Origin of the sequence: Cohnella sp. (genome assembly GCF_041640265.1) — a bacterium.
GTDB lineage: Bacteria > Bacillota > Bacilli > Paenibacillales > Paenibacillaceae > Cohnella.
The window spans coordinates 1-57671 of record NZ_JBEQAP010000024.1 but is presented as its reverse complement, the minus strand read 5'-3'; the positions used below and the strand labels follow the sequence as shown (position 1 = coordinate 57671).

Below are 57671 nucleotides of genomic sequence, written 5' to 3'. Positions count from 1 at the left end.
GCTGGGTGAATACATTGACGAGCAGGCTTAAGCGGTTAATTGATTGAGCCTACACAGGAATTATTGAACCTAGTGGATTTTCTCTATCTAAGTATTTGATCTCTGATCAGGTACTTATTGTTTTTTAAAGAATAAAAGGAAATCACTAAGTTCAAATCGAATAGGGTGTTAGAGAGTATTTTAGAGAAGCGGAGAGCAATCATGACAATGAATTTCGAAGAAATAATGGCTGCGATACTTCTGCTTATCGCCGTCCTTTGTTATTTCTTTTTAATCTTACCGACTCAATGGCTGAAGGTAGATCGCATCCAATACCCATGCGGACTAGGAGTCCGGGTTCTGCAAATCAGTGATTTGCATGTTGAGAAGCTGCGTGTAAGTCATACAAGACTAGAACGATTAATTCGGGAGGAGAATCCCGATTATATTTTTCTGACCGGCGATTATACGGAGAAGCCTCGTTACTTGGATAGAGTGGAGCGGTATGCCAAAGCAATATCATCCGCCGGGATCCCTGTATTCGCCGTTCTTGGCAATCACGATCATCGTCTTCGGCCAGGCAAGCTGAAACGCCTCATTCAGATTTTCAACAAAGAAGGTTTTCATGTGCTCATCAATCAGTCCTTTGTCGGACCGAATTTTCAAATCGTGGGCATTGATGACTTAAGCAGCAAAAAAAGCAAGATCGGGAAATCATTTGTAAATATTGACCCGAAGAAACCGACAATAGTTATTACTCATGACCCCAACACGGTGCTGCATATTAAACATAGGTATACTTATTTGGTATCTGGTCATTTCCATGGCATGCAATTCAAAGTCCCTTTTCTTTACCGTTTCATCAAAAAGGGCAGGCTAGCAGCTGAGGGGATCATTAAGGGTTTACATACGGGTTCCCATGGAACGTATTATATTTCACAAGGAATTGGTCAGGCTGGCCTGAATGCCCGTTTCCTTATTCGAAGCGAAGTGACTTTGCATGAATTGTAAGGCAGTTGTTACTGCGGATAATATGAGAATATGTTGGCAGAATGCTGGAGCAGGGTAATAAGTGAAAGGCTCACGAGTAGAAAGGGGCTGCGGGTAACATGACTTTCATTAAAGCTTTAGCAGGGAACTTTCCTTTGATCGCTGCATCTGTGACTATCCTTTTAGCTCAGCTTGTAAAGGTGCCGATCGTTTTTATAACGCAACGAATATGGAATCCCCAGCTTGGCTTCAGCACGGGGGGGATGCCGAGCTCGCATTCCGCTGCTGTCACCTCTTTGGCAACAGCCATTGGCATACAAGAAGGTTTATCCTCCGTTGCTTTTGCAATTGCGGTGGTTATCGCTGCCATCACGATGTTCGATGCGCAAGGGATCCGAAGACATGCAGGCATACATGCATCGCTTATCAATCGTTTAATGACTACAGGAGATCGAGTAGAGACGGATGGATATACCCACAAAGCATTAAAGGAATTATTGGGTCACAAGCCAATTGAGGTTGTTGTCGGGGCATTATTCGGCATCGTGTCAAGTCTTCTCATCTATGGATTATTTTATTATTAGCTGAAAGAAACATAAACGAATTTAGGCTGTTCCGAGGTCAATAGACTAAGGTTCAGCCATTTTTCTATTCATATAGACAACTAAAAGCAATGCAACCCTATTGCGATCATACAATAGAAAATAGGGAGGCGATGGAGGATGAACACGGCGCAGCGGATGGGTTATGGGAAAACGGAGAGGTTGTTGATTGTTAATGCGGATGATTTCGGACTATGCCGCAGTGTTAATGAGGGTGTGGCAGAACTGCTGCTGGGTCATCAGATTAGCTCGGCAACAATCATGATGAACTGCTCCTGGTCCGCTGATGCGGTTTCATTCATCCATGAGACTGTCCCTGATGCGGATATTGGTATTCATTGGACTTTAACAAGCGAATGGTCAAGGTATAGGTGGGGCTCGTTAAGCCGAAGTCGTGGAACAACAACCTTGACCGACCATCTGGGCTGGTTTCCAGCATCGGTTGTGGAGATCGAACAACGAGCGGATCCGGAAGAGGTAAGAGTGGAGCTTATCTCGCAGATCGAGGCCGCACTGAAGGCTGGAGTGACGTTGACACACGCGGATAACCATATGGGCAGCTTATATGGTTTTTATTCCGGTAAGGATTTGCTTCCTATTGCTTTCGACGTATGCGCTCGTTATGGACTCCCATTCCGTCTGCCTCGGCGCCTAATATCGATAGGAGGGAGAACGATTCCAGTTGAGCTGCAGGAGCGTGCCAAAGTCAGAGCTCGTCAAGCAGAAGATCGAGGCATAGTACTCCCTGACTATGTTACGGGCCCTGAATATCGCCTGAGTGACGGTGATACGTATGACTCCGTTAAGACAGAGGGAATTGGTCTTCTTCGTCAACTTTTACCGGGTATAACAGAGTGGATTACTCACCCATCACATGTAACGGATGAGCTGCGCGCTTTCCACGGACACTCAGAGAAAAGAGGAATGGAGTTAAAGTTTTGGAAGGATGAAGATGTGAGAGCTGTGCTCACGGAAGAACAAATACGGTTGATAGGCTGGAAGGAGCTTCAAAGCTTCCAAGCAAGCTTAGCTACTTAAAAAAGAGGAATTTAATAATTTTTCGCGAAATATTATATTGATTGTCTATTGCAAATATTCTGAATTTATCCTCGAATTAACGCGAAAGGGGATCAGACAGCGACATGGTTAAGTTGCCCAAAGTGAACGAGCTCGGTTTTTTTGAAATTCGTTTGGAGTCAATCGGAGGGTTGGGAGCTAATCTGGCAGGAAAAATGTTAGCGGAAGCGGGAGTTATGGGTGTTGGATTAAATGGAGTGAGCTTCAGCTCCTACGGATCCGAGAAGAAAGGCTCCCCGGTAAAAGCGCATATTCGTTTTTGCGATATCGATACGCGTATCCGCGATACGTCTCCTGTTGAAAGACCGCACGTTATCGGGATTTTCCACGAAAACCTGTCTAAAACAATTAACGTTATTTCCGGGATGTATGAAGACAGCATTGTACTAGTCAACTCTAGAAAGTCACCAGAGCAACTCAAAGATCAGCTTAAGCTTAAAGGTGGAATTATTGCCGTAGTCGATGCAACCGGAATAGCCATGGATGAGAATAATCGCGTTAATATGGCTATGCTCGGCGGATTGTTCCGGTTATGTCCGTTCCTGGATGTAGAATTCATGAAGGGCGTTATCCGTAAATCACTGGAGAAGAAGTATCCAGCAGCCGTACAGCCAGCCTTAAATACGTTCCAACGCGGGTTCGATGAGATGATATTCCAGACTTATTCATTGGTCAACGGTGATGTTATGCCTGATTACGTTCGGATGGATACGCCGGTTCTAGGCTATGAAACGCAGCCCTTGGGCGGAATTATTACGAATCCAGGCAACAGTATTCTGAAGGACTTAAGTATTTCGCGAGCCGGGATGATGCCGCATTTCGCCGATGAGAAGTGTATTCATTGCGCGGCTTGCGATAACGTATGTCCGGATTTCTGCTTCGTATGGGAGGAGCAAGCGGATAAGAAAGGTCGTCCGCAGATGTTCCTTCAAGGAATTGACTATCAATATTGCAAAGGCTGCCTGAAATGCGTCCAAGCTTGTCCGACGGATGCGCTCTCAAGCGAGCTAGAGGAAGATGGCTATGCCGAGTTGAATCGCATCGCGCACAAATTTCATTTGGCAATCTAATAGATAAAGCGTCAGGAAGTTTTCCAGCGAGAAACCGATAGGAAGGTGGAGTCTGAAATGTCGATTGACGTTCGCAAGGAAATGGGCCGTAAAGGTACCGTAGAACAACGAATTGTCTATGAATCAGGCAACGAGATGGCAGCTTATGCCGCACACCAGATCAACTATCATGTAATGGGGTATTTTCCGATTTCCCCCTCTACGGAGGTTGCGCAGTTTCTCGATTTAATGAAAGCGAACGGGCAGCATGATATCGTCTTGATCCCGGCAGACGGAGAGCATGGCTCTGCGGGCGTATGTTATGGGGCATCAGCAGCCGGCGGACGTGTATTTAACGCGACAAGTGCGAATGGTTATTTGTACATGCTGGAGCAGATGCCTGTTCAATCGGGCACGCGGTTTCCGATGGTCATGAATCTCGTATGCCGCTCCGTTTCCGGTCCGCTCGATATTCACGGCGATCATTCTGATTTGTATTTTGCCTTAAATACGGGATGGCCGATCGTGCTCTGCAGAGATCCTCAAGCCGTATACGACATGAACATTATTGCGCTCAAGCTTGCGGAAGATCCCGAAGTCCGATTGCCAGTTCTGGTCGCATCGGACGGTTATTTCACAAGCCACCAGAAGCGCCGAGTCAATACGTTCGCGAATCGGGAGGATGTGCAGAAGTTCGTAGGGGAGAAACCGCCTGAAGGCTTCAAGCATGTCTTGGATCGTAATAATCCGATTACGGTTGGACCTTACATGAACGAACCGGATTATATCAATAACTGTTACCAGCAAAGTCTTGCGATGTATCGGGCGGAGGAAGTGTTCGACCGAATTCAGAAGGAATATGCCGATCTTACGGGCAGGGAGTATCCAATCCTTGAGCTTTATCGGATGGAGGATGCGGATGTTGCCGTGTTCCTGCTTAACTCCTCCTCTGAAATTATTAAAGATGTAGTGGATCAGCTTCGTGAGAAAGGGATTAAAGCGGGTTCGATCTCACCGAACATTATTCGTCCTTTCCCGGCAAAGGCCATTACGGAAGCGTTGAAGAACGTTAAAGCCGTTACGGTCGGTGACCGTTCCGATTCCTATGGCGGACATGGCGGCAACATGGTTATGGAGGTTCGCGCAGCTTTACAGCAATATGGAAACTCCACAACAATGGTCATTAGCCGGATCTACGGCCTTGGAGGCAAAGATTTCTATGCGGAAGATGGCATTAAGATGTTCGAATTCGCCATTGATGCTATGGATAAAGGTTTTGTAGAGAAGCCGTTCGATTACCACGGAATTACGGCCGGTGATCCTTCCAAAGCGCCTCAGAGAGTGCTGGAGCCGATGAAATACGAGGATTTGAAGACAGGGCTTATTACGGTAACACCGGATGAAGCAACGGGCAAAATCAATGTCAGAGTACCTCCGCTGCGTTCCTTAACGAAAAAACCGAAAAGGATCGCGCCGGGTCACGGGGCTTGTCCGGGCTGCGGTATTTTCTCCGGCTTAGAGCTGTTCTTCAAAGGAATAGAAGGCGATATAGTCGCTCTGTTCCATACGGGCTGCGCGATGGTTGTTACGACAGGTTATCCGTATTCGGCGCACAAAGCCACTTATATTCATAACCTATTCCAGAATGGCGCGGCGACGTTATCCGGCGTTGTAGAGATGTTCCACGAACGTAAGCGTCGGGGAGAGCTGGACCAATATGGGCTTAAGGATGATTTCACGTTCGTTATGATTACAGGTGACGGCGGGATGGACATCGGGATGGGACCTGCGATTGGTGCTGCTCTACGTAACCATAGAATGATCATTCTGGAGTACGATAACGAGGGATACATGAACACTGGGGCTCAATTGTCATACTCCACTCCGATGGGGCATCGGACTTCTACCTCCAATGTAGGTAAGCATCAAGGAGGCAAGGTATTCCATCACAAGGATACGGCTCAGATTATGGCAGCTACGAATATCCCTTATGTGTTCACAGGCAGCGAAGCCAGTCCGGCCGATCTCGTGAAGAAGGGGGCCAAAGCTCAGTGGTACGCTCAGAACGTGGGAATGGTATACGGAAAAATTCTTATTACCTGTCCGCTCAACTGGTTGTCGGAGGACAAGGATGGAGCCGATATCATTGACCAAGCCGTTAATACCTGTTTCTTTCCGTTATATGAGGTGGAGCGAGGGGTTACAACCATCACCTATAATCCGGAGGAGAAGGGCAAGCGCGTACCGGTCGGTGATTGGCTGAAAATGATGGGCAAGACGAAACATCTTTCTAAGCCGGAGTATGCGGAGACTTTACGAGAGTTCGAGAACGAGATTGAGCGCCGATGGAATATGCTCAAAGCTAAGCATGAGAATCCTTATTTATAAGAATGGGGCGTTGTGAGCAATGCCTTTCGTAATGAAACATTCGACTACGGGCACGTTGCTGGCCTGTGTACAGCGAAACGGATATAAGCTGGCGTATTATGGTATTCGGATCTGGGAGAATGCACCAAGCTTAGAGGAGATGTCAGAGGCTTTGTTGGCGGAGGCTGGAATCCCGCTAGAGGCAGAAGCAGGTCAAGTGGACGACTGGGAGCTGCTCGAGCTTACGGAGCATGAGATGAAGATGGCCAATGTGAAGCTGCGTAACGATCCGTCTAGGGTTGTTGCTTATCGCGAAGGAACTTTATTAGCCTATTGATAAGGAACTGGCCCGCTAGTCAAAGTGAAATTGACTAGCGGGCCAGTTTTTTTCTTCGACGGCACAATCATTTTCGGACAGCAATTAGGACACATACCCTAAGGAGAAGCTCGCCATTGTCGCAAAATGAGGCTGTCGATTAACAGTTCATAACTTCAGAAATATGCGGGAGACCACAAAATGTATGCGAAAAATCATACAAAATGAGCAGCAACACATCGAATCAGTCGATTCTATGCGAAATTTCATACACAAAACACGATTTGAACCCGGATTCTATAAATGTATCCGAAAAATCATATACATTCTCTGCATGTGTACGTTCAGTTAAAACTGTCCACAATTAATCGACAGCCTCAAAATGCATCAATGAGGGCACCAACCCCGAGAAGGAGCTCCACATTGCTATAATATGAACTCCTTAAAAATCCGGTACGGAAGAAAAGTCTGCTTATACAGCGTACTTGCAAAAGTAACAATTAATTCATGTTCAGGTACGACAAAGATGTATTGTCCTCCATAACCCATAGCGAAATAAGTGTAAGGATCGGCTAAAGGTTCATTGCCCTCATTTAGAATCCACCAATGGTAGCCGTACGAGCCTATGTGATCGTAAGTATGAAAGCGGGCCTTAACACTTTGATCAATCCAGCCTTCGGAGACGATCACATCACCACCTATACGTCCTTTGCCGAGCATTAGCTGCCCTAGCTTATGCAGATCAGGTGCTCTCAGCTCTAAGCCAAAGCCGCCGATTATGATTCCCTTGGAGTCGGCGTACCACCGGCTGTCTGTAATGCCCATTGGTTTGAATAAATATTTCTCCGCGTATTGATCCGTATTCATACCCGTAATCTTCTGAAGAATTGCGCTTAGCAGATGCGAGCTCCCGGAATTGTAAAGCATGCGAGTACCAGGCTTGTCTTTCATAGGACGAGCGAGAATAAATTTGATCCAGTCCTTACTGTTGATCATAGGCATCGGTTTTCCGCCCCAGTCGCCCATCTCCGGCCAATCCCATCCTGTCGTCATGGTGAGGAGGTGCTCTATGGTGAGCGTAATCTCGGAATTTGTTTTAACCTCCGGAAAAAAGTCAGATAGAGGCATATGAACGCTGTCCAATTGTTTGCGATCGATAGCAATTCCGATCAAGAGCGACAGCACGCTCTTGGTGATGGAGTTAATCTTATGCAGCTTGTGTTCCGAATGAGAGTTTCGGGCGTGGCTAAAGACGACCTGATCGCAAACGGTTATTTTACAATAGTCAATTTTTGCTTTTGATACTTTCTGTATGAAAGGCCCGAGCTTGTCGGAGGTTTTTTGAAAAGTGGAGTTCATGCGCGTATAGCTCCAAGTTGTTATTATTGTGATGCTGATTAACTATCCGGGAAAATCGATGCTTCCTTACGTCCATGCCTAAGAAGAAGATTCGTCACTTTCTGCAGACGTAAGTTTTCGTGAGGCTTAAGATCTCGTTGGAAATAGCCATACATATAGGCGGCTTCAAGAAACTTCAAGTTAGGATAACAGACGACCGGCTGGTGTGTGTAAGGGTTGTCGATGACGATCTGCCATTCACCTGCTCGATCGGCAGCGGAAATCTGCAAAAGAACTTCGTTCTTGGCCGCGTAAATCAGATCATACTCTTCCCATAAGGTGTCCCAAGAAGGACTAAATCTCTCGGGAGCAGGGAAAAGTCTGCGAGCTCGTTCTAGTAGAAGTCTGTAACCGACGATCTGAGCGTCGGAATAGGCTTTTAGTCCGTTGCGGAAATCCTCTACGAACTTGTAGAAGGAGAAATATCCGGAGGCCTCCATCGCTGACTTGAACGTTTTCTCCGATTCAGGATCGGAGATTTGCATATAATGTTGAAAGGATAACTCAGACATTCCAGACAACCCCTTTATTGCCATGATAATGGAAAACAATCTTTGAATATTATACCGTATGGGTTAGCATTGCGGCAGACTTTTTATGATATAATGAGAACCAATGCGCAAGACCGCGGAATGCTTTATGGGAGGGAAATACAAAAGATGAGTCGGCGTTTTGTCATTGAGGCTGTAATGATCGCCATCTATGGGCAACTGCTTCTGCCGAAACGTCCTGTCGAATACAGGATCCCCTATACAACGGTGATGGAGCTCTATGATATGAAGGATAGCACAGACCCGGTGATGCCGGAATCTGATGACGATGCCCATGTCAAGAATAAGATTGGCGAAATGATTAGTTACTTTGAAGATCCGTTTAATAAGAAGAAGCTGGAGCGGGCGCTTATGGCTCCTTGGAGAGAGAGTCCTCCGCTGCCCATTAACGAGAACGTAACCTTAGTCATTGTTAACGCAGCCGAAAGTATGCAATATGGCGAGCTGTTTGATCCGATAGAGACGGAAGTCATTCTTATGTCGCTTCGATTGCAATGTCCTATCCTAACGGACCAGATAGAATTCCAAGACAAAGTCGTACAGAACGCCATTCCCGCACAAATGTTCGATATTGACGATTTTGAATATGCTGTTGAAGACGGTATGCTATCTTCGGATGAATACACAGATTAAAGAAGCTGCCGAGTGTATCGGCAGCTTTTGTGTCAAGTGGAGGGATGACTTTGTATAAATCATTTGCTAAGTGGATGGCAAGAAGGCTTCACGCTAAGCAGAAGCTGCAGCAATCTCTCCGGTGGTACGATAGTTGGGGCAGTAATAGAATGACTTCCAATGAGCTGGTCGATTACGCCGGTCTCCTTCATGATAACGGAAAATCAGAACAAGCGATCAAGGTGCTGGCTGATTTGTTGAGTAAGGACGCACAGCCCCATGCATTTGAACGCAGGGCACATATTTATAATGAACTGGGTATGGAGGAGGAAGCGCTGGCGGATTTGAATCAGGCGATTATGCTCGACCCGGAGCCTTATATTTATTGGTATACAAGAGCAATTTCACACCATGATCGGGGGGAATTCGAGCTTGCCGTGAACGATTTCAAACAAGCGCTTACCCGTAGAGAAGATTCGAAAGCTTCGACCTATTACGAGTTAGGCAACGTGTATATGAAGATGGGAAAATATAAGGAGGCCGAATTATGTTATTCGGAGGCGACGGCAAACCCTGCCAAGGCAATTCCTCATTATTACTACCGTCAAGCTCAAGCGATGGAGCAATTGAACAGGTTGGCAGATGCTCATGAAGTATTGCAGGAAGGGATCATGCTTCAGGAAAGATGGGCAAATCTCAACGATAACGGAGCCTCCTTATTGAAGGAGCGAACGAATTATTCTCATGCTGCGGTTGTCAGCTTCATTAAGGGCACGCAAGATGAATATGGCTTTCGGCTATTTGAATCTAAACTATTAGAAGCAATGGGGAAGTTAGAATTATCCCTTGCAGCTCTTGATAAAGCTATTCTTCTAAGTCCCGACACAGCAGAGCTGCTGCTGCGCAAAGGGACCTTACTGAGACAGCTTGATCTTTTCTCAGATTCGATTGAGGTATTAAAGCAATTAAGCGAGAAGAATCCGTTGTGGCTTCCGGCTTATATGGAGCTTAGCACAACCTACCGGATGAATGAGATGTGCCAGGAAGCGATCCAAACCTTAGAAGCGGCTAAGGAACATTTTCCTGACCATACTGTTGTTCGATTTTGGCTTGCGGACGCTTATCTGGATGGTTCCAGTCCAGAGAGGGCACTGGAGGAGAATCGTCAACTGACAGAAATGGAGCCAGAGGATCCGCTGAACTGGAAGCAATGTGCGGAGATCGCGATTGATGTGGATCGATATCAAGAAGCGGATGAGGCTTATAGTAAGGCTTTAAAGCTGGAGGAGAATGCTGATTTCTATATGCGCCGCAGCTTTTCTCGTTATATGACGGACCGTTATGAAGATGCCATGATGGATATCCAGTCGGCCGTAAAGCTTGACAATAGCCTCATGAAGCTGAGCAAAACAGCTTATGCTTTAGGAGAGCTATATGTCGGTATGGAAAATTGGCCGCTGGCAGAAGCTGAGTACTCCCGAGCATTGGCGTTAGAGCCGGAAAACTCGCTGATCTATGATCGGCGGGCGCGCTGTAGATTCGCTGCGGATCGATTGGCCGATGCGCTTGAGGATTGCAACCGCGGATTGCAGTTGGATATGACGAATGCCCGCATCATTTGGCTTCGAGGATTAATCCATTATCGCTTGGATGATTATGAGGCTGCTCTGACAGATTCATTAGTATACACGTCTCTGCTGCCTATGGATTCACAGGGTTACTACAATCTTGGTCTGATATATAATCACCTCGACCGTCACGATGATGCGATAGCTTCCTTCACGAAAGTGATAGAGCTCGATCCCTTCGAAGCTCCTGCTTACTTGGAACGAGCGTCTCTATGGTATCATCACTCCTTCGATCGTGCGCGCGCGACAGATGATTTGGCGCAATGGCTGCTTTACGCCGGGGGAGAAAGCAGCGAAGGAGATCGCTTCACACTTCTGAATGAGGTTCGTGGCTTTGATGATGACATGAGAGAAAGAGCGAAGGAGCATTTCCTGACAGTATACGGAAGCAGTAGATATTTGTCTTAAGATTAACAATTTGGTCGCCCTTCTTTCACTATGGTAAAATACGGGTGGATCCACTATTCGGAGGAGGACTCTAAATGTTAGTGACAACAACGCCGAACGTAGAAGGTTATCGCATTACTGCTTATTATGGATTGGTTACGGGCGAGACGATTATGGGTGCGAACATATTCAGAGATTTCATGGCTTCGATTACGGATGTTGTTGGAGGCCGATCGGGTGCATATGAGAGTAAGCTGAAGGAAGCTCGGGATATCGCGGTTTCGGAGATGACGAGTATTGCGCAACGACTAGGCGGGAATGCGGTCGTTGGCGTTGATCTTGATTACGAGGTTATTCGGGACGGTATGCTAATGGTAACGGTTAGCGGTACGGCAGTTCGTATAGAGGAATAGGGGAAGGGTGGGTGTTTCCATGAAATACAGAATGCTGGGAAAAACAGGCTTGCGCGTATCTGTCGTTGGTGTTGGAACATGGCAATTCGGCGGTGAATGGGGAAGGACCTATGAGAAACAAGATGTGGATGCCATTCTAGGTCGTGCCAAGGAGCTTGGTATTAATTTAATTGATACCGCTGAATGTTATGGAGATCATTTGTCGGAATCGCTTATCGGCGAGTCTATTCAAGGGAATCGGGAAGACTGGATCCTGGCAACTAAATTCGGTCATCATTTTCATCGGAATTTCGAGCGTACTGACATGTTTAAGGCTGGCGATATATTGCAGCAGCTTGAAGCTTCTCTGCGTGCGTTAAAGACGGATTATATAGATTTGTATCAATTCCATTCAGGACCGGATTCCTCCTTCGATCAGGAAGAGCTTTGGACATTGCTTCAGAAGCAAGTTCAAGCGGGCAAAATCCGCCATCTCGGGATATCCATCGGCTCCAATGAGAACATTCACCAAACCTCGCTTGCAACGGAAGTAAAGGCTGGGGCGATCCAAGTCGTCTACAATCGGTTGGATAGAGGACCTGAGGCGGAGGTGTTTCCCTCCTGTACCGAGCAGAACCTTGGAGTACTGGCTCGAGTTCCTCTAGCCAGCGGTTTTCTTAGCGGTAAATACAAGCCGGGAGCAACGTTTGCTTCAGATGATGTTAGATCGAGATGGGATTCATCAAAGCTAGAGCGTTATGCGAAGGAAGTTGAAGTTATTGAGCGTGATGAGGTTCCAGCTGGAACGAACATGGCAGCTTGGGCGCTTGCCTGGTGCCTGAAGCATCCGGCTGTGACTTCCGTTATTCCAGGCTGCAAGGATCCGGCTCAGGTCGAGGCTAACGCTGCAGCGGTAGCGCTTGTGGAAGACGGACACCCACAGGAAGTGTGATTCATAGCATATGCGACTAAGGAGTACCACCTGATGAATGATAAAATCATCCCTGTTTATATTCTGACCGGCTTTCTCGGCAGCGGTAAAACAACGTTATTAAATCGGATTTTGGAGGATGCCCAGGCCAATGGGTTGAAACCGGCAGTACTGATGAACGAGGTCGGAGATGTTAATGTAGAGGGACAGCTTAATGAGACAGACATCCCTATGTCCGAAATGCTTGGAGGATGTATCTGCTGTTCCATTCGCGGTGATCTGGGGATGGAGCTCGTTCGTCTGACGCAAGAATATCAGCCAGATGTCATCTGGATAGAATCTACCGGTATTGCTCAGCCTCTTGAAATTATGGATGGTGTAACGGAAGCATCGCTCTATGCCAAGCTGGAGCTTAAAAACATTATCACTTTAGTTGATGGGCGCCACTTGCTTGACAAGCTTCGTATCGGTTCGGGTAAAACCTTCAAGCTCATGAAGGAGCAGATTCGCGCGGCAAACATTCTGATACTGAATAAAATAGACCTCGTTAGAGAGGAAGACCTGAACGAGCTGATAGCTGCACTTCAGGATTGGAACCCTCTTGCACTAATCATACAGACAACCAAAAGCGAGCTGGATCCATCACTTCTGTATGTAAGTAATGACAACTCCAGGACATTGCAGCTAATTCGCGAAAATAATAACAACCATAAGCATACTGAAGAATGCACGCAAGATCACGATCATAATCACAACTGCAATCACGATCATAATCACGCCAACGACCATGTTCATGATGGACGAAACGCCCCATCCCTGCACGATCACGTGAATGTTGTTACTTATTATTTCAAGGGAAAAGTGGACAGTGTTGCATTCGAAGCTTTCCTAAAGCAGCTGCCAGATGAGATTTATCGTGCGAAAGGGATTGTAGCTTTTCACGATACGGCCAGCCAGTTCTTGTTCCAGTATGCGTACCGAGAGATCGATTTTCTACGGATTACTCCTCAGAAAACGGTGAATGACGTCGCGGTATTCATTGGAGAAGGCTTTTCTCAATCGGAGCTGATAACGAAACTCGAGCAATTGGATATCGTGAAATAAACAGAATGTGAATGCCCCCTCCTCAACCCTAATAAACAAAAGGGGGTATTCGGATTAATAAGGCGTCAGCTTTCTCTTCAGTTTATAAACTCCAGATTCGGTGAGTTTAACTGTCACTTTAACCTTTCCAAGCGCTATAGGACGAAGCTCCGCGCTTCCATTATCCGTAAGCTTCTTCCATAACGGAAACTCCTTGCGGTACAGACTATGCTCCAGCCTGAACAAATCGATATGTTTGGTCATTCCGACTTGATAAGCGGATCTAATTTCCTTTTCGATTAGTTCGCTTGCCAAGCTCTCTAATTTCTTCTCTTCCACGTCAGTCCAAACCTCCAGCAAAGCTCCAGCAACCTTAATCTCGATGTCAAAAACGGGTGCGCCATTGCTCTTATGAATGCGTATTTTGGATTTAGGTTTTGTTAATTTAAGCGCTGCGGTTATTTTATCATTCTGTTTCAGAACAATCCTTGTGGAATCGGTCTTGCGCTCGAGCCATTTAATCCCTAATAAGTCCGAAGAGGAAATCCAATCCTTATACTTATCATTATGCAGGGCAAAGATTCCATCCATCTCTAGCTTAGGATCCGGCTTTTTAGTAGATACCCAAATGTGATCGGAAATGCCAAGCGTGGGAAGTAATGCCGTATTACCGGGTTCTCTGACCTCTTTTATAAATTGTGAAAAACGCATGGGGGAAATGATGGGGCGTTGCTTATAGTTTGTATTCGGAGAATACAATATGGAATTCAAGGGTGACAGATTGAAAAATGGTTTTGTAATAAATATCTCGTTTATTTCTTTTTTCGTACCGTATACCCAAGAAGTGTAGCGAATCTCGGGATTTCGCAACAATGAATCGAAAACACCTAGTAAGTCTCCTTTCTTCAGCATGTTTTCAGAAAAGATGATGGCATTCAGATGACCCCAGAATACGGTTTGTTGAGCGGTTTTGTAAAGATCAAAGACAGCTTCCGAAATGGAAATGCCTTCCGCATGCCCGATCCATACCATAGCCGGTTTTTCAGATTTCCCGGCATCTGTTTTGGCAACGCTTGAGAAATCCAGCTGCTGTATGTAAATATGGTACTTGTTATCCTTATAATCAATTCCGATGCCTGTGAAATAATTTACATCCTGCAGCGACTTAATATCCCAGCAGCCAGACAACGAAAGAGTAATCCCTGCGATCAGCAGGGTCGTAACAAGCTTCTTTGTCATTACGAGTTCTCTCCTTGCCGATTCGTGTCTTGCGGGGCATACATTTCCGCTCTTTTTTTGTTTAACTTCCATGGCAATTCGATAAGCGAGTATATGACATCTCTAAACCGTATGGGTGATAGAGGGGAAAGAAATGGGATACCGAATGAAGTGAGGGACGATAAATAGACGACAAGTAAAAACATGGATAGGAAAAATCCCAACATGCCGAATAGACAACAAAGGGATAGGACAAAGAAACGCAAGACGGTAACTGTCCCGCTCAACGATTGATTAACTAATGTGAAGGTTGCTACAGCGGTTACCGCTGACACGACCAAGGAAGTCGGACCCGTGATACCCGCTGAGATAGCTGCCTCGCCAACAATTAATCCCCCAACGACAGCAACAGTTTGTCCAACTGCTTTCGGAAGCCGCATACCTGCTTCGCGAAATAATTCAAACAAACCAATCATAAGAAATAAGTCTAGGGGACCGGAGAGAGGAAGGCCAAGCCGCGACATCACCACGGTTGCGAGTAGTGGAAATGGAATTTGATCCAAATTGAAAGCAGATATAGAAACCCAGAAGCCGGGTAAGAAGATGGAGACGATCAGTCCTACAATCCTTAACAGTCTTTCAAGCGAGACATAGTGGAATGGAAGATGAAGATCCTCAGGTGTTTTTATTAATGACATTAAATTGGTTGGTCCAATTATTACCATAGGTGAACCATCAACAACGATTGCGAATCGTCCCCTAAGAAGACTCTCCGCGATAAAATCGGGTCTCCCCATATATTCAAGCAATGGAAACATCGAATAGGAGGAATCGGATAATCCTTCCTCAAGCTGCTGGCTTGATAGGATACTATCCACGTTAATTTTCTGTAATCGATTCCTTGCCTCCTGCAATAGACTTTTATTCGTAATGTCTGTTATATAGAGCAAAGCAATTTTCGTTCGGCTTCTTGTTCCTATCTCAAGGTTTTCAACGCCTAATGTTGTTGTTCTTAGCCGTTTGCGAATTAAGGCAACATTGGTTTCAATCGATTCAGTAAACCCATCACGAGGTCCTTTGACTGAAATTTCCGTATTGGATTCACTTGGCTCGCGCTGTGGAGGTTTTGCCATTGGAATCGTATAGATCTGGCGTGATTCTTCGAAATATAACACTAGGTTGCCAGATAACACTTCTCCGATGAGGGTATCAATGGCATTAGGTTCTTTAATTTGGCGAATGTTCTGGTTAAGAAGCGGAATCCCCGGCTGAGTCCCGTTCCCCACAAAGGGGTGTAGGGTTAAAAGCTTCTCCAATTGTCTGTACAGAAAGTCATTCATTTGCTTGGAATCGATCATTCCATCACAGTAGATGATTATCGGGTTGGGTGTATCTCCATCGTTAATAGTGTAATAGGAATGGATTTTTACATCCAAAGAATAGCGAAATAATTCTTTTAGCTTGGAACAGTCAAGATCCTCCAAAGAGAGATGCGGAGCAGGAGTTTCCTTGTGATTGTGTACAGGTTCTTCGTGATCGAAATAAAACATTTTACGGAACAGGCTGTTTAGCTTCATCTTTTGCATTACCTCTCTTCATGAAGATAAGGAGAAGGAGCAGAAACGGGAAGAAGTAGAAGAATGATAGGGTAAAGGGGAAATAATAATGCTGTAGAAAATTGAAAAATGAATGATCGCTTAAACTGTATTGAGACGCCAGTATAATAACAATGATACCTGTTGCTAACATCCCAATTTTTTTCCATTTGTCAGAACGAAGTTGAATCAGATCGAAAAAGATAAAGAAGGCCAGTGATATTCGAATAAGGGAGCCCGCTAACCATTGGTAAATGGATAGAAAATCCAAATGGGAAATAAACTTGCCGATGAGCACCATTCGCCATTGCTCAAAGGCAGGATATCTTTGATCGGCTGCTTCATAAGGACCAAATATAGCGATAGAGGACAGGATGGGGCCCAATATGAGTCCGGTTACTCCTAGAGTTAAGGCAATCAGCGTAATGAAGCGAATTTTCTTGGTCAAATGCTGCTGCACTCCCAGCAGTAAAATGAATTCCACCAACCCTCCTAATACAAAGAAAGTACCATGGATAACTGGTGTGTAACCATTAGTGAAGGATGGCAGGAGATAGGAATAATCCTTAAACTGAAAGTTAACGCTCATGACGAAGAAACCAAGAAGAATGACAGCAGGAAGTAATATCCCAGCGGCAATGGACAGCGAGCGAAGACCTGACATTGCAGCGATTATACCGGACAGTACATATATGCTAACCGTAACGGGGTAAGGTGTCTTGGGCAGATAGGTGATTTTGGTCCAAGCCGTGGTATCACGCACGGTAATGAATAAGATAAACAGAACAAATATAAGCAGGGGAATCAGGATCAACCATGCAACAACAGGGTTGTAATGTTGACTAAACCATTGGTACAAGGATTGTTGCTTCGTGAGCTTCATGATGAGAAAGAGAATAAGCGTCCATAGCACGATCGGCGGAATGGCAATCAGAGCGCTGATCCATGAATCTCTATAAGCGGTATTAAGAATGAGAGGGACAATGATCACATGGTTAGTTATCCCGACTGCAAGCGTAAATAGAAAAATCGCTTGTACGATATTCAATTTCTGCCCCGTCATTCGACCACCCCAGTGCTTCCAATATTTTCATTATTATGTTTACATAGGTCTGAGTTTATGCGAAACCTGAAAAAGCGCAGACAATTGAACTGCACTAAAGAATCAGGTATGCTAATTTAAAGTCGGTTCGGACAATCAAATTTTTTAAAAAAAAGAGGCAAACCTCATGAAATGCGTAAAAGTTGAATCCTATGAACAGTTGAACCAAGCCTTTGACATTCGTCTTAAAGTGTTTGTTGAAGAACAGGGTGTTCCAAGAGAGCTAGAGATGGACGAATATGACGACTCTCCAATAGCTTGCAACCACTTTATCCTCTTAAAGGACGATAAAGCGATCGCAACGGGCCGCTGGAAAGAATACGAGCCGGAAATAGCTAAAATGCAGCGGATAGCCGTGCTTAAACCATTCCGCGGACTAGGAGCAGGGAAATTCCTGTTAGAGGGAATGGAAAAAGACGCTCGAAGTCAGGGTTACAAAGCTTCGTTGCTTGACGCACAATGTACCGCAGAACACTTTTACAGTAAGTTAGGATACAACACAGAATCAGACGAGCCTTTCTTAGATGCCAACATCCCGCATGTTCGTATGCGTAAAATGTTGTAGAATTTCCGCGTTTGTATGGAAACTGGTCTGGTCTCAGCGATCAAAAAGCTGCGTCGGAATAAACACACGGAACGTACTTCCTTTACCAAGTTCACTTTGAGCGGTTAGCGTCCCTCCATGCAGTTCCACAAGGGAACGGGAAATGGACAACCCGAGGCCAGCTCCGCCATATTTTCGGGCACGGGAGGATTCGATGCGGTAGAATCGGTCGAATAGATGGGGGAGATGCTCGGAAGCAATCCCCGTCCCATTATCCTTAAGAGTAAGCTCCACTCCTGTATTTATATTTCTCACTGCAATATGAATTTTGCCCTGCAGAGGGTGGGTATGCTTTACGGCATTCTGGAATAAGTTCAACAGCACCTGCTTCATTTTATCCAGATCAAGCCTCTGCGGGATCCCCGAACTAAGCTCCATCGATACCTCTCTATCCTGCGCAAGAACGAGGAGCTGCGGCTCCATCTCCTTAACAATTGCGGCCAAATCACATTCTGCCCAATGAACTTCGGGTGCACGATCGAGCTTTGCTAGCTGGAGCAAGTCATAAACCAGCTTGTTAATCCGCTCTGATTCACCGTACATGCTCTTCAGGGCTTTATCTAATTGTTCTGGATCAGTCGCTGCCCCCCTTAACAAAACCTCCAGAAATCCATGAATGGAAGTAAGGGGGGTGCGAAGCTCATGGGACGCGTCCGCCACAAATCGACGCATTTGCTCTTTGGCTTCTAGCTCAGCATGGAAGGAAGTTTCGAGACGCTCTAGCATTCGATTAAAGGAATGAGCGAGCCGATTTATCTCCAATAATTGCTCCTTCTCGGAAAGCCTTTCATTTAGCTTGCCTGAATCAATCTGTTCAACAGTTGCTACCATTCGGGATAAGGGGATCAGCGTTTTACGTATAGCAGGCAGGAAGGTTAATAAACCTCCAATCAAAGCAGCGAACGCAAGTCCAAGGAACAAAGTCAGCTGCCGGTAGAGTTCGCCTTTCAAGGGCTTCGTGCTCGTACTCACTTGAACAACACCTGGGGTGCCATTGAATGATTTTACCGCCTGTAAGACGACAAGCTGTTCTCCATTCACTGGATCGTTATAAATGATGTGAGCTGCCTGTTTTCTGCGAGGCTTCTTCAGTGCTTCTATGTAAGCTTCCTCGTGCAATCGAGGTACTGATTCAACTAGTGATTCTGAACCAGGCGGTGAAGCAGCTGAGGACAAAGCTATGAGCTGACCCTCTTTGTTAATGTACGCAACAGATGAGGAGGGGAAGAAAATGAAAGAATTCACGAGTCCTCTACGCATATTGGGGTTCACTCTTTCCCATATCTCTCCCGGGACGGATTGGATTTGCCTCTGAATGCCTTCCGCTTTGTTCTGGTAAAGAAAACGCTCCATGAATACATATTGAAATAAGCCAATGATAAGCAGCAACGCTGCTAAGATTAATAAGATTCGCGACAATAACTGATAGCGGAGCGAACGTGGGAACATAAGATTTCGGATAAAGGAGGTAAATATCTTCAATTGGCTCATATCAAATCCAACCGATAGCCAGCGCCGCGGATTGTTCGAATGACGCGATGCTCACGATCTTGTATTTTGTCTCGCAGAGAACGGATATAGACCTCCACTATATTTTCTTCCCCGCCGAAATCATACCCCCAAACTTGCTCGAGAATAATGCCTTTACTCCGTACATGTCCTTGATGGATAACGAGATGCTTGAGCAGCTCATATTCCGTAGGCGATAAATCCAAAATCCGATTGTGATAACGGATTACCTTACGTATGGCATCGATTGTAAAGGGACCAATAGATACTTCCTGAAGCAAATAAGGGAATTGATTGCGAATTCTCGCTTGAATTCTCGCTAGAAGCTCTTCGAAGCTAAAGGGCTTGGACATATAATCATCCGCTCCGAGAGTAAGTCCTTTAATGCGGGCTTCTGTTTCTTCTTTGGCTGTAAGCATAATAACGGCAACCGGCTTCCGTTCCTTAATTGTTCGGCAGACTTCGAATCCATTCATCCCCGGCATCATGACATCGAGAATGATAAGATGAGGATTAAAGGCTTCCGTGAGTTCAATAGCTTCCGGACCATCCTGCGCGGTTCTAACCTCGAAACCCTCATTCATCAATCCGAGCTCAAGGAACTGAACGATATTCGGTTCGTCGTCTACGACCATTACTTTAATGCCTTTGCCTTGTTGTGCCATGAGGAAGCCTCCAGCTATATCAAATTACGCCAAGTCCTTAAAATGGGCTTTTTTTTCTATTATGAGGGAGCAAGCTTAACGCCGCCTGAGAAGAAGCTGAAGGAATGCTGAAAGCTTTGTTCAGAAAACTTTCAGCTGACGTTCATGCTCAGCTAAGGTTTACCAAGGATAATGTGCCCAATACGATATGAAAGGTGAAGATTCCAAAATGAAAAGAAAAATCGTTTGGACAGTGATCCTGGTCATTGTGCTTGCTGCAGGATCTTGGGGCGGTTACCGGTATTACAATAAAGAGGACACGCAATTGGCTGCAAGCTACATAACTACGCAAGTTCGCAAAGGCACGATTGAAGTGAAAATTAGTGGAACAGGGAGCATTCAGCCCTCTGCGCGTGCAACTCTGAAGGCTAATACGGCAGGAACAGCTGCTAAAGTGAACTATAAGCAGGGCGACAGCGTGAAGAAGGGTGACATACTCGTTTCATATGAGGAAGATGATATTTCAGATCAAATCGGCAGTAAGAATATTGATATCAAGAAGAAGAAGCTTGAGCTGACAGATCTGCAAGCGAAGTATAAATCTGCTGAGGATGACGAAGCACGGCAAGAGCTTGTGCTAAGTATTCAGAAGCAGCAGCTTGATATCGAGATGGCGGAGAAGGAAATCTCATCGTTGCAAACCGACAAAAGCATCGATCCCATTGTCGCGCCAATTGACGGAGTTCTTGCAACGTTTGAAGTACAAGCCGGGGATTCTATTAGCCCTAACGGCGAGCTAGGCGAGGTCGTTAACTTTGCGCAGCTTCAGATGGTTGTAGGCATTGATGAGCTGGATATATCGAAGGTTAAGCTGGAGCAGGACGCAGAGATTCTGGTAGAAGCGTTGCCTAATGAAGCTTTTGTCGGCAAAGTTGTTGCCATAGCGGATGAAGGTACAACAAGTAATGGCGTTGCGTCATTCGATGTAACGATTAACCTTCTTGAGACGACCGATCTTAAGGTTGGGATGTCTGCTGAAGCGAGCATTATGACGGATAAGAAAACGGATGCTTTATATGTACCCGTTGAAGCGGTACAGTCGTTCCAAGGAAATTATTTCGTTATGGTGCCGAGTACGGTCCAATCTGGACAAGGAGGAGTTTTACCTGAAGGAATGCAGAACATGACGGATGAGGAAAGAGCCGCGTTGCGTGAGGAGTTCATGGCGAATAGAGGTACCGGAGGTACGGGAACAGCAGCAGGCGGCACAAATACTAACACTAGCAGCACGACACGCGCAGCTGTTGAGGTAGGTATCAACAATGAAGACAACATCGAAATTCTCTCTGGATTAGCTGAGGGGGATGCTGTGGTACTGCCTACAGTGGTGAGCTCAAGCAGCTCGAACAACCAGTCCGGATTTCCCGGCTTAGGCGGAGCAGGTATTACCGGTGGAGTTATCCCTGGCGGGGGAGGATTCGCAGGAGGGACTGGCGGTGCTGGCCGTCAAACGATCGGAGGAGGAGCAGCAGCGGGAGGAGATACTCGCTGATGACGACAATAGCTAAGCCATTAATTCAGATAGATAAGCTAAGTAAAGAGTATCGGATGGGCGGAGAGATGCTGAAGGCGTTAGAAGAAGTGACTTTAACCGTAAACAAAGGTGATTTCATGGCGATTGTCGGTCCCTCCGGTTCTGGGAAATCTACACTAATGAATGTGATTGGTTGTTTGGATTCGCCAACATCCGGCGAATATTGGTTAGATGGTGAAGAAGTTAGCGGGCTGAAGGAGAACAAGCTTGCAGAAATTCGCAATCAGAAAATCGGCTTTATATTCCAAGGCTTTAATCTCCTCTCGCGTCTGACTGCAATTGAGAATGTGGAGCTTCCGCTTATTTATCGGGGAGTTCCTGCCAAGGAGCGTAAGGAGCAGGCTATTGCTGCGTTAACTAAGGTTGGCTTGGAAGCGAGGATTTATCATCGACCCGTCGAGCTATCCGGCGGGCAGCAGCAGCGGGTGGCAATTGCTAGAGCATTAGCCGGAAACCCGCCGATCCTGCTCGCCGATGAACCGACAGGCGCACTAGACACCAAAACCGGTAAGGAGGTAATGGGCTTTATTAAGGAGTTAAACGAACTCGGGCACACGATTGTGCTGATTACGCATGATCCCATCGTTTCCCGGCAAGCCAAGCGTGTCGTAACCATAATGGATGGGAAATTGAACGAGGAGGGAGGGAGGAGGACAGAATGAATATCATGCAAGGGTTTAAGATGGCGATTAAGAGCATTCTGTCTAACAAGCTCCGTTCACTTCTGACGATGCTTGGCATTATTATCGGAGTAACTGCTGTCATAGCGTTAGTAGCATTGGGACAAGGTGCGACGAAATCCGTTACAGAGCAAGTTGAGAGCTTGGGGACAAATTTACTGACGGTCAATATTATTGGCCGGGGCTCAACGAGTACGATCAGCGGTGAGGAAGCCGTTGCGATTGCAGATACGGTTGAGGGAATTAAATACTTTGCACCTGCAAGCAATCAGAGCACATCAGTTAAATACGGTCAGACTAGCGTAGATGTAAGTGTTGTCGGTACGAATGCAGATTATGCTTCGGTCCGGGCATATGAGGTCGCATCTGGGAGATTCCTCGCCCAGATTGACTTGGATGTTTACCAGAAGGTAGCGATCATCGGTTCAAGCACCGCAACGGAATTGTTCGGGTTCTCAAGTCCGATCGGTGAATATATCCTCATCCAAGGAACGCGCTATAAGGTCGTGGGAGTGCTGGCAGAGAAAGGAAGCTCGACAACGGGCTCGAATGATGAAGTGGTCATGATTCCACTCACATCATATGAGCGGCTGTTCAAATCTAAAGGTGCCCGTACGATTTACGTACAAGCGGAAACGACGGAGCAAATCAATTCCGTAGTAACAGGCTTGGAAAAGGTGCTCAGCGGTCACTTCCGAGGAAATGCGAACAGCTATCGCGTGTTTAATCAGAGTGACGCGTTATCCACCTTAACTTCGGTGTCGGACACCTTAACGCTTGCTTTGTCGGGAATAGCAGGTATTTCATTGTTGGTAGGCGGTATCGGCATTATGAATATCATGCTTGTGTCCGTAACGGAAAGAACTCGTGAAATCGGCATTCGTAAAGCCATCGGGGCAAAAAAGAGGGATATTCTTATTCAGTTCCTCATTGAATCCATGGTGCTGAGCGGATTGGGAGGCCTGCTGGGAATAGGAATTGGAATAGGTGCGGCTCGAGGTGCGTCCTCGGCGTTTGATATGGACATTGTTTTCTCGTTAAACATCATCATGATTGCATTCTTTTTCTCCGTGGCCATTGGTATCGTATTTGGGATGTTCCCTGCGAACAAAGCGGCTAAGCTAAAACCAATTGAAGCATTACGCTTTGAGTAAGGCACTGCGAGAATCAAATTACTTAAGTTAGAAAGGAGGATAACCTTATGGTTGTCATCCCGACATATGAAGCATTACTTACGCCCCACCTGGATGATTTGCGTAAATATTGTTTTTACTTAACGAAGTCAAAGTGGGATGGAGAGGATTTGTTACAGGAAACCTTATTGAAATCACTCGTGTTTTTCCTTCATACCGAGCCTCATTTAGATGTTAAGCCATTTTTGCTGCGGGTTGCCCGGAATTTGTGGATAGACGATTGTCGTAAACTTCAAAGAAGGCGCGCTGCGCAAACGGCCCCCGCAAAATTATATTACACGGACAATGATTATATAGAAGTTCGAAGCTCAATGGAGTGGTTAGCCGAACGATTCCCGCGACGGAATATCGATATGTGGCTGCTTTCCCGATACTTCGGTTACTCCATGGAAGAAATCGCGGAGGATATGGGGTGTTCTATCGCAGCAGTCAAATCCGTTCTTTTCCGCACGCGAGATTTATTACGGAATCGTATTAAGCTATCGAATGATCGCAAGATTATTCATTTAGATATAGAACGCTGGTCAAGAGCGGTCATGCAGGACCGTCCGCAAGGGATATTGTTCGAAGGTTAATGGATGCCCCCAACCCCGGATCAATAGAGTCGGGGTATATATTTATGTGCTATAATTATTATGATTTTTTGCATATTAATATAATGGGGAGAGCTACTAGAGAAATGAAATTTAATCCGCGGATCGTAATGCTGATAATCTTGCTTCTTACCGTTTTCTCGAGCATTAACTTATACATTGGGTGGCATATTACGAGTTGGTTTGATGCTGTAGGGATTAAATATGAGCCTATGCTTTTCTGGGTGATATTCGGAATCATAGTGTATGGTTATATCGGGGGGCGTATACCGTTTCCTAAAATATTTAAACCAATAGGAAGATTCCTAAAGGTATTAGGCTCCTATTATGTATTTGTTTTTGAAATTGGATTTTTCCTCTTCTTGCTCGTAGATATTGCCGGACTTTTTGTTTTTTGGATTGAAGGCAACATGGAATTATATTTGATCTATGCAGGCAGTGCTGTACTTGCCATAATTGCATTCATGCTCAGTCTCGGCTCTTGGAATGCATGGAGTCCTGTCATACGCAAATACGAGGTGGAAGTGAATAAGAGTATCGCAGGCGTTGATAAGAAATGGGTCATTGCTGTCGCGTCCGATTTCCACTTAGGCAATGTTGTCGGTAATAAACATCTCAAGCGGCTGGTTACGCGCGTTAATGCAATGAAGCCAGATCTCATTCTGTTGCCGGGAGACGTTATTGACGATTCTATAGAACCCTTCCTTCGGAATAACATGAGCAAAGCTCTGGGTGAGCTTCAATCCAAGCATGGTATATATGCTGTGTTGGGAAATCATGAGTATTACGGGGGGCACGCTGAACAATATATTGAAGAAATGAATAAAGTTGGTATTCAGGTCCTTCTAGACGAAACGGTGGAAATCGCGGGTGGCTTGTATGTTGCCGGTCGCAAGGATAAAACCGCGGAATCACCGGACTCAACAGGCAGGTTGGAGGTAAAGGAGCTCATTGGTTCTCTGGACGCGACAAAACCGATTATTCTGATGGATCACCAGCCGACAAAATTCGATAAAGCAGCAGAAGCAGGGGCTGATGTCCTTCTATGCGGACATACTCACCGCGGGCAATTTATACCAAATCACTTGTTCACGAAGCGTTTGTTCGAGCTCGATTGGGGTTATTTAAGAAAAGAAGCCATGCATGTGATTGTTTCCTCGGGCTTTGGCACCTGGGGCCCGGCTATCCGGATCGGAAGTCGTTCGGAAATCATCCGGCTTGAAATTAACTTCAGTTCCTAAAGGGATAAAAAGCAGAAAGTCTTGTTACATTACCTAAATGGTGATGGGACAAGACTTTTTTTGTGTACAATTAATATCTATATAATGCGACATAAATTTGAGATTAAGTGAATTTATATTGTAACATAAATATATATATGTTATACATTATATTAGAGATGAGACAAATTGGAGGAATACATATGGAGAGAGAGCTAGCGTTGGAGATCGTACGCGTTACGGAATTAGCAGCATTGGCATCAGCGCCATGGATGGGTCGGGGAGATAAGATTAATGCGGATGGTGCTGCAACCTCAGCTATGAGAGCGATGTTCGATTCGGTTACGATTAGAGGTACGGTTGTTATCGGCGAAGGAGAAATGGACGAAGCTCCCATGCTGTATATTGGTGAGAAAGTTGGGAGTCTCACTGGTCCTGAAGTAGATGTTGCCGTAGATCCATTGGAAGGAACGGAAATCGTCGCCAAAGGACTCAACAATGCCATGTCTGTTATCGCAGTTGCAAACAAAGGTAATTTACTGCATGCTCCAGATATGTATATGGAGAAGTTAGCAGTCGGACCTCAGCTTGTTGGGAAGCTGAAAATTACGGATGCGATGGAAACGACTCTGCACAAAGCGGCTGAAGCATTAAACAAGAATGTTTCCGAGCTTACGGTCATGATTTTGGATCGCGTCAGGCATGAATCCATCATTAAGACGTTAAGGGATGTAGGGGTACGAATTAAGTTTCTGTCAGACGGTGATGTAGCAGGAGCAATGGCGCCAGCTTTTCCAGAGGCAGGCATAGATCTGTATGTAGGCTCTGGAGGAGCGCCTGAAGGCGTGCTCGCTGCGGCCGCGCTTAGATGTCTAGGTGGAGAAATACAAGGAAGATTGATACCTTCGGATGCGAAAGAGTATGCGAGGTGCTTAGAAATGGGCATCGAGGATCCTTATAAGGTCCTCTATATGGAAGATATGATTGGAACAGAGGACGTTATTTTTGCAGCGACTGGCGTTACACCAGGCGAGTTTCTTGGCGGCGTTCGTTATTTGCCGGATGATCGCGCGGAAACTCATTCCATTGTCATGCGCGCCAAAACGCGAACGATCCGCTTTATTAGATCACTTCATTATTTGCCAAATAAGCCATTCTTATGATTTTATCGGTTTTATAGTGAAAAGAGGCGCATCCTATACAACGGTATAGATGCGTTTTTTTGTGCCATATAATCTTTGTTTATTTTTGTATTTGTTGTATTCAAAGATAAACAAATATGATAGAGTTTAAACAAACATAAATAAACATTTTAATCGGAGGTATTACAATGGTACAAAGCTTGTGGGAAGCATCAAAAGCATCTGAGCAGCAAAGTGGATTGGATCAACTGGTTTATCGTTCGAATATTATTGGCGCCGATCGCCGCGTATGCAACTTCGGGGGCGGCAATACATCCACAAAAACAGTTGTTCAAGATTTTCGCGGTCGTGATACAGAGGTCATGTATGTTAAGGGAAGCGGCTCCGACTTAGCTTCCATGAAGCCCGGCAACTTTACGGGGCTGCGCATGGATGATATCCGCCCTTTATTCGAGAAGCCTGAAATGTCCGATGAGGATATGGTCGCTTACCTGGCCAATTGCATGATTGATTCCAAGCATCCGCGCGCATCTATTGAAACTCTTCTTCACGCATTCCTACCCTTTAATCATGTTGATCATACGCACCCGGATTCCATTATCAGCCTTTGTTGCGCAGATAACGGCAGGGAGCTTGCACGCGAGATTTTCAGAGACCGTTTCGTGTGGGTTCCTTATATCCGTCCGGGCTTTAACCTTTCCAAGATGATCGCTGAAGGTGTTCGCTCGAACCCTAAGGCTGAGCTTGTACTTATGGAGAAACACGGTCTTGTAACATGGGGAGATACTTCCGAAGCTTGTTATGCGCAAACGATCAAGATCATCACGGAGGCCGAAGCTTTCATTGAAGCGCGCATCAATGAAGCGAAGGTATTCGGTGGCGTGAAGCATGCCGCACTTGAAGCTGATGCTCGCAGAAGTATCGCCGCCCAAGTGATGCCGACGATCCGCGGAGCTGTAAGCGATGCGAAAAAAATGATTCTTTCCTTCGACGATGCGCCAGATGTGCTTCAGTTCGTCGGCGGCCAAGATTCCGCAACGTTGTCCCAAGTGGGCGCTGCTTGCCCGGATCACCTTGTGCACACGAAGGTTGTTCCGTTGTTCATAGACTGGACTCCGAATGTCGATGATGTTGAGGGCTTGAAGGCGAAGCTGAAGGAAGGCGTCGCCGCGTACAAAGAAATGTACAAAGCTTACTTCGTGCGCAACAAGAACGAGGGAGATGTGATGTTCGAAGCTGCCCCGCGCGTCATTCTTATCCCTGGAGTCGGTATGATCAATACGGGTAAAAGCTGGGCAATGTCGGAAGTAAGCGGCGCGTTATATCACCGTGCAATAGCTGTTATGAGAGGCGCGACTGCGCTTGGACAATTCGTATCACTTAGCGAGAACGAATCCTATAATGTAGAATATTGGCCGCTTGAGCTTTATAAGCTGTCACTTGCTCCAGCTGAAGCTGAGTTTTCCCGCAAGGTTGCTTTCATCACAGGAGGCGCTGGCGGAATCGGAAGCGAAACCGCACGTCGACTCGTATCTGAAGGCGCTCATGTTGTCTTGGCCGATCTTAACTTGGAGGGTGCACAGAAGGTTGCCGCCGAGATCAATGCCAAGCATGGTGCAAATCGCGCGCTTGCAGTTAAAATGGATGTAACAAGCGAAGAGGCTGTACAAGCGGCTTACGCCGAAACTGCCGTAACTTACGGCGGCGTCGATATTATCGTTAATAATGCAGGGCTTGCGACTTCCAGTCCCTTTGACGAGACTTCTCTTAAAGAATGGAACCTAAACATGAATGTTCTAGGCACAGGATACTTCCTGGTTGCCCGTGAGGCGTTCAAGCTTATGAAGGGGCAAGCGATCGGCGGTAATATGGTATTCATCGGCTCCAAGAATTCCGTATACGCCGGGAAGAATGCATCGGCTTATAGCTCCGCAAAAGCGCTGGAAGCGCATCTTGCACGTTGTATCGCAGCCGAGGGCGGAGAGTTCGGCATTCGCGTGAATACCATTCTTCCTGACGCGATTCTGCAAGGATCGGCGATCTGGAACGGCAGCTGGAGGAATGAACGCGCGGCAGCTTACGGCATCGAGCCGGACCAATTGGAAGAGTATTATCGTAAACGCACGACGTTGCTCGTTAATATTTATCCGCGGGATATCGCTGAGGGCATTGCTTTCTTCGCTTCTTCCAAGTCAGACAAAACAACTGGCTGCATGCTGACGATCGATGGCGGAGTTCCAGCAGCATTCACGCGTTAATTGAAACGAATATAGCCGATTAAATAGATTACTGGGGAGGAAAAGGCATGCAACAGAAGGTTCAACAGAGCTTCGAGGAAGCCAAGGAGCTATACGCTCGGCATGGAATAGATGTTGGGCAAGTGCTTAGCCGACTGGAGAATATTAAGATTTCCATGCATTGCTGGCAAGGTGACGATGTACGGGGGTTCCTGAGTCAAGATCAGGATCTTACCGGAGGGATATCGGTAACGGGCAATTACCCTGGAGCTGCACGCACGCCTGCAGAACTGCGTGCTGACCTAGAGAAAGCATTCTCCTTAATTCCCGGTAAGCATAAAGTAAACCTTCATGCGATCTATGCGGATACCGAGGAGAAGGTAGAGCTAGATCAAATCGAACCGAAGCATTTCCAGAAATGGGTGGATTGGTCCAAGGTTAATGGTCTGGGTCTCGATTTTAATCCCACTTGCTTTTCCCACGAGAAATCGAAGGATGGTTTTACGCTGAGCCATCCAGATCCCGATATTCGTAAGTTCTGGATCGATCACTGCAAAGCTTCAAGGAAAATTGGTGCTTATTTCGGAGAGCAGCTGGGACAGACTTGCGTGACGAACGTTTGGGTACCCGATGGCTTCAAGGATGTGCCGGCTGATCGGATGGCACCGCGACAACGCTTGAAGGATGCACTTGATCAGGTGTTCGAGGAGGAGCTTAACCCCGCTCATAACTTAGATGCGGTAGAGAGCAAGCTGTTCGGCTTGGGCTCGGAAGCATATGTAGTCGGCTCCCACGAATTCTATATGGGTTATGGTATTCAGAACAAGAAGCTGATCTGCTTGGATGCAGGCCATTTCCACCCAACTGAAGTGATATCTAACAAATTATCAGCTCTTTCCCTGTTCACTGATGGCATCCTGCTTCACGTAAGCCGTCCGATGAGATGGGATAGCGACCATGTCGTCACGCTCGACGATGAATTAATCGATATAGGCCGGGAGCTTGTTCGCGGGGATCTGCTTGACAAATCACATATTGGCTTAGACTTTTTCGATGCAAGCATCAATCGCGTAGCGGCGTGGGTAATTGGAACTCGCAATACTATCAAAGCTTTGCTAAGAGCGATGCTGGATCCGGTTGAAGCTTTGAAGCAAGCGGAATTAGAGGGAGACTATACCACTCGTCTAGCTCTGACGGAGGAATTCAAATCTTATCCGTTCGGTGCGATATGGGATTATTATTGCGCGAAGCAAGGAGTTCCCGTTCGCGAGGAATGGCTAGCGGAAGTGAAGACATACGAGAAGGAAGTTCTCCTTAAGCGCGGCGTCTAACAAAATATAAGGGTGATGCAGATTGTCTAGCATTCTGGCGTATGATCTTGGCGCTAGCAGCGGAAGAGCGCTGCTCGGGCGACTCAAGGATGGCAAGATCGAGGTGGAGGAGCTTCATCGTTTCTCCAATGACCCGGTGCAGGTGGGAGACCGTTTACATTGGGACATTTTACGGCTGTTTCACGAGATCAAACAAGGACTGCTAAAGGCAAAGCATAATGGCATTACCCTGCAAAGTATGGCGATTGATTCCTGGGCCGTAGATTTTGGTTTTATCGGCAAGAACGGGGAGCTAATCGGAAATCCCTATCATTATCGGGATCGTCATACAGAGGGTGTCATGGAAAGCGTGCTTAAGCAAATTCCGGCAGCTGTAATCTTCGAGCGCACGGGAATTCAATTTCTTCCCTTCAATACGATATACCAGCTATTTGCGCTTAAACAGGCGAATTCACCCTTACTCAAGGACGATAGTCGGTTTCTGATGATACCTGATATTCTGCGTTATTTCTTAACTGGGCAAATGCACAACGAATTCTCGAACGCGACAACAACGCAACTTTTCAATCCTGCCTCAGAGAAGTGGGACTCCGAGCTGCTGCGTTTACTCGATCTGCCTAAGTCGTGGTTCGGAGATGTTCTCCAGCCGGGAACTAAAGCGGGAATGCTGCAAGCTTCCGTCTGTGAGGAGCTTGGCATTCCATCGATTCCCGTCTTTGCGGTAGCGGAGCATGACACCGGCTCTGCGGTCGCTGCGGTTCCGGCTGCAGAGAAGTCCTTCGCCTATCTTAGCTGTGGAACCTGGTCCCTAATGGGAACTGAGGTTAGCAAGCCCGTCATCAACGACTTGGCGCATAAATTAAACTTCACTAACGAAGGCGGAGCCTATGGCACTTACCGTCTGCTCAAGAATATCATGGGTTTGTGGATTTTGCAGGAATGCCGAAGAGAGTGGGAGAGAGCAGGAATATCACACTCGTTCCCCGAATTGGTACAGATGGCCGCATCAGCGCAGCCTTTCGCAGCCTTCATCGACCCGGACGATACGTTGTTTCTTCATCCAGGCGATATGCCTGATCGCATTGGGGAGTATTTCAGGAATACAGGGCAGAAGGCTCCGGAGAACACTGGAGAAATCGTGCGTTGCATACTGGAGAGCCTAGCTTTGAAATATCGGTTTGTGTTTGAATTGACGCAGCGGTTATCTGGGCAACAATTCGGCGGACTTCATATGGTAGGTGGAGGGATTCAGAACACTTTACTCTGTCAGTGGTCCGCTAACGCGATTGGCAAGCCGGTTTGGGCAGGGCCATCCGAGGGAAGCGCTATTGGGAATCTAATTGTTCAGTGGATCGCTCAAGGAGAGTTTGCAGATATTTGGGAAGCGCGCAGAGCTATTCGTGATTCTTTCCCGATTACCGCTTATGAACCGGAAGATCGGGGAGCATGGAATGATGCTTTCGATCAATTCTGTGCGATAACGGGGATTACGGAATAAATACGGTTTTTGAAAAGAGGTAAGTCATGCTGGTTCCGGAACGTTATGAGAAAATCGTAAACCTTGTCAATGAGAGAGGGAGTATTCGCGTTTCCGAGCTAAGCGAGCTCTGCCAGGTGACGGAGGAGACAATTCGGCGAGATTTGGATCGACTGGAGCACTCGGGACGCTTGCGTCGCTCCCATGGCGGCGCTATTAGCGTCAAGGATATGCAGCACCCGGAGACTCCTTATGCAGAACGGGAAATCATGCACGCAGAAGAGAAGAAACGAATTGCTCTGGAAGCCATTAAGCGAATTGGACCCAAGGAACGAATTCTTCTGGATGCTAGCTCAACTGCTTGGTATATGGCAGCGAGCGTGCCCGATCTGCCTTTGACCGTGCTTACGAATTCAATTAAGGTTTCAATGGAGCTGAGCAGCAAGGAGAAGATCGAAGTGATCTCGACAGGCGGCATTCTCGCCCAGAGATCACTCTCGTTCGTTGGACCTTTGGCCGAACGATCCTTGGATGCTTACCATGTCGATAAAGTTTTTTTGTCCTGCAAGGGCGTTCATCTGGATCGGGGAATCAGCGAGTCTAATGAATTGCAGGGGAGGATTAAGGAACGAATGATCGGTATAGCGGACGAAGTGATCCTGCTTGCAGATTCAAGCAAATTCGGTGTTCAAGCCTTCACGCACGTTGCTGATTTAGATCAGGTGGATATCATTATTACCGATCGCAGGATCGCCAAGGAAACCCTAGATCGTTTGATAGGTCGGGGTATTACGGTGATTACCGTATAAAAAGCGGAACAAGAGAACGACTGTTGAAATCCGAGGGATGATGCAGCCGTTTCTTTTGTTTCAACTTGTCTGATAACCTGATATTATATGGTGAGAAGCTGAAAAAGGGGTGCAGCATGAAAGTTTCCTTATTCATCACCTGTCTGAGTGATGCGATCTATCCGAGAGTCGGAGAGGCTATGGTCCGTTTGTTAGCGCAATATGGCGTTAAGGTGGAGTTTCCTGCCGTTCAGACCTGCTGCGGGCAACCGGCTTTTAATAGCGGTTATTGGAAGGAAGCGCGGACTACAGCTAAGACGATTGTCGAAGCGTTCGAGGATTGCGACTTTGTTATCTCTCCGTCCGGTTCCTGTACGGGGATGATCCATCATTATCCGAAACTATTCGAGAATGATGAATTGATGTACGAGAAGGCAGTTAAGCTTCAGAGCAAATCCTATGAATTTTCACAGTTCCTCTTCCAGGTGTTAGGCGTGACGGACGTTGGGGCAACATTCCCCCATAAGGTAACCTACCATCCATCCTGCCACGGAAGCCGTCTGCTCGGTGTTAAGGACGAACCTTTGGCGCTTATTAGCAAAGTTAAGGGGTTAGAATTCGTTCCGCTGCCATTCGCAGAGGACTGCTGTGGTTTCGGCGGCACATTTGCCGTGAAGATGGCGGATATATCCGGGGCAATGGTCAGCGAGAAATCCGATCATGTGAAGGAAACTGAGGCAGAGGTGCTTGTGGGTTTGGATATGGCTTGCCTTATGAATATTGCGGGTAATCTTCGTTACCGGAATGAACCCGTCCGAGTCATGCATTTGGCAGAGCTTCTATATGAAGGAGTGAAGAAGGCATGAGCGGAGCAGGAGCGGGAAATTCCTCAGGGGCAACCGTCAAAGAACGTGCGGACATTGCTTTGAATAACGATTTTCTTCGTAAAGCCGTTAAGTTCACGACTGAGCGGCTGCGCGGAGGTAAAATTAAAGCGACGGACGAGCACGGGAATTGGGAAGAATGGCGGGAGAGGGGTAAGCAGATTCGCTTGCATACGATCGCGCATCTTGATTATTATTTGAACCAGTTCGTAGAGAATGCTCGTGCGAATGGAGTTCATGTTCACTTTGCGGATACGGCAGAGGAAGCCGTTCATATTTCCCTCTCGATTGCTGAGCGCAAGAAAGCAAAGACGGTCGTGAAGTCCAAGTCCATGGTAACGGAGGAGCTTCACCTCAACCATGCGCTGGAATCGATTGGCGTTGAACCGATCGAGACGGATTTAGGCGAATATATCATTCAATTAGCGGGCGAAACACCCTCTCATATTATCATTCCCGCCATTCATAAGAATCGTTATCAAATCGCGGATTTGCTGTCCGAGGATGCTGGAGAAACATTAGCTCCAGATACTCAAATTCTAGCTGGTTATGTACGCAGGAAGCTGCGCACTAAGTTTCTCGAGGCGGATATCGGGATGACAGGCTGTAATTTCGCGATCGCGGAGACGGGCTCAATGGTGCTGTTCGAGAATGAGGGTAATGCGCGAATGGTAACGACGGTTCCGAAAACGCAGATTACGCTAATGGGAATGGAGCGGATTATTCCATCCTGGGCGGATTTAGAGGTCATGGCTACTTTGCTTCCGCGTTCGGCAACGGGTCAGAAGCTGACGGTATACATGTCGGGTATTACTGGACCGCGCCGCAGCGAGGATGCGGACGGTCCCGATGAGATGCACATTATTATCGTGGACAACGGCCGTTCGTTGCAGCTAGGCGATCCCGAATTTCAAGAGCTGCTGAACTGTATTCGCTGCGGCGCATGTCTGAACGCTTGTCCGGTCTACCGTCATATTGGCGGGCACGCTTATGGAGGAACTTACAGCGGTCCGATCGGTGCGGTACTGACACCTTCGCTCAATAAGAATGTAGCCGAATGGGATGATATCGCGAATGCCTCGAGTCTATGCGGGGCTTGTTACGAAGCGTGCCCGGTTAAAATCCCGTTGCATGAGATGCTGATCTATTTGCGCAGACGCAAAATTGAGCAAGGTCACGGGGATAAAATTGAAGCGATGGGTATGAAGGGCTTTGCATCCGTGATGTCCAAATCAGGAAGATTCAAAGCTGCTCTCAAGCTTGGAAAGCTCGGACAGAAGCTAGTTGCCCGCGGGGGAGAAATCAGACTGAAGGTCGGACCGCTCAAAGGCTGGAATAGCGTTCGGGTAACGCCCAGCTTACCTAAGAAATCCTTCCGTGAACAATGGGGGACGCTGGAAGCCGAAATCCGGAATGGTCTCCAGGAGATGGATCCGGCAATGAAGTCTCGCATGGAAGAGGTCGTAAAGGAACGGGTGAAAGGAGGAGGTCACGGTCATGGGTGATTCACATCAAAATTGGTTGTTTGAAATGGAAGTAGAATCACGTTCGAAGCAGACGCGGTTCATTAACGGAATATCCGCTAAGCTGAGACGTCCAATGGTGACGGAGCCTCCGCGTCATCCCTATCGGGGAGCGCCGGATTTCTGGAATGATTATGAATGGGATGAAGGAGAGAGGATTAAACGCTTCACGGCGAATTTCCTAAGCGTTGGAGGGCATGTTCAGCGATTAGCGAATATGGAAGAGGCTCGGCGTTTCATCGCAGATAAAGCGACTGAGCTGAGTGCTAGATATGTTCTGCGTTATAACGAGCCTGAGCTTGCTTCGCTTGATTTGGAAGGCGCACTTCCGAACGCCCGCGTATCTGTTTGGAATGAAGACCCCGCACAATACTGGAAAGCGCGTGCCGCGGAAGCGGATATCGGAGTCATCCTGGCGGATTATGCTGCAGCGTATACGGGATCCATAACGGTGCTCTCTTCCAAAAATAAAGGTCGTTCCGTAAGCCTTCTTCCGACTGTTCTCATGGCGATTATTCCCATCGATAGATTGAAGACTCGCCTTGGCGAGATTATGGTTCACTTCGACGAAGGCGGTCGAGAAAGCCTTCCTGCTGGCATTCATTTCATCTCCGGTCCGAGCCGATCAGCAGACATTGAGAATGACCTGACGATCGGCGTCCATGGGCCCGGCGTCGTCTACGCCTTAATCGTAGGTTGAAACGGAGGCTAGAGCAGGCTATGGAATTGACCCGGTTAACGAAGCGTAATCACTATGAGGAAATTAAAGATCAGCTGCAGAGGATGATCGTGGATGGCAAGCTAAAGGTTGGAGATAAGCTGCCATCGACCAAGGAAATGTCTGAGAGTTTCGGCGTAGGACGATCCACGACCAGGGAAGCATTAAGCGCATTAAAGGCCATGGGTCTCATTGAAATTCGACAAGGCGGGGTATGCCGGGTGATTCGTAATGCTCCGGCGGAGATCACGATACCCGAGCTGGATTACCTGCGGATGAATAGAGAGACGTTGCTCGAATTACTTGAAGCTAGGCAAGCGCTTGAGGTGTCCAATGCAGCTGCAGCTGCGGTCAAGCGAACGGATGAGGACTTGGCTGATTTCAAGACTATTATCTTAGAGATGAAGCATTCGATCGGCCAAGACATGGAGGGGGAACGAACGGATCTCTTGTTCCATCTCCTGTTAGCCAAATCGGCTCATAATACGATTATGTTGAAATTATTCGAGTCTATTGCGAATCAGCTAGAGACGGCGATTCGAGAAGTTCGCAGGGTTGAGCTTTATTCCAATCAGAAGGTTGCCGAACGTCTCTATTTAGAGCATCTGGCGATCTATGAAGCCGTTTCTAAGCAAGACGCAGAGCTTGCCGCAAAGACGATGAGGAAGCACCTTCAGCACGTGGAGAACATCTTGATGAAGTATATTTGATTGAACGGAACGTGAACGGGAACTTGAACGGGAACGGGAACAAATATAGGAACGGTACTGGGCAACCAGGCCGTTTTTTTATTTAGTTATCCTATCTGGACTACTGTAGTGAGATCCACTTGCCTTCTTTTTTGACTTAAAACTCCGAATGAAGTGAAAGATCCTCCGTAAGAGGTTGAATTTCATTTTAGAGTCACTTAGTAGAACCTCATTGTGTATGATTTGCTCCCAATCTGCTTGACGCTCTCTCACTAAATTTTCTAATTCGTATGAATTTGGTATCATTTGTATTTCCTCCTTGCCATCTCTTGTAAGTTTAATTATGCTGTAGCCAAAAGGGGAAAAAAAGTGAACAGTTTTATTTTTCCTCTTCCCCTTTTACGAGAAGAAGGCATGATTTAGCGTATCAAACCAAGGAGGAGAGTCTCAATGTTCACAATGGTGGAAAGATATTTTATTCTATTAAATAAATTCGGTGACAGCGAGAAGTTAGACTCAACAGTGGAGGTTTCCATGGATGAGCTGGCGTTAGCCTTCTATTGTTCAACACGCAATGTAAAGATCATCATTCGAAAGCTGACAGAGGAAGGACTTATCTCTTGGCAAGCTGGACGAGGGCGCGGTAATCTATCTAAACTAACGTTTAATGCTGAAAAGGAGCCGCTCCTAATGGAATGGGCTCAGCAAATGTCTCGCAGAGGCGAGTACAAGCAAGCTTTCGAGCTCCTTCAAACCTATAGTCAAAGCCATACGCTCAAGGAACGATTCGTGCATTGGCTGAATACACACTTCGGATATGAAGCCGAGAAGTCGGCAGGGAGCGCGGTAATCGATACATTTCGCTTGCCCGTATACCGATCCGGTTTCATGCTAGATCCTTCCCAGGTATATTATTGCTTCGATTCCCATTTAATACGGCAATTATTCGATCGGCTTGTAAGCTTCGATACATCCGCGAACCATTATGTTCCTTGCCTGGCCCATGCATGGGAAGTAAATGTAGATGCGACTGAATGGATTTTCTACCTGCGCAAGGGGATTCGATTCCATCACGGCAGGGAGTTAACGTCGGAGGATGTTCAATTTACTTTGGAGAGAATGAGAGGCAATAAGCCCCATAGCTGGATGGTTCGTAATATGAAGCAGGTCGATTGCTTAGGTCCTCGTACTGTTAAAGTTATTTTGGAGAAGCCCAACCGTATATTCCTGCGGTATTTGTGCTCAGCGGCCATGTCTATTGTGCCCAAAGATCTTATACAGGAGGATGAACCGCTGTTCTGGAAGCATCCATTCGGCACAGGTCCCTTCCAGCTGCTTCAATGGACGGAGGATCGCTTCGAGCTAGCTGCTAATCCTAGTTATTATTCCGGAAGAGCTCATCTGGATCGTGTCGTTCTGGCCTTTATGCCCGAGGATACCGCCTTGATGTCCAATTCCGCGGAATGGCAGCAGCTTCTAAGCGATCATAATCAGTGGGAGAATAAATCCGAATCAGATTGGAAAACGATTGAAGCATTGTGCAAGGGCTGTTCATTGATGTCCTGGAACTTAGGAAAACCCGGTCCTCAGCAATCCAGCAGCTTTCGCCGAGCGTTTGATTTGCTTATCGATCGTAAGGAAATGATTCGCCATCTTGGAGAAGACCGTATGTATCCTGCACATGGATTTCGGCCTACGGAACAAACCCCGCACCTGGAGGATCGGTTGAATATAGAGGAAGCCAAACGTCTCCTTCATCAATCTGGATATGATGGTACGCCCCTAACGCTAAGCACCTATGGACATCATGATACAGATGCTTGCTGGATTCAGAGAAGGTGCGCGGAATTCGGCATTAAGGTAAACATCAAGGTGGAATCTAAGCAGTCGATCCGGGAGCCCGAAGCTTTGAAAAACACAGATGGCATCGTATATGCAGTCGTATTCGCCGAGGATGAAGTATGCGAAATTGAGAACTATGAGCAATACGGTAATTTCCTTAGGGAGCTTTTGCATCCTGAAATGCTTAAATGGGTTGAGCAACAGACTAATCTCGCTCTGGCTGCTGAAAGACCGGAGGAGAGACGGGAGATCTTGAACGGAATCGAACACAGGCTGCGAGAGGAAGCCCATGTCATATTCCTGCTTCATAAAAAGCTGGATTTGCATATGCACACAACGGTTAAGGGCGTCGGACTGAATTCGCTTGGCTGGATTGATTTCAAGGATATTTGGTTGGAAAAAAGGGCAATAGGTTCATGAAAGAGGCTGTCGATTAACAGTTCATAACTTCGGAAATCTGAAGGAGACCAAAGAATGTATGCGAAAAATCATACAAAATGAGCAGCACACTCATCGAATCAGTCGATTCTATGCGAAATTTCATACATAATACACGATTTGAGCCCGGATTCTATAAATGTATCCGAAAAATCATATACATTCTCTGCATGTGTATGTTCAGGTTAAAACTGTCCACAATCAATCGACAGCCTCTGAAATTGGATTAAAGCAACGTTTTCATCTATTTTTAATATATTTTTCAACCTAGCTTCAGTTTTGTTCTGCATAATGGCAATATCCAGCTGATGAATAACTCGAATCAGCTAACAGAAGGGATGTCATTATTATTTTGTCTAATTCATTTCAACAAAACCGTTGGTGGATGTACATTTCTATCATTCTTGCGATTGTTCTTGTCATTTATATCGTCTTTTTCCCGCCGGGGAACAAAACAGAGAGCGATACGATGACTCTTGCTAAAGTTAATGGGGTTACGATAGGAAAAGACAAGCTTTATGATGCTCTGGTTGCTGCAAATGGTTTGGAAACACTAGATAAATTGATCAATAATGAACTTGTACGTCAAGCCGCTGAGAAGCAGGGTATCGAAGTATCGGAGGAAGAAATCGATAAGGAGATGGAATCCATTCGTCAAAGCTTCGCAACCGAAGAAGAGTTTGAATCGACGTTAGCGATGTACGGAATGACCCTTGAAGGCTTAAAGAATGATATGTCCACGCAAGTCCAGTTACGTAAGATGTTCGAGCCTCAAGTGAAGGTCTCCGATGAAGAAATTCAGAAGTATTACAACGAGAATCTGGAAACGTTAAAAACACCGGAACAAGTCAAAGCCTCACATATCCTATCAGCCACCAAGTCGGAAGCCGAAGTGATACTTACAGAGCTTAAAGCGGGAGCGGACTTCGCAGCAACAGCCAAGGAGAAATCAACGGATACAGCTACAAAGGATAACGGCGGGGAGCTGGAAATGTTCGCCAAAGGCGATAACGAGGAAGTGATAGACAATGCCGTATTCGCTCTTGAATTAGGCGGGTTAAGCGGCGTTGTCGAGGCCAGTGATGGATTTCACATCTATAGGCTGACGGAACGACAAGCGGCGATTACACCTACCCTAGAAGAGAAAAAAGAAGAGATTCGCGAATCTCTGACAACGGAACAAATCTCTGCCTTGTCAACGGATTGGATGACAGAGCAGCAGTCAACTGCGGATATTGAGAACTTTCTGAGTTGAGTTCAGAATCGACTTACTTGGAATATGTCGATTTGTGTAAAATTATCCAAACCTATTGTATTTTTAACGCGAAAAATGTACTCTATGGATTATAAGCCATTAATACTAGTAAATGGCAGGCATTATAATTGTTGTGTATCTATGGTTCCATGTGAACTAGTCCATTATAACTGAATCCGGCAAAACTATCGAAAGATAGTGACGCAAAGCTATAGGGACTACTTCCTACGGGAAATGTCAGCCAGTTGCATGATTATGCAAAACGGTAAACTATGGTCTTTCTCATGGTTTACCGTTTTTTGTCGTGCACAAAGCTGTAACATTTTCATAAATAACAACACGATACCCATGAAAGAAGGCGAGTAATGTTGATTGGTCAAAATGTGGATGTAAGTAAGTGGTTTCCTAGCGATGATGGAAACAAGGAACAACGAACGATTTTCATGAAGCTTATCGAACAGATTATTAATGGCGTAGACGAGCTAAAGGATCCTGACAAGGTGAATCTTAAAGGGAACAAAAATCGTGATGGGAATTTCTACGGGGATTTAATCCGAACCAGTGAGATTCCGCAATCCAGTATTCCAATGGAAGAGGTTAATGAACGCCTCTTGACCATGCTGCATTCCCACCCTTACCATACGAAATATTTTTTGACGAATATCTTGCCGATGGCCAGCATTCCGGGGATTATGGGCATGATTACAGCCTTAATGGTTAATGGAAACAATCTATGGGATGTATATGGTCCCGCAGGCGCGGAAGCCGAGGTTAAGGTTACTGCTATGATGTCCAAGTTAGTGGGCTATGACAGTAACACAAGTGGTGGATATACAACGTGGGGCGGGCAAGGCGCTATATTCACAGGCTTGCGCTTGGCTATTGCCAAACACAACCCTGATGCTTCTCGTATAGGCGTCCCCCGAAATTTATATGCTTTCTGTTCTGAAGCAGCCCATTACAGTCTATTCAAATCGATGGAGGCAACTGGTATAGGAAGCAATAATCTGATCAGAGTGCGAACGCTTAAAGATAGTTCTATGGATATCAATGACTTACGGGAGAAAATTGAAAATGTTATTCGATCCGGAGGCACTCCGATCTATATCGTTCTGGGACCACGGATGCCATGGGCATTGACGACGTGAAAGAAATTTCCGAGCTCGCCAGGGATATCTCCTTCACGTACGGAATAAGCAAACCTCATATTCATGCCGATTCTGCACTTGGCGGCTTCTTCGCCTTCTATAATGACTATGACTTTGCAGCTAATGCCTTGGGAATAGAATCCGGTACGCTAAACGCGATTCATTTAATCCATACAAAGCTGAAGAATCTCTACCTTGCGGACTCCTTATGCTTTGATTTTCAGAAACTAGGCCAAACCCCTTATACAACAAGCTTGTTTCTTGTCAAGGACGCGGAGAGCCTTAAAACCCTGGATTTGGATCCTGATGAAACGCCATACGTTGGGTATAGAGGTTATGGGGAATATCATACCGGCTATACGCTGGAGTGCTCCAGGATGGCGAGTTCTATTAGCATCTACAGTGCACTGCTAGCTTTCGGAATAGAAGGATATCAACGATTGCTTGCGCAATTCGTCGAAGTAAACCTGGCTTTCAGAAAAGCTCTTGAGCAGCAAATTCCTGAAGCAACCATCGTGAATCCGACTAATCCAGGAATGATCACATTGTTTCGAATTTATCCGAATGGCACATCCCAATATGCACAGGAGGTTAATGGAGAATGCACGAGGCTGGACATCGAACTGACGAACTCTCTTAACGAGCTTCTGTTCGAAGCATTAGGCCAACAAAGGGATCGAATTCTATTCGGTGATACGAAAAAGCATCTGTTGGTCCCAACAGTTGAACATCATACGGTACCGTTATATGCGGCTAAGTTATTTGTGATTTCTCCTTATACTCGTACGGAGCATATCGATGAAATCGTAAGTTACTTAAAGTCTGTTATTACAAAAGTATATGAAGCTACGCATTCAATCGCTATCGGAGGACAAAGATAAATGCTGCATTCCGTTAAATCCTGGCTCACTAGACATCTATCCGTAAAAATCATATTAAGTATCCTATTGCTTCAGATCTTAACCAGCGCGGCCTTCGCCATGTCTGGATATTATGTCAACCAGAAGCTCGTCGGTAAGCTCCTTGAGCAATTCGATATGAGGCTTCAAACAGATATAAAAATCGCTGCCCAAACCTTGTCAGGAATACCCGAATCCGACCATGAATTAAACAGCATTAGTGATCCGAACTATTCGATCATCAAGCAGGAGCTTGAGAAGTTAAAGGTCGAGCATGCACTCGAAAATGTCTATATCTTATCGAAAAGCCAGGGTGAGGATCGCATTATTATTCTCGCAGACGTTCTCGAAGATTATGGTACTCCCTATCCCTTCACAATCGAAATGAACGATGCCATCGCGAATAATAAAGAAGTTCTCAGCAGTATTTACGAGGATGAATACGGGATTCACAAATCAATTTTTGTGCCGCTTCAGAATGAGCGGAATGAGAACTATGGAATTCTCGGCATAGACCTCGATGCTTCCGCCGTACCTGAAACAACGAATACGATTTTCTGGACAACCTTCTTCATTTCAGTGATCGTGCTTGTTGTTGGCTCAGTTATTGCTATTCTGATTAGCAAGATCATTACTAGACCATTACATACTCTAATGATGGCAACATCGAAAGTCGCCGCAGGTGAGCTGCGTGAGCAATTATCTATTTCCCGCCAGGATGAGATTGGCAAGTTGGCGCAAGCTTTTGGAGAAATGAGCATGAGCCTGCAAGGCTTAATTCGTCAAATTCGCCAATCTTCCGACCGTGTTTCGTCAACGAGCAATTATTTGCTGCAATCTGCCGACGAATCAAGCCGGAGCGCGCAACTGGCAGCAGAAGCATCTTCCCAATTAAACGAAGGAATTAATGAGATCGTGAGCAGTGTCGTCAGCAGCACAGCTACCATGAACGAAATAGACAACGAACTAAACGAAGTTTCCGGAGATATGAAGGAGATGCAAGTCATTACGCAGCAAGTAAAAATCCAGAGCGAGGACGGACAGCAGTTGGTCGAGCAAACCCTTCAGCATATGAACTTAATCAAGCAGGTGATGAATCAGTCGCAAGAAGCCGCCTTGAAACTAGGGGAGCGATCAAAGGAAATTGGAGGAATTATTAATATCATTTCCGAAATCGCGGAGCAAACCAACCTGCTCGCACTTAACGCTGCTATTGAAGCCGCACGGGTAGGCGAGATGGGCAAAGGCTTCGCCGTTGTAGCCGGGGAAGTGAAGAAATTGGCTGCTCAGTCTACTGCTGCGGCATTATCCGTTAGAGAACTAGTATCTGGAACTCAGGAAAACAGTATGCTTGTCATCAACCTGATCGCTGAAGGTCAACAAGCTGCCGAGCAAGGTCAAGAATGGATTAAGGGTACTCATGAGAATTTCAATCTTATATACACTGGCGTCACTAACTTCTCAGGGCGAACAGATCAATTGAAACAAGCGGTAGAGAAAGTCGCGCATTCTTTCATCTCCATATCAGCAGCTATGCAGCAGATCGCAAGCGTCACTCAGCAGCAGGCAGCAGGTACCGAAGATGTCGCCGCGGGTGCTCAGCAGCAAAGCGCGGCGATGGTGGAAATCACAGGAATGATCGGACAAATGAACGATTTGTCTGTGGAACTCCAAAAGTCGGTTCAGCATTTCAAGCTAGAAAAGACGGCTTAGAGTAGTACAATCATTAATTCAAATTAGAGCACTGGATCCTTAACGGGACCCAGTGCTCTAATTTTCTAATCTGTATTCGTATGCAACACTTTGAATTCTACTGCGTAATCCCTATAATGAAATCATTATCGTTAATAAGAGAGGAAATCTTCCATGAATTTCGCGAGCAAGCTTGTCCAGAAGGTCAAAAATCGATTTGTTCAACATAAGCTTAAGCCTTATATGGAGAAGTTAAAAGCGATTTCTCTTCTCGATTTAACATCTTGGGATACGGAGAAGCTTCAAGCTGAATCTCTGAAGCTAAGAAAGAAAGTCGAGAATGGCACGCCGCTTAGCGATTTGTTGGTCGAAGCGTATGCACTAGCGGGCGAAGCCGCTAGTAGAGTTCTCGGTATGCGTCCCTTTGACGTCCAATACATGGCAGGAACGGCTCTGCATGAGGGTCACCTAGTGGAAATGCAGACAGGAGAAGGAAAAACGTTGGCTGCTGTTATGCCAGCTTATCTGAATGCGCTTGAAGGTAAAGGTGTACATATCCTCACCTTCAACGATTATTTAGCTGGGCGGGATGCCGAGTGGATGGGGCCGGTATATCGGTTTCTCGGTCTGCGCGTGGGTTTCGTAAAAGATGGAATGAGCATAGAAGAACGGCAACAAGCCTATGCGGCGGACATCACGTACGTGACGGCCAAAGAGGCAGGCTTCGATTATTTGCGTGATTCAATCACGATCAACAAGGCGGAGATGGTCCATCGTCCATTTCATTACGCGATCGTGGATGAGGCAGATTCCCTGCTCATTGATGAAGCGCGAGTTCCCTTAGTGATCGCTGGAGAGGTGGCTTCCTCCGCGAGTGATGGAAGTAAAATGGCCAATCTTGCCAAACAACTTCAGCTAGGCGAGCATTATGACTTCGATGAGAACAAGAGGAACGTGTTCTTGACAGAGAAAGGCGTGGAGAAAGCGGAAGAGATCCTTCGAAGCGGCAATTTATATGAATCCTATAATAGTCATTTGTTAACGGCATTAAATTGTGCGCTTCATGCGGAATCCTTGTTGAAGCGGGACGTTGATTACATGATTCGTGATGGCAAGCTTGAACTGATCGACAGCTATACGGGCCGTATAGCGGAGAATCGACACTGGCCAGATGGCTTGCAAGCAGCTGTCGAAGCGAAAGAAGGTATGGAGAACAAGTCCTCCGGTAAAATACTAGGGACAATTACGCTGCAACATCTCCTTAGCCTCTATCCCAAGATCAGCGGGATGACTGCTACCGCGCAAGACTCGGCAAGCGAGTTCGATGAAACCTACGGCTTGCAGGTTGTGGACATTCCGCCCAACCGTCCTCGTGTTAGGGTGGATCATCCAAGCCGTATTTTCACCCATAAAGAAGCTAAGCTGAAGGCATTAGTAAAGGAAATCAGCGAAGTGCATGCCTCGAAACGGCCGATTCTGATTGGAACAAGCAGTGTGGAGGAATCGGATCAGCTGGCAGATGAGCTTCAGAAGGCAGGCGTATCCTGTCATGTGTTAAACGCGAAAAACGATGCTAAGGAAGCTGAAATTATCGCCAAAGCCGGCGAGTTAGGCGCGGTTACAGTATCTACGAATATGGCTGGACGCGGGGTGGACATACGTTTAGGCGGGGGGCATCCGGAGCAAGCAGAGCAAGTCGCGAAGCTCGGAGGCTTGTACGTAATTGGAACCCATATGAATGAGAGCGCTAGAATCGATAATCAATTAAGAGGCCGCGCGGGCAGACAAGGAGATCCGGGGTCATCTCGATTCTATGTGTGCTTGGAGGATGAGCTGATCAACCGTTTCGGCATTGAGAAGGCCTTGCCTGCTGCTTATCGTTCGATAAAACAGGACGAGCCGCTAGAGGATTCTATTTTCAATAAGAAAATGGACCATATCCAGCGTGTTGTCATGGGTCAGAATTTTCAAATTCGCAAAGACTTGAACAGATACTCGGACATGGTCGAGGAGCAGCGCAGGATGCAGCATGAGAAACGGGAAGCTGTACTTGTGAATACGGATTCTCTAAGCTCAACAGAAAGGCGTGTCAAGCTCTATCATATGGACCGCGCATGGGCAGATCATCTGGCATACGTGTCTTATATACGGGAAGGGATCCATCTGGAGAGCTTAGCCAATCGGAATCCTATCGATGAATTCCACCAGAGAATTATTGTGGCCTTCGAGCAGATTCCTGATAAAATTGAGAAAGAAACCGCCCAAACGCTAACCAAGCTAAGTAAAAGTTCAACCGCGGAGAACGTCGATTGGGACAAGGAAGGGCTCAAGGGACCCGCTAGAACTTGGACCTATCTCATACAGGATCAATTCACGGAGAAGAAATCGAATATGTTTGGCTTCTAGAACGTTCAGAGTTAAGGAAGGAGGATTGAAGATTTCAAATGATTGTAAGGAAAATGAGACTATACGATACAGGGAACATCCATTCCGGGGAAGACCGGGACGAATATGAGAAGGATTATGCCAGGTTAATCCAATCACCGGCTTTCCGCAGATTGCAAGGTAAATCTCAGGTGTTTGGGGCAGGCTCTGGAGATTATTATCGGACAAGGCTCACCCATTCTCTGGAAGTTTCCCAGATCGCCAGAGAGGTTGCCAGGCGTCTGGGCAAGCAATATCCATTCCTTCATGCGAAGGAGCATCCAGGTCTGATGATTGATCCTGAGGTAGTAGAATGCGCGGCGTTAGCACATGATCTTGGGCACCCTCCCTTCGGACATAAAGGCGAAGAAGTTCTGAATAGGCTGCTCTGGGAACAGAGCGGCTTGAAATATGAAGGGAATGCTCAGAACTTCCGCATTCTCATGTTTCTGGAGAAGAGAGCAGGCAGCGGAAGCGGACTTGATCTAACGGCGTCGGTATTGCTTGCCATTAACAAGTATCCGTTCTGCATTGATGAGCCTAGCAGACTTAAAGGCGTCTATAGCAAGGAATGGGAAGGAATCAATTTCTTGCGCGAAACCTGGGGCATACCGCTAGGCTGCGCAACGCTTGAAGCGCAGCTTATGGATTTATCAGATGATATTGCCTATTCCACGCATGATCTTGAGGATGGCATTCGCGCAGGGAAAATTCAGATGGACCGCAGCTTCTTCGAGGATGATCGACTCGTTACCCATGTGGTCCAGGAAATTATAGAGGATCCAAGCTATACCGAGAGTGATTGGGAGAATGTGGACAAGGGCGTTATGGTCAAGCAGGTACTTCTCCATTATTTTGAGCAATGGGAGATCATCTACGCACAGTGTGACCGAGAATCGTCCAGAACTCGTCGGGAAATGAAAGCGCGTTGGGTTAGTAAATTCGCCAGTCAAGTTGGAATTATCGAAGATCAAGTTAAGGGTTGGAGAAAAGTCACTTTTGTTCTTGAAGGTCAGCAGGATATCAATCTGTTACGCACGATGGAGATCTTAAAGAAGCTGGCATGGGTAACCTTGATTAAGGATTTCCGAGTTCAGCGTCTGCATAAGAGAAGCGAAGTCATGATCGAGCGCCTATGGGGAAGCTTCAAGAATTACAATACAGGTCGTCTGATCATACCGCCGGACTGGCTGGAGAGCTATGAAAGCCAGAAGGATAAGTGGAGCTGGGAAAGGTTAGCGGCTGATTATATCTCGGGAATGACCGATGCATATGCAGAGAAGGTGTATGCCGAATTCTTCGCGAGTCGTTCGGGCTCCATTTACGAAAGAGATTAAAGATTGGTCTTGACCCTGACATTAATGTCAGGGTTTATACTAGGTTTGTATCGATCGGCAGGAGGGAACTCGAGCTATGAAAATCGGTGAGTTATCTGCACGCACCGGAGTCAGCGTACGTTCGCTTAGGTATTACGAGCAGCAGAAGCTGCTGTCAGCGGTGCGTCGGGACAACGGTTATCGGGAGTATTCCTCCTTGGCGGAAGATCAGGTTCGGACGATCCAGTTTTATTTGGCATTGGGGATATCGACAGAGCAGATCGCGAGCTTCCTGAATTGCGTCTTGAAGAACAAGGAGGCCTTCTGTGCGGAGGTGCTGCCTATCTATGAGGAGAAGCTGAAGGAAATCGATGACCAAATCCATTTGTTAAGTAATATCAAATCGAACCTAGAGGACCGCATTCGATCGATACGGGAGGACAAATAGCCTAGTATTGGAGGAGTTCCAATGAACATGCTCGCCGTTAATGACAGAACATTTCAAGAAAACGTTCGGAAAGAAGGGTTAACGTTAGTAGATTTCGGTGCACCTTGGTGCCCGCCCTGTAAGGTACTCAAGCCGATCTTAGATGAGCTGGGCGGAGGATATGGAGATAAGCTTACAGTACTGGAAGTGAATTGCGACGAAGCTCCGGAGGTTGCAACACAATACGGAATAATGTCGATGCCAACTGTGATTATTTTCTATAATGGAGAACCCGTTGAGAAGCTTGTCGGCTTGCGTCCCAAGTCTGTCTATGAAAGCCTGCTGTCCCGCTATGCATGAAGCCGCGGTCAGCGGCTTTTTTCTTTCCGCCTCTAACATGCTCTTAACGTATTAATTGAATGGGGTCAGGCATTGTTTTTTGTTAATACATTGCCTATCATGTTAATAAAGAACCGAGAGGAGATTATTACAATGAATATAGATTTATCTAATAGAACTGCTTTGATCACCGGAACAACCGGACAGCTAGGTCGCGTGATGGCAAGAACACTCGCGCAATGCGGAGCGAATATCGCGATTCATTATCGGAGTAATGAAGCTCAAGCACATGAGCTTCAGGATGAGATTCATTCTTTGGGCAGACGTGCAACTATTGTTTCGGCAGATATAACAAAGCTTGACTCGATCATGGAAATGAAGGAAGCCATACATTCGCAGTTAGGCTCTGTCGATATCGTAGTTGCTAATGCGGTCGTACAATATCAGTGGACAAGCATTCTGGAGCAACCTGCTGAGGATTATGCTAGTCAGTTCGATTCCTGCGTGATGCAGAGCGTGTATTTGGCCAAAGCTTTCGCTCCAGACATGATCAAGCAGAAGTGGGGAAGATTCGTTGGAATCAATACGGAATGCGTGATGCAGAATTTCCCGACGCAATCTGCATACGTGGCAGGAAAAAGAGGGATGGATGGCGTATATCGGGTTCTTGCGAAAGAAATTGGCGAACATCAAATCACCGTAAACCAAGTGGCGCCAGGTTGGACGATCACTGAACGTGACCGTTCAAATAAAACTGAGCACAGTGAATCCTATGAGCAGACGGTTCCCCTGAAGCGCAGGGGTACGGACCAAGAAATCGCGAACGCTGTTGCTTTCCTCGCGTCCGATCTAGCAAGCTTTATCACAGGTGCTTATGTACCTGTAAGCGGCGGAAATGTAATGCCTTCAATTTAAAGGAGCATTTTCAAGTATAAACTTGATTTTTTTCAAATCCTTGTTGTTTGCTCTTTTCATCATTAAGGATACAAAAGGAGCAAGCACCTTGGAAAACCCGGCAGGATTACCTTTATTACGTAAAGTCATTCGGGAGCATGGTCTGGGTTTGCTCCGTACTCCGAGACTTTGTCACAAGGACAATTAATTGTGATTTCTGTTAAAACATCAACCATTCCTGATACCTCCAATTGAATATTCAACAGGAACAGCGCGCAGAAATTCGCGCGCTGTTTCGCATATTTATGCCAAGATCATTAATGCATTGCTTGTACAGACCACGGGTCGACGCCCGGATCTTGACCTTGCGCCAAAGATTGCAGGCGAGCCATGTAATGCGTCCAGCCTTGCTGATGAGATGAGACTTCCGATTCCGTTAGATCGTAATGCGTCAACATTAAGAGGGTGCCGTTATCTTTGGGCGTCAACTTGAATTCAATGGTACTCGATCCAGGAGGTACAAGTTTCGATTTCTCCCATCCCCAGGTCATTACGATTTTCTCATTCGGAACAATCTCCTTGTACTCGCCCATTGCTATGTCACTTCCATTGACATCAATACGATATTTGCCGCCGATGCTCGGCTCGAGCAGAACATGGCGTCCCATCCAACGAACTAATTTGTCAGGGTCGGTAAAAAATGAGAATAACGTCTCCGGACGGCATTCTATAAAAATCTCTTTCATTAACTTGTCGCTGCTGTTAGTCTGATTCATGTTTTCTCCTTTCTTCCTCTTCCGCGGCTTCTTTCAAGCGCATCAAGCTGTCATCCCAGAAGGTCTCGATATACTGCTTCAATTCAGCGAATCCTTCCCTCCTTATGCCATAAAATCGTTTGGTGCCTGCTCGCCTAACAACGACGAGCCCTGCCTCTTCAAGTACTTTAAGATGCTGCGATATTGCCGGTGCTGAAATGTCAAAATGCGAAGCGATGGCGCTGGAGGTGAGTTCTCCATCACGGACGAGATATAGGATATCTCTGCGCCTAGGTTCCGTTATTGCGTGAATGGCTTTTTCTATCATAATCATAATTTAGCACATACTTAATTAAGTATCAACTTAAATATATTAATTAATTTCTTTATGGTTGGCGTTACGCCCGGGGCGAATTGTTATTATCGTAATAAGCGCTGCTAAAAATGCTGTTGAGGCGATGACGAGGAACAAAGTAGACATGGAGCCCCGCATCAATAAAGCGCTAATCGGCGGACCGATGGCTACCCCGATAAAACGCATGCTGCTATATAACGAAGTAACTGTACCGCATTGTTCTTTTTCTATTCCTTCTGTGATAAGAGCATCGAGGCTGGGTAATGCGGCACCAATTCCTGCGGAAGCAATAGAAAGCATCGTCACAATCCACCATGTTGTTTCCCAATTGAATAAACCCACAATTAATAACGCTGCAGCTGCCGTACTTAATCCAATAAAGCTCGTCCATTTCATCACGTGTTTGTTTTGACCAATCCATTTGCCGCTTAGGAAAGATACAAGACATAAGAATGCCAATGGAATCGCAAGCACCAAACCTTTTATAAGCGGTTTAACACCGCGAAGCTCTAATGTTTCGGACAAATAGAAAAGTCCTCCGAAAATCAGGAACATACTAATGCCGCCGACAGCAAAAATTCCGTACAACCATTTCCCTTTCTGGCGAAGAACTGTGGTTATGGATTTGAGAAATTCCTTCAAACTGATTTTACAGGAGTCGTCTTCTTTGGTTGGAGATTTAACAAAGAAAAGGACAAGAACAAATGAAATAATACTAAATACAGGAATGGCGAAAAAAGGGATATACCAAGCCCAAATGGCCAGTGCTGAGCCTAAAATAGGGCTTAACACCTTGCCGAATGTATTTGCTGTCTCCACTAGCCCAAGTCCGCTGCTGACATCCTCATCTTTTTTGAACAAATCCCCTACAAGAGGCAAGACTACTGGAAAACATCCTGCTGACCCAAAACCCTGAACCAACCTGGCAACAAGAATGCTTGTGTATGCATTTTCGCTCCATAGCGATGCAAGCCCAGCCCATGCTCCTGCCGCTGAGACAATGAGTAGACCGGGAAGAATAACTGCTTTACGGCTGAATCGGTCCGATAAGTATCCCGCAAGAGGAATGAACAGGATTGCAACGGCTGCATAGGCAGTAATAATAAGACTTGCTTGGAAGGATGTAATCTTAAGAGCCTTCTGCATGGCAGGCAAAACAGGAATGAGCATGGAGTTGGCCAAGGTCATGGTTAAAGGAATTGATGCTACCGAGAGTAAATCCCATTTCTTGTGCGACTCCATAATGGACCTCCCTTGGTCAAACACTATGTTGAAGTATTCGCGATTGCAGTGTTTTTTAAACGAAACTTCGTCTTTTACCATGTAAAACCGACCGTCTTCTTTTACCTGGGGTTTACGCTCATTTGATGATAGAAGTATAATCGAACAAGAAGCATAGACAACACGGCCCGCCCTTAGATAAGAACTATTATGCGCCCTCGTAAAAATCCTTAGATAAGGAGTGATTCCATTGACATTCGAATATGTCGGGATCAACCATGTACAACTAGCGTCGCCTCCTGAATGTGAGTCACAAGCTCGTAACTTCTACGGACTCATCCTTAAGATGTCAGAGATCGAGAAGCCAGAAAATCTGAAGAAACGTGGAGGAGTATGGTTTCAGTGCGGAGTACATCAAATACATATCGGAGTTCAGCAAAATTTCGTGCCCGCGAAAAAAGCCCATCCAGCATTCGAGATAACGGATCTCGAGGCATTACGGAAGCGATTAGCAGAAGAAGGTGTTCCTATCATCGAGGATGTTCCCTTGGAAGGATATATTCGGCTGTTCGTGAATGATCCCTTCGGGAATCGAATTGAACTCTTGCAACGTGTGGAACCTTAAAATGACAACTTATATTGCCTTTCTGCGGGGAATTAACGTTGGTGGACATAAGAAAATAAAAATGGATCACTTGAAAAACATTTTCGAAGCATTGAAATTCGAAAACGTGAGGACGTATATCCAGAGCGGGAATGTCGTTTTCGAAGCTACGGAACAAGACGGGCAAACGCTGGTAAGCAAGATTGTGCAGGCGATTGAGAAAGGCTGTTCCTTCCAAGTGCCTGTCCTCATCAGAACGGTAGAAGAGCTGGAGATGATCATCCTTCAGAATCCATATGATTTGGAAATGATGAATGAAAAAACTCAAAGTCGTGGCCACCACTCGTAACTGGGCTACGGTCAATAAGCTAGTAAGCATAGGTAAGAGTTAGCGCGTACGAATATTTTGAGGTTTATAAGAGCCGTTGCAGTTACTTATCCGTCTCGGAGACGTTAGCAGCGGCTTTTTGTCGTTCTTTCGATTAAAATTATTAAGATATAAAAGGATTCAAGCTGACATTTGCGAATATCTTATATGAAGAGATTTCGGAGGAAGGAAGGGATGTTGAAACTAATTGTTTGGGTAATCCGTCTAATGGATAAGTAAGCAATATGGGTGATCGAAGAAACCCTTGAAGGAGAGAGCGCGGTTATGGTGAACAAACTTGCGATCAGCTTCGCCGCCGTATTATTAGGATTCATGTCTCTTGGTTATGTTGAAGCGAACACGAATGACTATACCGTTGTCCCTCAAACTTCGGAAACTCAAACAGTATATATGGATACAATTGAACAAAAAAACGGAAAAACATATATTACCGTTGATTTCATAGAGTGGTATGAAGGTGAAGAAGCGAACGTCATATTCCGCGAGAAAGAAAATGATTCGGAGATGACTGAAACGCCGGATGGTTATTATGTTGTGAATGAAGAGATGGATTTGCTAACATTCGAGGTTGCTGAAGATGCACAAGTCCTTATGCAAATTTATAACCGCACTGGAAATATAGACGAAGCGGATACTATATGGAACGAAGAGATCAGTGTTGATAAATTTTTCGCGGAATTATCGGACACTTCAGAGATGAACCTAAAGGAATTTCCTTATCATTTGGAAATACATGAAGGAACTATCGTTAAGATCACTCAGCAATTTGTTCCTTAATTGACATCAAGCGCAAGCGTCACTCTCTAAGAGAGGGCGCTTTTATTTTGTTATAGTGAAATTCTAATCTTTTCCACTGCAACAACTTATCACAGAAAGCGTCTAATAAATACGCAAGACAATAACTTCTGAGGAGTTTTTTTATGGTGCATTTTGGTAATCGTTTATTCCTACTCGTAATCACATTTACACTCTGTTTATCTCTTTTTCATATTCCCGCATATGCTCAGACTCCAACGACGATAAGTATCTACTTGAACGGGGACAAAATAAACTCCGACGTTCCACCGTACATTGTTCCGAAGGTCAATATTACAATGGTACCGCTCCGAGTCATCAGTCAGAATCTTGATGCAGGCGTAGACTGGGTGCAGAAGACGCAGACAGCTAAGATTACACAGGAAAATCTAACGATAACCATGCAGGTCGGAAAGAAATACGCACTCGTAAATGGAGTGAAAGTAAACTTAGATGCTTCAGTACAGGTGAAGAATGCCCGGGTTATGGTTCCACTGCGATTCGTTAGCGCTCAATTGGGATTAAATGTCACTTGGTATCAATCTGCGCAGACAATTAAGCTGCAATCTATCCAAGGTTATACGGATAACTCACTTAAGGGTGCATGGGTTTCGACGGTATATAACCTGGATTGGCCATCAAGCGGCTCTTATGGAAACCAAGCTTTGCAGCAGCAGGAGTATATTCAGATGTTAGATGAATTACAGGGAATGGGGATAAATTCTGTATTCGTCCAGGTTCGTCCAGCAGCTGACAGCCTTTATCCGTCTGCTATTGTACCTTGGTCGAGGTTTCTAACAGGGAAGCAAGGGTTAGCGCCGGATTATGATCCTCTTGCGTTCATGGTTGAGGAAACTCATAGACGGGGAATGGAGTTCCACGCCTGGTTTAATCCCTTCCGCGCGAACACCGATGCGAAGCTAGATAATCTCGCCCCCAATCATGTTGCCATCTCGCATCCGGAATGGATCGTGACGTCAGGCACTAAATTGTATATTAATCCAGGAATTCCTGATGCGCGTCAGCATATTATCGATACTGTCATGGAAGTTGTGAACAACTATGAGATTGATGGCGTTCATTTGGATGATTATTTCTATCCTTCGAGCGGAAGCTTTGATGATGAGTTATCCTATCTCGCCTTTAATAGTAATCCGCTCATGAATAAAGCCGATTGGCGTCGGAATAACATAAATCTCTTTGTCCAACAATTAGGTAAATCCATACATCGCGTGAAATCGGGTGTTGAATTCGGTATTAGTCCCTTCGGTGTTTGGCGTAATCATGCCATGGACCGAACCGGCTCTAACACCAAAGCCAGCATCACCGCCTATGACAATATGTATGCGGACGTAAGAACATGGATCCGGGAAGAGTGGATCGATTATGTTGCGCCTCAGCTTTATTGGAGTCTTTCATTCACGATCGCACAGTATGATGTTCTAGTGGATTGGTGGGCGAATGAAGTTAGAGGGACCAATGTGGATTTATACATTGGACATTCACCTTATAAGCTGGGGACAACAGAAGTCGGTTGGAATTCCGCTCAAGAGATCATAAATCAATTGAAATACAACCGTAACGTTTTTGAAGTGAAAGGGGATATTTACTTTAGTGCTAAGGATTTGCGCAGAAATCCTCTTGGATTGATCGCTGAGCTCCAAAGTTATTATAAAGTAACAAGTCCTTGACGCGAATCCGAATGGCTACCTATAATCGATGAATAAACGAAGAAATACTGACAACATTCATTGTTAATGGGGTGCTATACTTTGGAAGAGGTTGTTAAGAAGCTAAGGTACAAATCGGGACGCGCAATCGTTCTTCATGAACCTGAGGGATTTCGATTAGGAATAGAAACGAATGACGGGCGGGAAGGGAAATTCGACTTTGTTCTGTTGTTCGTGAACAACGCAAGCGAAGCAAGTGAGAGATTACAGCAGACCATCCCTTTATTGAACGAGGATGCCGTATTCTGGATCACCTATCCGAAGCAAAGCTCCAAAATCAAGACCGACATCAATCGCGATATTCTGTGGAGGCTGGTTGATCATGAATCGGAATACACCTTGGTTAGCAATGTAGCGGTGAATGAGACTTGGTCAGCGCTTCGGTTGCGTCATAAGAGTAAAACAGGCAAGTAAAACGGCTCCGCCGTTTAAAAAATAAGAGGAGCAAAACCCCTGATATTGACCTTTGCTGGTCGATCAGGGGTTTGTTCTGTTTATGGATTTATACTTTGATAGTCAATTGGTTATTCAACCATTCCTTAATAACAGTGAATATATCCTCACGACCTACTTCATTCTGCAACTCATGCTTATAGCCCGGCCATTCTCTCCAAGTACAATTTGCTCCAGCTTGATCTGCAAACTGCTTGCTGGCGGGAAGTGAGGTCACGCGATCATCCCCTCCGTGCATTAACAGCAATGGAACCTTTAATTCTTTTAATTCGAAGGCGTGATTCAAAGCCCAGATGCCAGCACGGGTAACTCCGAAGTAAAACTTAGCTGTAATCAGTCCGTGTCCTAGCTCGTCCGTGATATAATGTTGCTGCATGACCGGATCTGAGGTTAAATTCCCTACGGCTAGAGGGCGATTGTTTGTATATTTCGGATAAATCCATTCGATTATTCGACCAATTGCAGCTTGGATGGAAGGGGGCTTAAAGGCAAGCTTTAACCATGGTCCAGTAACGATAGCTCCAGCAATGTCCGGTTTTCTTCTAAGCAGAAAGTTTAGCGTAACATTACCCCCCATGCTGTGACCGTAAAGGAACAGAGGTTTTCCCGGATATTTCCGCTGCGCTTCTGCCAATAATTTGTCGATTCCTTCGAGCAGGGCCTCATAGGATGGCGTATGTCCTCTTTTCCCTTCCGTTTGGCCATGACCTCTCTGGTCAAATCCAAGTACCGCATATCCTTCTTCAATTAGAGTCTGAGCGACATGAATATAGCGTCCTATATGCTCACCCATTCCGTGAACAAGCCCGATGACCGCTTTAATCTCTATTGGTTGATCAGGTATCCACTCACATGCAAAAATTCGAGTACCGTCAGCGGATTTCCAATTCATTTGCTTGTAACTCATGCGATGATCTCTCCAATGCCGGTGGCGTTGATTTTCCGTATATTCTTATTGTAAACAAATATGCTGCGGGCTGCTTCGACATTTCATCAAAGGATTGTGATAATATTATTCTAAACTTATTGTTTGAAGAGGAATAGAGGGGAGTTTTCTTGTTTAAGAAATGGTTATGGGCAGGGGCGGCAATTACGGGATTACTCTTTGTCGTACTGTTCCTTATGGGAGATAACAAAGGTCAAGCTCCAAAAAAGGCAGAGTTAATCATTTCCGCAGCGGCGAGCCTACAGGAGAGCTTAGAGCTTCTTCAACTCCGCTTTGAGGCATTATATCCAAATATTGATTTGATATTTAATTATGGCTCATCCGGGGCTCTCCAGCAGCAAATCGAGCAGGGTGCGCCTGTTGATGTATACCTTTCAGCCGGTCAGAAGCAGATGGAGCAGTTAATGGAGCAAAAGCTTATTGAAAACAGCCAAACGATAATGACAAATGAATTGGTACTCATAGTTGCTTCCGATAGCAACCGGGATTGGAAGGGGCTTGAAACTCTGAACTCGGATGGATTAAGGCATATCGCTATAGGACAACCCGAATCTGTTCCTGCAGGATTGTATGCTCAGCAAGCATTAATAGCATTAAAGCTGTGGGATTCCGTTCAGAATAAATTGATATACTTGAAGGATGTGAGACAGGTGTTGAATACAGTGGAAACAGGCAATGCGGAAGCCGGCTTTGTCTATGCGACAGATGCTGTTCGTTCTACGAAAGTGAAGGCAGCCATTCCGCTTCCGGAGAATATCCATCAACCGATTCAATATCTTGCAGGTATCCTTACTCATTCTGCTCATCCAGAGGAGGCTTTGGTTTTCTATCAGTATTTAACGGCTGAGGAAGCACAAGCAATCTTTGCTGGATTCGGCTTTAAGGCACCATGATGACGGATTGGAAGACCTATATTGCACCCGTCTATTTATCTATTCAAGTGGCTGTTATTAGCAGTATCATCGTATTCATCCTTGCTGTAGCTGCAGCCAAATGGATGGCGCATAAACGTTTTGTCGGTCAAAGCGTCGTGGAAACCTTATTCTTGTTGCCTCTTGTACTGCCTCCTTCCGTGGTAGGTTTTCTACTGCTTGTGATGCTTGGAAGACGGAGCTGGATCGGACAAGCGTATGAGTGGTTTGCTGGAGTTCCCATCGTCTTTACGTGGATTGCAGCCGTCATAGCGGCTGTTGTTGTAGCTTTTCCCCTTGCCTATCGGACAATAAAATCGGGCTTCGAGGAGGTTGATCGTGAGCTTGAGGACTCAACACGATCACTTGGCGGCAGCGAATGGCAAGTTTTTCGCTATATCACAGTCCCGCTTGCTTCCCGGGCATTGATTGCCGGTTTTATCCTTGGATTCGCTAGAGCATTAGGTGAGTTCGGAGCTACGCTTATGATTGCGGGGAACATCCCTCAGCGGACACAAACGATTCCAACCGCGATTTATATTGCCGTGGATGGTGGTAATCTGTCCCTTGCATGGCTATGGGCCTTCACGATGGTGTTCTTATCTTTCCTGATGTTATTAGTCGCTAATCGCTATTCTAAATAGGGCTTGCTGAACAAAAATTTTTCAGTCTACGCCCATCGTAAATCTTTAAATCCACAGCATTTGAAAATAAAGAAAAAAAGAACCCGTAGTCG

At 46.0% G+C, this 57671-nt stretch carries 53 protein-coding genes, 1 pseudogene and 1 riboswitch (1 of these 55 running past the window's edge); of the genes and pseudogenes, 43 read left to right on the top strand and 11 right to left on the bottom strand.

Annotated elements, in window-relative coordinates; translation table 11 throughout:
• The 7 genes from ACESLK_RS17435 to ACESLK_RS17405 form a co-directional block, all read left to right on the top strand.
• On the top strand, positions 1-47 hold the 3' portion of the coding sequence (locus ACESLK_RS17435) for an MOSC domain-containing protein (RefSeq protein ID WP_373230970.1). It extends 625 nt beyond the left edge of the window; the window shows 47 of its 672 coding nt (coding positions 626-672); its start codon lies off the left edge, out of view; it ends in the stop codon at positions 45-47.
• Positions 48-201: 154 nt separating this feature from the next.
• Positions 202-990 (top strand): metallophosphoesterase, encoded by a 789-nt coding sequence (locus ACESLK_RS17430; RefSeq protein ID WP_373230968.1) that lies wholly within the window; start codon positions 202-204, stop codon positions 988-990.
• Between the two features lie 98 nt (positions 991-1088).
• A complete protein-coding gene (locus tag ACESLK_RS17425; RefSeq protein WP_373230967.1) occupies positions 1089-1553 on the top strand; it encodes a divergent PAP2 family protein in 465 nt (154 codons plus the stop codon).
• A gap of 138 nt (positions 1554-1691) precedes the next feature.
• A complete protein-coding gene (locus ACESLK_RS17420; protein ID WP_373230965.1) occupies positions 1692-2609 on the top strand; it encodes a polysaccharide deacetylase family protein in 918 nt (305 codons plus the stop codon).
• 104 nt (positions 2610-2713) lie between these two features.
• Entirely contained in the window at positions 2714-3718 is a 1005-nt protein-coding gene (locus tag ACESLK_RS17415; RefSeq protein WP_373230963.1) for a 2-oxoacid:acceptor oxidoreductase family protein, read from the top strand.
• A 57-nt stretch (positions 3719-3775) separates the two neighbouring features.
• Positions 3776-6085, top strand: coding sequence for a thiamine pyrophosphate-dependent enzyme (locus tag ACESLK_RS17410; RefSeq protein WP_373230961.1), 2310 nt, complete (start codon positions 3776-3778; stop codon positions 6083-6085).
• Positions 6086-6116: 31 nt separating this feature from the next.
• Positions 6117-6401, top strand: a complete 285-nt coding sequence (locus tag ACESLK_RS17405) for a hypothetical protein (RefSeq protein WP_373230960.1) — start codon at positions 6117-6119, stop codon at positions 6399-6401.
• A 405-nt stretch (positions 6402-6806) separates the two neighbouring features.
• Here ACESLK_RS17405 and ACESLK_RS17400 read toward each other — a convergent pair whose 3' ends face one another.
• Positions 6807-7739 carry a serine hydrolase domain-containing protein gene (locus tag ACESLK_RS17400; protein ID WP_373230958.1) on the bottom strand — a complete coding sequence of 311 codons (933 nt, stop codon included), beginning with the start codon at positions 7737-7739 and terminating at the stop codon, positions 6807-6809.
• 38 nt (positions 7740-7777) lie between these two features.
• On the bottom strand, positions 7778-8290 hold the full coding sequence (locus ACESLK_RS17395) for a hypothetical protein (protein WP_373230956.1): 513 nt from the start codon (positions 8288-8290) through the stop codon (positions 7778-7780).
• A 147-nt stretch (positions 8291-8437) separates the two neighbouring features.
• Here ACESLK_RS17395 and ACESLK_RS17390 point away from each other — a divergent pair, with 147 nt between their 5' ends.
• The 5 genes from ACESLK_RS17390 (at position 8438) to ACESLK_RS17370 (ending at position 13383) form a co-directional block, all read left to right on the top strand.
• Positions 8438-8962: an ADP-heptose synthase gene (locus ACESLK_RS17390; protein WP_373230955.1), complete on the top strand. Its 525-nt coding sequence runs from the start codon at positions 8438-8440 to the stop codon at positions 8960-8962.
• A gap of 50 nt (positions 8963-9012) precedes the next feature.
• Positions 9013-10977, top strand: coding sequence for a tetratricopeptide repeat protein (locus ACESLK_RS17385; protein WP_373230953.1), 1965 nt, complete (start codon positions 9013-9015; stop codon positions 10975-10977).
• A 74-nt stretch (positions 10978-11051) separates the two neighbouring features.
• A complete protein-coding gene (locus ACESLK_RS17380) occupies positions 11052-11369 on the top strand; it encodes a YbjQ family protein (RefSeq protein ID WP_373230952.1) in 318 nt (105 codons plus the stop codon).
• A 19-nt stretch (positions 11370-11388) separates the two neighbouring features.
• Positions 11389-12300, top strand: coding sequence for an aldo/keto reductase (locus tag ACESLK_RS17375; protein ID WP_373230950.1), 912 nt, complete (start codon positions 11389-11391; stop codon positions 12298-12300).
• A 33-nt stretch (positions 12301-12333) separates the two neighbouring features.
• Positions 12334-13383, top strand: coding sequence for a CobW family GTP-binding protein (locus ACESLK_RS17370; RefSeq protein WP_373230948.1), 1050 nt, complete (start codon positions 12334-12336; stop codon positions 13381-13383).
• 54 nt (positions 13384-13437) lie between these two features.
• On the opposite strand, the gene ACESLK_RS17365 is transcribed toward ACESLK_RS17370, so the two are convergent.
• The 3 genes from ACESLK_RS17365 to ACESLK_RS17355 are packed head-to-tail and all read right to left on the bottom strand — an operon-like array spanning position 13438 to position 17238.
• The gene (locus tag ACESLK_RS17365; RefSeq protein WP_373230946.1) at positions 13438-14601 is read right to left on the bottom strand and encodes a Ger(x)C family spore germination protein; all 1164 of its coding nucleotides are present in this window, start codon (positions 14599-14601) and stop codon (positions 13438-13440) included.
• Positions 14601-16157 carry a spore germination protein gene (locus ACESLK_RS17360; RefSeq protein WP_373230944.1) on the bottom strand — a complete coding sequence of 519 codons (1557 nt, stop codon included), beginning with the start codon at positions 16155-16157 and terminating at the stop codon, positions 14601-14603. Before ACESLK_RS17360 ends, ACESLK_RS17365 begins: the two co-directional genes overlap by 1 nt.
• Positions 16132-17238: an endospore germination permease gene (locus ACESLK_RS17355; protein ID WP_373230942.1), complete on the bottom strand. Its 1107-nt coding sequence runs from the start codon at positions 17236-17238 to the stop codon at positions 16132-16134. The genes ACESLK_RS17360 and ACESLK_RS17355 overlap by 26 nt, the downstream gene beginning before the upstream one ends.
• Before the next feature lie 166 nt (positions 17239-17404).
• Here ACESLK_RS17355 and ACESLK_RS17350 point away from each other — a divergent pair, with 166 nt between their 5' ends.
• Positions 17405-17842 (top strand): GNAT family N-acetyltransferase, encoded by a 438-nt coding sequence (locus ACESLK_RS17350; protein WP_373230940.1) that lies wholly within the window; start codon positions 17405-17407, stop codon positions 17840-17842.
• 33 nt (positions 17843-17875) lie between these two features.
• On the opposite strand, the gene ACESLK_RS17345 is transcribed toward ACESLK_RS17350, so the two are convergent.
• Positions 17876-19300: a sensor histidine kinase gene (locus ACESLK_RS17345; protein ID WP_373230937.1), complete on the bottom strand. Its 1425-nt coding sequence runs from the start codon at positions 19298-19300 to the stop codon at positions 17876-17878.
• 68 nt (positions 19301-19368) lie between these two features.
• Complete coding sequence (locus tag ACESLK_RS17340; protein WP_373230935.1) at positions 19369-20055, bottom strand: response regulator transcription factor; 687 nt, start codon at positions 20053-20055, stop codon at positions 19369-19371.
• Positions 20056-20263: 208 nt separating this feature from the next.
• On the opposite strand from ACESLK_RS17340, the gene ACESLK_RS17335 reads away from it, so the two are divergent.
• The 23 genes and pseudogenes from ACESLK_RS17335 to ACESLK_RS17225 all read left to right on the top strand — a co-directional run bounded on the left by ACESLK_RS17335 (position 20264) and on the right by ACESLK_RS17225 (position 48798).
• Positions 20264-21586 (top strand): efflux RND transporter periplasmic adaptor subunit, encoded by a 1323-nt coding sequence (locus ACESLK_RS17335; protein ID WP_373230934.1) that lies wholly within the window; start codon positions 20264-20266, stop codon positions 21584-21586.
• On the top strand, positions 21586-22290 hold the full coding sequence (locus ACESLK_RS17330) for an ABC transporter ATP-binding protein (protein WP_373230932.1): 705 nt from the start codon (positions 21586-21588) through the stop codon (positions 22288-22290). Before ACESLK_RS17335 ends, ACESLK_RS17330 begins: the two co-directional genes overlap by 1 nt.
• Entirely contained in the window at positions 22287-23462 is a 1176-nt protein-coding gene (locus ACESLK_RS17325) for an ABC transporter permease (RefSeq protein ID WP_373230931.1), read from the top strand. Before ACESLK_RS17330 ends, ACESLK_RS17325 begins: the two co-directional genes overlap by 4 nt.
• A gap of 47 nt (positions 23463-23509) precedes the next feature.
• Positions 23510-24076, top strand: coding sequence for an RNA polymerase sigma factor (locus ACESLK_RS17320; protein WP_373230929.1), 567 nt, complete (start codon positions 23510-23512; stop codon positions 24074-24076).
• 104 nt (positions 24077-24180) lie between these two features.
• Positions 24181-25335, top strand: coding sequence for a metallophosphoesterase (locus tag ACESLK_RS17315; protein ID WP_373230927.1), 1155 nt, complete (start codon positions 24181-24183; stop codon positions 25333-25335).
• Between the two features lie 182 nt (positions 25336-25517).
• On the top strand, positions 25518-26477 hold the full coding sequence (glpX, locus tag ACESLK_RS17310; protein WP_373230925.1) for a class II fructose-bisphosphatase: 960 nt from the start codon (positions 25518-25520) through the stop codon (positions 26475-26477).
• Between the two features lie 167 nt (positions 26478-26644).
• Positions 26645-28714 (top strand): bifunctional aldolase/short-chain dehydrogenase, encoded by a 2070-nt coding sequence (locus tag ACESLK_RS17305; protein WP_373230923.1) that lies wholly within the window; start codon positions 26645-26647, stop codon positions 28712-28714.
• A 47-nt stretch (positions 28715-28761) separates the two neighbouring features.
• Entirely contained in the window at positions 28762-30024 is a 1263-nt protein-coding gene (gene rhaA / locus ACESLK_RS17300; protein ID WP_373230921.1) for an L-rhamnose isomerase, read from the top strand.
• Positions 30025-30046: 22 nt separating this feature from the next.
• Positions 30047-31522, top strand: a complete 1476-nt coding sequence (locus ACESLK_RS17295) for a rhamnulokinase (RefSeq protein ID WP_373230920.1) — start codon at positions 30047-30049, stop codon at positions 31520-31522.
• A 26-nt stretch (positions 31523-31548) separates the two neighbouring features.
• Complete coding sequence (locus ACESLK_RS17290; RefSeq protein ID WP_373230918.1) at positions 31549-32310, top strand: DeoR/GlpR family DNA-binding transcription regulator; 762 nt, start codon at positions 31549-31551, stop codon at positions 32308-32310.
• A gap of 116 nt (positions 32311-32426) precedes the next feature.
• Positions 32427-33155 carry a (Fe-S)-binding protein gene (locus ACESLK_RS17285; protein WP_373230916.1) on the top strand — a complete coding sequence of 243 codons (729 nt, stop codon included), beginning with the start codon at positions 32427-32429 and terminating at the stop codon, positions 33153-33155.
• Positions 33152-34678, top strand: coding sequence for a LutB/LldF family L-lactate oxidation iron-sulfur protein (locus ACESLK_RS17280; protein WP_373230914.1), 1527 nt, complete (start codon positions 33152-33154; stop codon positions 34676-34678). The genes ACESLK_RS17285 and ACESLK_RS17280 overlap by 4 nt, the downstream gene beginning before the upstream one ends.
• The gene (locus ACESLK_RS17275) at positions 34671-35396 is read left to right on the top strand and encodes a LutC/YkgG family protein (protein ID WP_373230912.1); all 726 of its coding nucleotides are present in this window, start codon (positions 34671-34673) and stop codon (positions 35394-35396) included. Before ACESLK_RS17280 ends, ACESLK_RS17275 begins: the two co-directional genes overlap by 8 nt.
• 20 nt (positions 35397-35416) lie before the next feature.
• Positions 35417-36124 (top strand): FadR/GntR family transcriptional regulator, encoded by a 708-nt coding sequence (locus tag ACESLK_RS17270; protein WP_373230997.1) that lies wholly within the window; start codon positions 35417-35419, stop codon positions 36122-36124.
• Positions 36125-36553: 429 nt separating this feature from the next.
• Complete coding sequence (locus ACESLK_RS17265) at positions 36554-38365, top strand: SgrR family transcriptional regulator (protein ID WP_373230910.1); 1812 nt, start codon at positions 36554-36556, stop codon at positions 38363-38365.
• A 403-nt stretch (positions 38366-38768) separates the two neighbouring features.
• Complete coding sequence (locus tag ACESLK_RS17260; RefSeq protein ID WP_483862620.1) at positions 38769-39638, top strand: peptidyl-prolyl cis-trans isomerase; 870 nt, start codon at positions 38769-38771, stop codon at positions 39636-39638.
• 168 nt (positions 39639-39806) lie between these two features.
• Positions 39807-39891, top strand: a riboswitch (cyclic di-GMP riboswitch).
• A 112-nt stretch (positions 39892-40003) separates the two neighbouring features.
• Positions 40004-41667 (top strand): annotated as a pseudogene (locus tag ACESLK_RS17255) (pyridoxal phosphate-dependent decarboxylase family protein).
• Positions 41668-43398 (top strand): methyl-accepting chemotaxis protein, encoded by a 1731-nt coding sequence (locus ACESLK_RS17250; RefSeq protein ID WP_373230906.1) that lies wholly within the window; start codon positions 41668-41670, stop codon positions 43396-43398.
• Positions 43399-43551: 153 nt separating this feature from the next.
• Positions 43552-45783 (top strand): preprotein translocase subunit SecA, encoded by a 2232-nt coding sequence (locus tag ACESLK_RS17245; protein ID WP_373230904.1) that lies wholly within the window; start codon positions 43552-43554, stop codon positions 45781-45783.
• A gap of 38 nt (positions 45784-45821) precedes the next feature.
• Positions 45822-47138 carry a deoxyguanosinetriphosphate triphosphohydrolase family protein gene (locus ACESLK_RS17240; protein ID WP_373230902.1) on the top strand — a complete coding sequence of 439 codons (1317 nt, stop codon included), beginning with the start codon at positions 45822-45824 and terminating at the stop codon, positions 47136-47138.
• 76 nt (positions 47139-47214) lie between these two features.
• Positions 47215-47565: a MerR family transcriptional regulator gene (locus tag ACESLK_RS17235; protein ID WP_373230900.1), complete on the top strand. Its 351-nt coding sequence runs from the start codon at positions 47215-47217 to the stop codon at positions 47563-47565.
• Positions 47566-47586: 21 nt separating this feature from the next.
• Complete coding sequence (locus ACESLK_RS17230; protein ID WP_373230898.1) at positions 47587-47904, top strand: thioredoxin family protein; 318 nt, start codon at positions 47587-47589, stop codon at positions 47902-47904.
• A 132-nt stretch (positions 47905-48036) separates the two neighbouring features.
• The gene (locus tag ACESLK_RS17225; protein WP_373230895.1) at positions 48037-48798 is read left to right on the top strand and encodes an SDR family NAD(P)-dependent oxidoreductase; all 762 of its coding nucleotides are present in this window, start codon (positions 48037-48039) and stop codon (positions 48796-48798) included.
• A 296-nt stretch (positions 48799-49094) separates the two neighbouring features.
• Here the strand turns inward: ACESLK_RS17225 and ACESLK_RS17220 are convergent, their stop codons facing one another.
• From ACESLK_RS17220 to ACESLK_RS17210, 3 genes are read right to left on the bottom strand one after another with little or no spacing between them, the layout of a single operon-like run.
• Entirely contained in the window at positions 49095-49553 is a 459-nt protein-coding gene (locus ACESLK_RS17220; protein WP_373230893.1) for an SRPBCC family protein, read from the bottom strand.
• On the bottom strand, positions 49540-49866 hold the full coding sequence (locus ACESLK_RS17215) for an ArsR/SmtB family transcription factor (protein ID WP_373230891.1): 327 nt from the start codon (positions 49864-49866) through the stop codon (positions 49540-49542). The genes ACESLK_RS17220 and ACESLK_RS17215 overlap by 14 nt, the downstream gene beginning before the upstream one ends.
• 39 nt (positions 49867-49905) lie before the next feature.
• Complete coding sequence (locus ACESLK_RS17210; protein ID WP_373230889.1) at positions 49906-51129, bottom strand: MFS transporter; 1224 nt, start codon at positions 51127-51129, stop codon at positions 49906-49908.
• A 229-nt stretch (positions 51130-51358) separates the two neighbouring features.
• Between ACESLK_RS17210 and ACESLK_RS17205 the strand changes: the two genes are divergently transcribed.
• From ACESLK_RS17205 to ACESLK_RS17185, 5 genes are all read left to right on the top strand, one after another.
• A complete protein-coding gene (locus ACESLK_RS17205) occupies positions 51359-51733 on the top strand; it encodes a VOC family protein (RefSeq protein ID WP_373230887.1) in 375 nt (124 codons plus the stop codon).
• A gap of 1 nt (position 51734) precedes the next feature.
• Positions 51735-52061 carry a DUF1697 domain-containing protein gene (locus ACESLK_RS17200; protein ID WP_373230886.1) on the top strand — a complete coding sequence of 109 codons (327 nt, stop codon included), beginning with the start codon at positions 51735-51737 and terminating at the stop codon, positions 52059-52061.
• Between the two features lie 303 nt (positions 52062-52364).
• Positions 52365-52877 carry a hypothetical protein gene (locus ACESLK_RS17195; RefSeq protein ID WP_373230884.1) on the top strand — a complete coding sequence of 171 codons (513 nt, stop codon included), beginning with the start codon at positions 52365-52367 and terminating at the stop codon, positions 52875-52877.
• Between the two features lie 143 nt (positions 52878-53020).
• Positions 53021-54586, top strand: a complete 1566-nt coding sequence (locus ACESLK_RS17190) for a family 10 glycosylhydrolase (protein WP_373230883.1) — start codon at positions 53021-53023, stop codon at positions 54584-54586.
• A gap of 81 nt (positions 54587-54667) precedes the next feature.
• Complete coding sequence (locus ACESLK_RS17185) at positions 54668-55039, top strand: hypothetical protein (protein WP_373230882.1); 372 nt, start codon at positions 54668-54670, stop codon at positions 55037-55039.
• 88 nt (positions 55040-55127) lie between these two features.
• Here the strand turns inward: ACESLK_RS17185 and ACESLK_RS17180 are convergent, their stop codons facing one another.
• The gene (locus ACESLK_RS17180; RefSeq protein ID WP_373230880.1) at positions 55128-55985 is read right to left on the bottom strand and encodes an alpha/beta hydrolase; all 858 of its coding nucleotides are present in this window, start codon (positions 55983-55985) and stop codon (positions 55128-55130) included.
• Between the two features lie 149 nt (positions 55986-56134).
• On the opposite strand from ACESLK_RS17180, the gene modA reads away from it, so the two are divergent.
• Positions 56135-56917 carry a molybdate ABC transporter substrate-binding protein gene (gene modA / locus ACESLK_RS17175; protein WP_373230878.1) on the top strand — a complete coding sequence of 261 codons (783 nt, stop codon included), beginning with the start codon at positions 56135-56137 and terminating at the stop codon, positions 56915-56917.
• On the top strand, positions 56914-57579 hold the full coding sequence (gene modB, locus ACESLK_RS17170) for a molybdate ABC transporter permease subunit (protein ID WP_373230876.1): 666 nt from the start codon (positions 56914-56916) through the stop codon (positions 57577-57579). Before modA ends, modB begins: the two co-directional genes overlap by 4 nt.
• Positions 57580-57671: the final 92 nt, after the last annotated feature.

Excerpts from the sequence above, each read along its gene's own strand:
- ACESLK_RS17430 (WP_373230968.1), top strand. The coding sequence starts at position 202 with ATGACAATGAATTTCGAAGAAATAATGGCTGCGATACTTCTGCTTATC.
- ACESLK_RS17425 (WP_373230967.1), top strand. The coding sequence starts at position 1,089 with ATGACTTTCATTAAAGCTTTAGCAGGGAACTTTCCTTTGATCGCTGCA.
- ACESLK_RS17420 (WP_373230965.1), top strand. The coding sequence starts at position 1,692 with ATGAACACGGCGCAGCGGATGGGTTATGGGAAAACGGAGAGGTTGTTG.
- ACESLK_RS17415 (WP_373230963.1), top strand. The coding sequence starts at position 2,714 with ATGGTTAAGTTGCCCAAAGTGAACGAGCTCGGTTTTTTTGAAATTCGT.
- ACESLK_RS17410 (WP_373230961.1), top strand. The coding sequence starts at position 3,776 with ATGTCGATTGACGTTCGCAAGGAAATGGGCCGTAAAGGTACCGTAGAA.
- ACESLK_RS17405 (WP_373230960.1), top strand. The coding sequence starts at position 6,117 with ATGAAACATTCGACTACGGGCACGTTGCTGGCCTGTGTACAGCGAAAC.
- ACESLK_RS17400 (WP_373230958.1), bottom strand. The coding sequence starts at position 7,739 with ATGAACTCCACTTTTCAAAAAACCTCCGACAAGCTCGGGCCTTTCATA.
- ACESLK_RS17395 (WP_373230956.1), bottom strand. The coding sequence starts at position 8,290 with ATGTCTGAGTTATCCTTTCAACATTATATGCAAATCTCCGATCCTGAA.
- ACESLK_RS17390 (WP_373230955.1), top strand. The coding sequence starts at position 8,438 with ATGAGTCGGCGTTTTGTCATTGAGGCTGTAATGATCGCCATCTATGGG.
- ACESLK_RS17380 (WP_373230952.1), top strand. The coding sequence starts at position 11,052 with ATGTTAGTGACAACAACGCCGAACGTAGAAGGTTATCGCATTACTGCT.
- ACESLK_RS17375 (WP_373230950.1), top strand. The coding sequence starts at position 11,389 with ATGAAATACAGAATGCTGGGAAAAACAGGCTTGCGCGTATCTGTCGTT.
- ACESLK_RS17370 (WP_373230948.1), top strand. The coding sequence starts at position 12,334 with ATGAATGATAAAATCATCCCTGTTTATATTCTGACCGGCTTTCTCGGC.
- ACESLK_RS17365 (WP_373230946.1), bottom strand. The coding sequence starts at position 14,601 with ATGACAAAGAAGCTTGTTACGACCCTGCTGATCGCAGGGATTACTCTT.
- ACESLK_RS17360 (WP_373230944.1), bottom strand. The coding sequence starts at position 16,157 with ATGAAGCTAAACAGCCTGTTCCGTAAAATGTTTTATTTCGATCACGAA.
- ACESLK_RS17355 (WP_373230942.1), bottom strand. The coding sequence starts at position 17,238 with ATGACGGGGCAGAAATTGAATATCGTACAAGCGATTTTTCTATTTACG.
- ACESLK_RS17350 (WP_373230940.1), top strand. The coding sequence starts at position 17,405 with ATGAAATGCGTAAAAGTTGAATCCTATGAACAGTTGAACCAAGCCTTT.
- ACESLK_RS17340 (WP_373230935.1), bottom strand. The coding sequence starts at position 20,055 with ATGGCACAACAAGGCAAAGGCATTAAAGTAATGGTCGTAGACGACGAA.
- ACESLK_RS17335 (WP_373230934.1), top strand. The coding sequence starts at position 20,264 with ATGAAAAGAAAAATCGTTTGGACAGTGATCCTGGTCATTGTGCTTGCT.
- ACESLK_RS17330 (WP_373230932.1), top strand. The coding sequence starts at position 21,586 with ATGACGACAATAGCTAAGCCATTAATTCAGATAGATAAGCTAAGTAAA.
- ACESLK_RS17325 (WP_373230931.1), top strand. The coding sequence starts at position 22,287 with ATGAATATCATGCAAGGGTTTAAGATGGCGATTAAGAGCATTCTGTCT.
- ACESLK_RS17320 (WP_373230929.1), top strand. The coding sequence starts at position 23,510 with ATGGTTGTCATCCCGACATATGAAGCATTACTTACGCCCCACCTGGAT.
- ACESLK_RS17315 (WP_373230927.1), top strand. The coding sequence starts at position 24,181 with ATGAAATTTAATCCGCGGATCGTAATGCTGATAATCTTGCTTCTTACC.
- glpX (WP_373230925.1), top strand. The coding sequence starts at position 25,518 with ATGGAGAGAGAGCTAGCGTTGGAGATCGTACGCGTTACGGAATTAGCA.
- ACESLK_RS17305 (WP_373230923.1), top strand. The coding sequence starts at position 26,645 with ATGGTACAAAGCTTGTGGGAAGCATCAAAAGCATCTGAGCAGCAAAGT.
- rhaA (WP_373230921.1), top strand. The coding sequence starts at position 28,762 with ATGCAACAGAAGGTTCAACAGAGCTTCGAGGAAGCCAAGGAGCTATAC.
- ACESLK_RS17290 (WP_373230918.1), top strand. The coding sequence starts at position 31,549 with ATGCTGGTTCCGGAACGTTATGAGAAAATCGTAAACCTTGTCAATGAG.
- ACESLK_RS17285 (WP_373230916.1), top strand. The coding sequence starts at position 32,427 with ATGAAAGTTTCCTTATTCATCACCTGTCTGAGTGATGCGATCTATCCG.
- ACESLK_RS17280 (WP_373230914.1), top strand. The coding sequence starts at position 33,152 with ATGAGCGGAGCAGGAGCGGGAAATTCCTCAGGGGCAACCGTCAAAGAA.
- ACESLK_RS17275 (WP_373230912.1), top strand. The coding sequence starts at position 34,671 with ATGGGTGATTCACATCAAAATTGGTTGTTTGAAATGGAAGTAGAATCA.
- ACESLK_RS17270 (WP_373230997.1), top strand. The coding sequence starts at position 35,417 with ATGGAATTGACCCGGTTAACGAAGCGTAATCACTATGAGGAAATTAAA.
- ACESLK_RS17265 (WP_373230910.1), top strand. The coding sequence starts at position 36,554 with ATGTTCACAATGGTGGAAAGATATTTTATTCTATTAAATAAATTCGGT.
- ACESLK_RS17260 (WP_483862620.1), top strand. The coding sequence starts at position 38,769 with ATGTACATTTCTATCATTCTTGCGATTGTTCTTGTCATTTATATCGTC.
- ACESLK_RS17250 (WP_373230906.1), top strand. The coding sequence starts at position 41,668 with ATGCTGCATTCCGTTAAATCCTGGCTCACTAGACATCTATCCGTAAAA.
- ACESLK_RS17245 (WP_373230904.1), top strand. The coding sequence starts at position 43,552 with ATGAATTTCGCGAGCAAGCTTGTCCAGAAGGTCAAAAATCGATTTGTT.
- ACESLK_RS17240 (WP_373230902.1), top strand. The coding sequence starts at position 45,822 with ATGATTGTAAGGAAAATGAGACTATACGATACAGGGAACATCCATTCC.
- ACESLK_RS17235 (WP_373230900.1), top strand. The coding sequence starts at position 47,215 with ATGAAAATCGGTGAGTTATCTGCACGCACCGGAGTCAGCGTACGTTCG.
- ACESLK_RS17230 (WP_373230898.1), top strand. The coding sequence starts at position 47,587 with ATGAACATGCTCGCCGTTAATGACAGAACATTTCAAGAAAACGTTCGG.
- ACESLK_RS17225 (WP_373230895.1), top strand. The coding sequence starts at position 48,037 with ATGAATATAGATTTATCTAATAGAACTGCTTTGATCACCGGAACAACC.
- ACESLK_RS17220 (WP_373230893.1), bottom strand. The coding sequence starts at position 49,553 with ATGAATCAGACTAACAGCAGCGACAAGTTAATGAAAGAGATTTTTATA.
- ACESLK_RS17215 (WP_373230891.1), bottom strand. The coding sequence starts at position 49,866 with ATGATTATGATAGAAAAAGCCATTCACGCAATAACGGAACCTAGGCGC.
- ACESLK_RS17210 (WP_373230889.1), bottom strand. The coding sequence starts at position 51,129 with ATGGAGTCGCACAAGAAATGGGATTTACTCTCGGTAGCATCAATTCCT.
- ACESLK_RS17200 (WP_373230886.1), top strand. The coding sequence starts at position 51,735 with ATGACAACTTATATTGCCTTTCTGCGGGGAATTAACGTTGGTGGACAT.
- ACESLK_RS17195 (WP_373230884.1), top strand. The coding sequence starts at position 52,365 with ATGGTGAACAAACTTGCGATCAGCTTCGCCGCCGTATTATTAGGATTC.
- ACESLK_RS17190 (WP_373230883.1), top strand. The coding sequence starts at position 53,021 with ATGGTGCATTTTGGTAATCGTTTATTCCTACTCGTAATCACATTTACA.
- ACESLK_RS17180 (WP_373230880.1), bottom strand. The coding sequence starts at position 55,985 with ATGAGTTACAAGCAAATGAATTGGAAATCCGCTGACGGTACTCGAATT.
- modB (WP_373230876.1), top strand. The coding sequence starts at position 56,914 with ATGATGACGGATTGGAAGACCTATATTGCACCCGTCTATTTATCTATT.